The sequence below is a fragment of the Actinomycetota bacterium genome, assembly GCA_005888325.1.
In the GTDB taxonomy this organism is placed as follows: Bacteria; Actinomycetota; Acidimicrobiia; order Acidimicrobiales; family AC-14; genus AC-14.
This window is the reverse complement of sequence record VAWU01000023.1, coordinates 1-57,671: the sequence shown is the minus strand read 5'-3', so window position 1 is coordinate 57,671 and position 57,671 is coordinate 1. Positions and strand designations below refer to the sequence as shown.

Annotated in this window: 41 protein-coding genes and 1 tRNA gene (1 of these 42 running past the window's edge); 24 read left to right on the top strand and 18 right to left on the bottom strand. The window is 71.0% G+C overall.

What is annotated here, in order from left to right; translation table 11 throughout:
* On the bottom strand, window positions 1-2,848 hold the 5' portion of the coding sequence (locus tag E6G06_07495; GenBank protein TML91980.1) for a DUF3367 domain-containing protein. It extends 1,655 nt beyond the left edge of the window; only the first 2,848 of its 4,503 coding nucleotides appear in the window; it begins with the start codon at window positions 2,846-2,848; the stop codon falls past the left edge of the window.
* An 86-nt stretch (window positions 2,849-2,934) separates the two neighbouring features.
* On the opposite strand from E6G06_07495, the gene E6G06_07490 reads away from it, so the two are divergent.
* Complete coding sequence (locus tag E6G06_07490; protein ID TML91979.1) at window positions 2,935-3,693, top strand: polyprenol monophosphomannose synthase; 759 nt, start codon at window positions 2,935-2,937, stop codon at window positions 3,691-3,693.
* Window positions 3,694-3,705: 12 nt separating this feature from the next.
* Here the strand turns inward: E6G06_07490 and E6G06_07485 are convergent, their stop codons facing one another.
* Window positions 3,706-5,622, bottom strand: coding sequence for a hypothetical protein (locus tag E6G06_07485; protein ID TML91978.1), 1,917 nt, complete (start codon window positions 5,620-5,622; stop codon window positions 3,706-3,708).
* On the opposite strand from E6G06_07485, the gene E6G06_07480 reads away from it, so the two are divergent.
* From E6G06_07480 to E6G06_07470, 3 genes are read left to right on the top strand one after another with little or no spacing between them, the layout of a single operon-like run.
* Window positions 5,621-7,030: a hypothetical protein gene (locus E6G06_07480; protein TML91977.1), complete on the top strand. Its 1,410-nt coding sequence runs from the start codon at window positions 5,621-5,623 to the stop codon at window positions 7,028-7,030. The genes E6G06_07485 and E6G06_07480 overlap by 2 nt on opposite strands.
* 30 nt (window positions 7,031-7,060) lie before the next feature.
* Window positions 7,061-11,425: a DUF3367 domain-containing protein gene (locus E6G06_07475; GenBank protein TML91976.1), complete on the top strand. Its 4,365-nt coding sequence runs from the start codon at window positions 7,061-7,063 to the stop codon at window positions 11,423-11,425.
* Window positions 11,353-12,876: an acyltransferase gene (locus tag E6G06_07470; protein ID TML91975.1), complete on the top strand. Its 1,524-nt coding sequence runs from the start codon at window positions 11,353-11,355 to the stop codon at window positions 12,874-12,876. Before E6G06_07475 ends, E6G06_07470 begins: the two co-directional genes overlap by 73 nt.
* Before the next feature lie 1,148 nt (window positions 12,877-14,024).
* Here the strand turns inward: E6G06_07470 and E6G06_07465 are convergent.
* The 4 genes from E6G06_07465 to E6G06_07450 form a co-directional block, all read right to left on the bottom strand.
* Window positions 14,025-15,314, bottom strand: coding sequence for a glycosyltransferase family 4 protein (locus tag E6G06_07465; GenBank protein ID TML91974.1), 1,290 nt, complete (start codon window positions 15,312-15,314; stop codon window positions 14,025-14,027).
* A 126-nt stretch (window positions 15,315-15,440) separates the two neighbouring features.
* On the bottom strand, window positions 15,441-17,165 hold the full coding sequence (locus E6G06_07460) for a hypothetical protein (protein ID TML91973.1): 1,725 nt from the start codon (window positions 17,163-17,165) through the stop codon (window positions 15,441-15,443).
* Entirely contained in the window at window positions 17,162-18,646 is a 1,485-nt protein-coding gene (locus tag E6G06_07455; GenBank protein ID TML91972.1) for an acyltransferase, read from the bottom strand. Before E6G06_07455 ends, E6G06_07460 begins: the two co-directional genes overlap by 4 nt.
* Complete coding sequence (locus E6G06_07450; protein ID TML91971.1) at window positions 18,388-19,692, bottom strand: glycosyltransferase family 39 protein; 1,305 nt, start codon at window positions 19,690-19,692, stop codon at window positions 18,388-18,390. Before E6G06_07450 ends, E6G06_07455 begins: the two co-directional genes overlap by 259 nt.
* 38 nt (window positions 19,693-19,730) lie before the next feature.
* Here E6G06_07450 and E6G06_07445 point away from each other — a divergent pair, with 38 nt between their 5' ends.
* Genes E6G06_07445 through E6G06_07435 form a run of 3 tightly spaced genes read left to right on the top strand, consistent with a single transcriptional unit; the run spans window position 19,731 to window position 22,910 of the window.
* Window positions 19,731-21,209, top strand: a complete 1,479-nt coding sequence (locus E6G06_07445; GenBank protein ID TML91970.1) for a hypothetical protein — start codon at window positions 19,731-19,733, stop codon at window positions 21,207-21,209.
* Complete coding sequence (locus tag E6G06_07440; protein ID TML91969.1) at window positions 21,209-21,988, top strand: FkbM family methyltransferase; 780 nt, start codon at window positions 21,209-21,211, stop codon at window positions 21,986-21,988. The genes E6G06_07445 and E6G06_07440 overlap by 1 nt, the downstream gene beginning before the upstream one ends.
* Window positions 21,774-22,910, top strand: coding sequence for a glycosyltransferase family 2 protein (locus E6G06_07435; GenBank protein TML91968.1), 1,137 nt, complete (start codon window positions 21,774-21,776; stop codon window positions 22,908-22,910). The genes E6G06_07440 and E6G06_07435 overlap by 215 nt, the downstream gene beginning before the upstream one ends.
* Window positions 22,911-22,933: 23 nt before the next feature.
* Here the strand turns inward: E6G06_07435 and E6G06_07430 are convergent, their stop codons facing one another.
* Entirely contained in the window at window positions 22,934-24,520 is a 1,587-nt protein-coding gene (locus tag E6G06_07430) for a hypothetical protein (protein TML91967.1), read from the bottom strand.
* A 100-nt stretch (window positions 24,521-24,620) separates the two neighbouring features.
* Window positions 24,621-25,463, bottom strand: coding sequence for a glycosyltransferase family 2 protein (locus tag E6G06_07425; GenBank protein TML91966.1), 843 nt, complete (start codon window positions 25,461-25,463; stop codon window positions 24,621-24,623).
* A 177-nt stretch (window positions 25,464-25,640) separates the two neighbouring features.
* Between E6G06_07425 and E6G06_07420 the strand changes: the two genes are divergently transcribed.
* Complete coding sequence (locus tag E6G06_07420) at window positions 25,641-27,092, top strand: hypothetical protein (GenBank protein TML91965.1); 1,452 nt, start codon at window positions 25,641-25,643, stop codon at window positions 27,090-27,092.
* Between the two features lie 18 nt (window positions 27,093-27,110).
* On the opposite strand, the gene asnB is transcribed toward E6G06_07420, so the two are convergent.
* On the bottom strand, window positions 27,111-29,045 hold the full coding sequence (asnB, locus tag E6G06_07415) for an asparagine synthase (glutamine-hydrolyzing) (protein TML91964.1): 1,935 nt from the start codon (window positions 29,043-29,045) through the stop codon (window positions 27,111-27,113).
* Between the two features lie 17 nt (window positions 29,046-29,062).
* Here asnB and E6G06_07410 point away from each other — a divergent pair, with 17 nt between their 5' ends.
* Window positions 29,063-30,199, top strand: coding sequence for a glycosyltransferase (locus E6G06_07410; GenBank protein ID TML91963.1), 1,137 nt, complete (start codon window positions 29,063-29,065; stop codon window positions 30,197-30,199).
* On the opposite strand, the gene E6G06_07405 is transcribed toward E6G06_07410, so the two are convergent.
* Window positions 30,189-31,127, bottom strand: coding sequence for an SDR family oxidoreductase (locus E6G06_07405; GenBank protein TML91962.1), 939 nt, complete (start codon window positions 31,125-31,127; stop codon window positions 30,189-30,191). The two genes, E6G06_07410 and E6G06_07405, sit on opposite strands and share 11 nt — an antisense overlap.
* Before the next feature lie 83 nt (window positions 31,128-31,210).
* On the opposite strand from E6G06_07405, the gene E6G06_07400 reads away from it, so the two are divergent.
* The 4 genes from E6G06_07400 (at window position 31,211) to E6G06_07385 (ending at window position 35,808) form a co-directional block, all read left to right on the top strand.
* On the top strand, window positions 31,211-31,921 hold the full coding sequence (locus E6G06_07400) for a hypothetical protein (protein ID TML91961.1): 711 nt from the start codon (window positions 31,211-31,213) through the stop codon (window positions 31,919-31,921).
* Between the two features lie 190 nt (window positions 31,922-32,111).
* Window positions 32,112-33,242: a hypothetical protein gene (locus E6G06_07395; protein ID TML91960.1), complete on the top strand. Its 1,131-nt coding sequence runs from the start codon at window positions 32,112-32,114 to the stop codon at window positions 33,240-33,242.
* 173 nt (window positions 33,243-33,415) lie between these two features.
* Window positions 33,416-34,582 carry a hypothetical protein gene (locus E6G06_07390; GenBank protein TML91959.1) on the top strand — a complete coding sequence of 389 codons (1,167 nt, stop codon included), beginning with the start codon at window positions 33,416-33,418 and terminating at the stop codon, window positions 34,580-34,582.
* Window positions 34,583-34,671: 89 nt separating this feature from the next.
* Window positions 34,672-35,808, top strand: coding sequence for a hypothetical protein (locus E6G06_07385; GenBank protein TML91958.1), 1,137 nt, complete (start codon window positions 34,672-34,674; stop codon window positions 35,806-35,808).
* Window positions 35,809-35,823: 15 nt separating this feature from the next.
* Here the strand turns inward: E6G06_07385 and E6G06_07380 are convergent, their stop codons facing one another.
* The gene (locus E6G06_07380) at window positions 35,824-36,426 is read right to left on the bottom strand and encodes an ATP-dependent Clp protease proteolytic subunit (GenBank protein TML91957.1); all 603 of its coding nucleotides are present in this window, start codon (window positions 36,424-36,426) and stop codon (window positions 35,824-35,826) included.
* A gap of 911 nt (window positions 36,427-37,337) precedes the next feature.
* Here E6G06_07380 and E6G06_07375 point away from each other — a divergent pair.
* Entirely contained in the window at window positions 37,338-38,882 is a 1,545-nt protein-coding gene (locus E6G06_07375) for a polysaccharide pyruvyl transferase family protein (protein ID TML91956.1), read from the top strand.
* A 10-nt stretch (window positions 38,883-38,892) separates the two neighbouring features.
* On the opposite strand, the gene E6G06_07370 is transcribed toward E6G06_07375, so the two are convergent.
* Entirely contained in the window at window positions 38,893-39,888 is a 996-nt protein-coding gene (locus E6G06_07370; GenBank protein TML91955.1) for an aminoglycoside phosphotransferase family protein, read from the bottom strand.
* Here E6G06_07370 and E6G06_07365 point away from each other — a divergent pair.
* Entirely contained in the window at window positions 39,761-40,849 is a 1,089-nt protein-coding gene (locus tag E6G06_07365) for a hypothetical protein (protein TML91954.1), read from the top strand. The genes E6G06_07370 and E6G06_07365 overlap by 128 nt on opposite strands.
* Window positions 40,850-41,011: 162 nt before the next feature.
* Here E6G06_07365 and E6G06_07360 read toward each other — a convergent pair whose 3' ends face one another.
* Window positions 41,012-43,828, bottom strand: coding sequence for an EAL domain-containing protein (locus E6G06_07360; protein TML91953.1), 2,817 nt, complete (start codon window positions 43,826-43,828; stop codon window positions 41,012-41,014).
* 72 nt (window positions 43,829-43,900) lie between these two features.
* Complete coding sequence (locus E6G06_07355; protein TML91952.1) at window positions 43,901-44,338, bottom strand: TIGR03618 family F420-dependent PPOX class oxidoreductase; 438 nt, start codon at window positions 44,336-44,338, stop codon at window positions 43,901-43,903.
* Between the two features lie 96 nt (window positions 44,339-44,434).
* Here E6G06_07355 and E6G06_07350 point away from each other — a divergent pair, with 96 nt between their 5' ends.
* From E6G06_07350 to E6G06_07340, 3 genes are read left to right on the top strand one after another with little or no spacing between them, the layout of a single operon-like run.
* A complete protein-coding gene (locus E6G06_07350; protein TML91951.1) occupies window positions 44,435-45,136 on the top strand; it encodes a TetR/AcrR family transcriptional regulator in 702 nt (233 codons plus the stop codon).
* The gene (locus E6G06_07345; GenBank protein ID TML91950.1) at window positions 45,133-46,089 is read left to right on the top strand and encodes an NAD-dependent epimerase/dehydratase family protein; all 957 of its coding nucleotides are present in this window, start codon (window positions 45,133-45,135) and stop codon (window positions 46,087-46,089) included. Before E6G06_07350 ends, E6G06_07345 begins: the two co-directional genes overlap by 4 nt.
* A 49-nt stretch (window positions 46,090-46,138) precedes the next feature.
* Entirely contained in the window at window positions 46,139-46,837 is a 699-nt protein-coding gene (locus tag E6G06_07340) for a hypothetical protein (protein TML91949.1), read from the top strand.
* On the opposite strand, the gene E6G06_07335 is transcribed toward E6G06_07340, so the two are convergent.
* On the bottom strand, window positions 46,811-48,451 hold the full coding sequence (locus E6G06_07335) for a hypothetical protein (GenBank protein TML91948.1): 1,641 nt from the start codon (window positions 48,449-48,451) through the stop codon (window positions 46,811-46,813). The genes E6G06_07340 and E6G06_07335 overlap by 27 nt on opposite strands.
* Window positions 48,452-48,564: 113 nt before the next feature.
* Here E6G06_07335 and E6G06_07330 point away from each other — a divergent pair, with 113 nt between their 5' ends.
* The 4 genes from E6G06_07330 (at window position 48,565) to E6G06_07315 (ending at window position 53,241) form a co-directional block, all read left to right on the top strand.
* Window positions 48,565-50,232, top strand: coding sequence for a glycosyltransferase family 39 protein (locus E6G06_07330; GenBank protein TML91947.1), 1,668 nt, complete (start codon window positions 48,565-48,567; stop codon window positions 50,230-50,232).
* A gap of 391 nt (window positions 50,233-50,623) precedes the next feature.
* Entirely contained in the window at window positions 50,624-51,502 is an 879-nt protein-coding gene (locus tag E6G06_07325) for a hypothetical protein (GenBank protein ID TML91946.1), read from the top strand.
* A 99-nt stretch (window positions 51,503-51,601) separates the two neighbouring features.
* The gene (locus E6G06_07320) at window positions 51,602-52,219 is read left to right on the top strand and encodes a dihydrofolate reductase (protein TML91945.1); all 618 of its coding nucleotides are present in this window, start codon (window positions 51,602-51,604) and stop codon (window positions 52,217-52,219) included.
* Between the two features lie 5 nt (window positions 52,220-52,224).
* Window positions 52,225-53,241, top strand: coding sequence for an aminoglycoside phosphotransferase family protein (locus E6G06_07315; protein TML91944.1), 1,017 nt, complete (start codon window positions 52,225-52,227; stop codon window positions 53,239-53,241).
* Window positions 53,242-54,495: 1,254 nt separating this feature from the next.
* On the opposite strand, the gene E6G06_07310 is transcribed toward E6G06_07315, so the two are convergent.
* Together E6G06_07310 and E6G06_07305 are read right to left on the bottom strand one after the other, a co-directional pair.
* The gene (locus E6G06_07310; GenBank protein TML91943.1) at window positions 54,496-55,707 is read right to left on the bottom strand and encodes a hypothetical protein; all 1,212 of its coding nucleotides are present in this window, start codon (window positions 55,705-55,707) and stop codon (window positions 54,496-54,498) included.
* Window positions 55,708-55,764: 57 nt separating this feature from the next.
* Window positions 55,765-56,208, bottom strand: a complete 444-nt coding sequence (locus tag E6G06_07305; protein ID TML91942.1) for a YbjQ family protein — start codon at window positions 56,206-56,208, stop codon at window positions 55,765-55,767.
* A 116-nt stretch (window positions 56,209-56,324) separates the two neighbouring features.
* Between E6G06_07305 and E6G06_07300 the strand changes: the two genes are divergently transcribed.
* Window positions 56,325-56,936, top strand: coding sequence for a hypothetical protein (locus E6G06_07300; GenBank protein ID TML91941.1), 612 nt, complete (start codon window positions 56,325-56,327; stop codon window positions 56,934-56,936).
* Between the two features lie 383 nt (window positions 56,937-57,319).
* Window positions 57,320-57,401 (top strand) — tRNA-Leu (locus tag E6G06_07295).
* Between the two features lie 62 nt (window positions 57,402-57,463).
* Here the strand turns inward: E6G06_07295 and E6G06_07290 are convergent.
* The coding region (locus E6G06_07290) for an HNH endonuclease (GenBank protein ID TML91940.1) at window positions 57,464-57,671 on the bottom strand (208 nt) is incomplete at its 5' end.

Below are 57,671 nucleotides of genomic sequence, written 5' to 3'. Positions count from 1 at the left end.
CGAGGAGGATGTCGAGCCGGTGGTCGATCGAGCCCGCGCTGGCCGCGGCGAGCAGGTCGCGCGGAAGCCGGATGACCTCGTCGGCGCGCGCCTTCACGCCGTCGAACCCGACCTCGGCCATGCCGACCGCGCTGAGGCCGCCGTACGTCTCGCGTGGGCCGAAGTTGAGCCGGTCGATGCGCAGCGACATCGTCTTGAAGGTGCGGCGCCCGATGTCGACCCACTCGCCCTGGCCTCGGCGCGACGCGCTCCCGAGCCGGATCTGCTTGGACGCGCCGCCGTCGAAGGTCAGCGTGGCCCGGGTGATCCAGCGGTTGCGATCGCCGTTCACGGGTTGCAGCAGGCGTACCCGGCTGGTCGTGACGGGATGGGCCAGCTCGATCTCGAGCCGCTCGCCTCGAGGGTCGTCGAAGGCGCCGACCCGCCAGGCCGTGAAGCGGTCGCCGTCGAGGGCGCGGACGGCACGGTCCTCGGGGGTGTAGGAAACCGGGTTGGCGTAGTGGGTCGCCTGGACGCGGCGCACGCCACGCTGCTGGGCGACGGTGAACGCGTCGTCGCCCGCGCGGGGGAAGACGTCGAGCCGGGCGTCGACCAAGTCGTCTGCGAGCTTCTTCTCCTCCGCCTGCTCGGTGTAGCCCGTCACCTCGCGCACGGTGCTCCACCGGCGCGCCCGGCGCCGGTTGCTGTCGGTCAGCACCAGGTCCGCCCCCGCAGCGAGCACCCGCTTCATCCCCGCGGGGTCGCCCGCGAACGAGCCCGAGTAGAGGAGCGCGCTGGGCCGGTCGAGCAGGCCGATGGCGGCCGCGTCGACCACGCCCTCGCCGTCGCCGGCCAGCAGCACGGGCCGGTCGGCTGCCGCGGTCCGCACGATCGGGGGCGCGCCGCGCACCGCGAACGCGGAGACGGGCGGGGGGTCCGGCTCGCCCGGCGGCTCGCTCAGGGCGAGCTCGTCGATCATCGGGTACTGCTTGGGCGTGTTGCGCACCGGGCGCCCGAAGCCCACCGGGTCGGCCAGACCCGCGGGCGGGGGGGTGAAGAACCGCCAGGTCGGGCGGGGCCTCGGCGTGTTGAAGCGCTCGAACTGCAGGTCCGACCGCAGCACCACGTCGCCGACGCTCATCAGCCGCGCCACGGGCGCGATCGCCTCGGGCTCCAGCACGCCCTCCTGGAGCCGGCGGTCGAGCGCGTTGAGCAGGTCGGCCGAGGGCGGCGAGCCGTATGGAATCAGCTCCCGGGCGACGTAGGGGCGGTCCATGAGCCCGGGCGTGATGGGCTCGACCGTGTTGCCCCAGCGGTACGACGTGAAGTCGGACCCGGGGAGCTCGAGCACGCGGGTGTCGTGGCCCCGGGCGTCGAGCCAGTCGGCGGCCTTCTGCCAGTAAGCGGGGATGTGCTCTGGGCGCTTCAGGTTCTCCGCCACCAAGCCGCCGGTGAAGAGGGCGGGGAGGTTGGCCGCCGCCAGCCCGGCGAGCGCGATCGCGACCCACGCGGCGCGGCGCGGGCGGGTGCGCGCGAGCGCGCTCACCCCCGCCGCGAGCAGGACCGCGCACCCGAGCGCGACGATCGGCACCACCCGGCCCGAGCTGCGCATCGCGAAGGCCGCAGTCGATTCGTTCGACGCCTTCTTGACCACGCTGCCCCAGATCGACGGCCCGTCGTACGGGTAGGCGCCGACCGCGATCACGGTGCCGACGAAGATCAGTGCGACGAAGTAGGCGCGGTGGCGCCAGCGCACGGTCACCGCGGAGATGAAGGCGAAGGTCGGCAGGGCGAAGCTGGCCAGGAGCAACGCGATGTTCTGCGTGTACGGGACGGACGACTCCGTCCATGGCCCGAGCTTGTCGCCGCCGTAGAAGAACCAGTAGCCGAGCCCGCGCAGCGTCTCCGACGACAGCGAGGTGAGCGCAACCGCTCGCATCGTCTCGGAGTACGCGAGCACGTCGAGGCCGTAACCCGCCTGAATGCTCAGCCCCGCGATCCACCACAGCGAGGTGACCAGCGTCAGCACGCCGATCCTGGCCATCGTGGCGAGGGCCTGCCGGGCCGACGCCTGGTGCTCGACCCAGACCGCGAACGGGAAGTAGAGGACCGGCCCCAGCCCCGCGTAGATGAGCGCGGTGGCGTTCACCCCGCCCACGATCGCCACGACCACTGCGAACAGAGCCGGGTAGCGCCATCCCCCTCGCCGCAGGGCGAGGATGGCGAGCCCGAGCATCCACGGGAGGCCGGCCCAAGGCAGGAGCAGCACCGAGAGGCGGGCGGCAACCGTGAGCAGGTAGGGGCTCAGCATGAAGACGAGCGCGCCCACCATGGCCCCCGGCCCGCGGATGTCGAGCACCCGGAAGAGAAAGAGCATCCCCGCCCCGGCGGCGAACATGATCGTCGCCAGCCAGAGTCGTTGGGCGACCCAGTCGGGCGACCCCACCTGCTGGAGGACCCAGTAGAACGGGCCCATCGGGAACAGGTAGCCGATGTTCTGGTGCGTGACCGTCCCCAGGCCGACGTTGGGGTCCCACAGCGACGCGGCGCAGCCCAGCATCCGTCCCGGGTCGAGGTAGAGGTACTGCTTGGTGTCCGCCCCCACCTGCCCGGGCTTGGTCAGCAGCAGCGGCACGTAGGCGAGCGCGGCGAGGAAGGCGTGGTTCCTGAGCGAGCGGCGACGCGCCGCCCCCGCAAGGTCGGGTCTGTCGCCGCCGGACCGCACCGTCGCCGCGCCGCGGGCCCGGGCATCACGAGTGCCGATCACGTTGTGGCGCCGCCCTCCCGGCTGATCTTGTCGTGGTGTGCTGAGGGGGCCAGTCGGGCCACCGCGCGTCGGCAATGGTACGGCACCCCGACGGGGTGCCACCCGCGCCCCTCTTCACGCCGTACGTTGCCCGATGACCGGGAAGACGGCCACAATGCCGCCGCCACCCCGCGCCCCGGGAGGATCCGATCGCCTTCACCACATCACGTCGAACGCTCGTCGTCGTGCCCACCTACCTGGAAGTGGAGAACATCGAGACCTATCTCCGCCGCGTCCGGGCCGCGGTGCCGACGGCCGACGTCCTCGTCGTCGACGACAGCAGCCCCGACGGCACCGCCGGCGCGGCCGAGGCGGTCGCGGCCGAACTCGGCCAGATCGACGTCATGGTGCGCCCGGCGAAGAACGGTCTCGGCAACGCGTATCGCGCCGGCTTCGGACGGGGCCTCGAACGGGGCTACGAGGTGCTGGTCCAGATGGACGCCGACCTCTCGCACGACCCGGCCGCGCTGCCGACGCTCCTGCAGGCGCTCGACGACGGGGCCGACTTCGCCATCGGCTCGCGCTACGTGCCGGGGGGCTCGATCCCGCACTGGCCCTTCCACCGACGCGCCCTGTCGCGCTACGGCAACCTCTACACGCGCTTCGCGCTGCGCATGCCTCTGTCCGACGCCACGTCGGGCTACCGCGCGTACACGGCCGACATCGTGCGCGCCATCGACCTGGTGAACACGAAGGCGAACGGCTACGGCTTCCAGATCGAGCTCGCGTACCGCGTCTCGCGCTACGGCGGGAAGGTCGCCGAGGTGCCGATCACCTTCACCGACCGAGTGCGCGGGAAGTCGAAGATGTCGTGGGCCATCGTCGCCGAGGAGATGTGGCTCGTCACCGGGTGGGGCGTGCGCGACCGCGTCCGCAACCTGGCCCGCCGTTCGCGCGCTGCGGCCTAGAGCTCGCGGGCGTCAGCGGGTGGGCGGGGCCACGAACACAGCGGTCGGCAGTCCCAGGTCGCGCATCCTGATCATGAGCTCCCGGGGGCGCTCAGGCACGCGGCTGTCGAGGATGGTGGTGAAGAGGCTGTTGTCGACGGCCGGCACGAGGGCGACGAGCCCGACCGCCCGCAGCCCGCGGATGGCTTGTCGTCGGAGGCGGTCGAACTCGACCCGCTCCGCGGAGCTGCGCGGGTCGACGTAGGCGACCTCCTGGGCCCCGGGCCGGGCGCGCCACGTCGCGATGTCGGAGCCCACCGCCAGGTGCACCTCGGCCGACGCGTCGGAGGGGTCGAGGATGCGGTGGGATCTCACCCCGGCGAGATAGATCTTGCGGGCGCCGACGTCGAAGCCGCGGCGTTCGAGCTCGTTCAGCAGGCCGAAGCCCTGCGCGCCGATGGAGACGGGGTCGAACCAGGTGACCAGGTAACGGCCGTGGCGGCCGTCCGGCGGCCGCCTCGCGAGCGCGTCGACCGTCGGGGGGACGAGCCGGCCCAGCGTCGCCGAGAGTCGCGGGGCGGGGTCCTCGGCGCGCGCCGCATCGACAGTGAACGCCGTCGTCGACACGATGATTGCGCAGAGGAGCGCAACGCTCCCCACCGTGGCCAGCCGCGGCCGCGCGACGGGCCCCAGCCGCCTCCCGACGACGATGCTCGCCGTCCACGCGATCGCGAGCAGGAGCAGGGCCGTGATTCCCCAGGCCCAGAGGAACAGGTAGTACCAGACGAACCCGTGCACGCGGCTCATCGACACGACCGACAGGACCAGCCCGCCGGTCAGCACCGCGTTCAGGCGCACGAGTGGCCGGTGCCGCAGCCGCCAGGCCACGAAGGCGGAGGCAGCCCACACGAGGAGCAGCGCGAGGCCGGGGACGAGCGCACCGGCGGTGGCGCGCGGCTGCTTGGCGACGAGCTTCCAGGGGTTGAGGTGCACCAGCAGCAGCTCCAATCCCTGCCGGGCGCCGATCGGCGGCTGCGGCGGGTGCAAGAGCTCGTGGCGGACGACCGACAGGTTGCCCGGCGAGTGGGTGAGCTCCTCGATCACCGGCGGCAGCCAGAGGACGATGCCCGCGGCCGCGGCCATGAGCGTCCACGCGACGAGCCGGCGCAGCCCTCCCGGCGCCTCGCGGCGCCGCGCGTACGCCCTTCCGAACGCGAACGCCAGCGCACCCGCGAAGAGGCCCCCCGCCAGCCCGAGGTAGGGAAGGTGGGTCTGCATGCAGAACGTCCCCGCGAAGACCGCGACGGGGAGCATCGGCGGGTCGTCCGAGACGATGGACCACACGGCCAGCACGAAGACGAGCCACCACATCACGGGCAGGTACGGGTTCCACGCCTCCGTGAGGATCTGCGTGCCGTAGGCACGGGCGAGCAGCGCGACCACCGCCGCGACTGCGAGCACGAGCCGGAGCCCGCCGCGCCGGAACGCGATCCACAACGCGGTGCTGATGGCGAGGACGTGGAGCGACGCGGCCGCCGCCTGGAGGGCCCATGCGTGCGCGCCGAACAGCTCGTAGAACGGCCACAGCGCCCAGAAGCTCAGGGGGCCGGGGTGGCTTCCCTGCTTGTCGAGGGAGCCGAGACGGCCCGCGAGGCCGATCAGCGGCGGGTGCCCGGTGCCGACGTCGCGCACCTGCAGCTCGGTCTGCGCCAGATCGTCGGTCGGGTGCCATGTCGGCTGCCGCAGCACCGCGAGCGCGACCGCCAGAGGCAGCGCCAAGAGGACGACGAGCGCCGGCACCCGGAGCGCGCGGCGCCGGGCGCGGGCGACTGCCGATCGTGAAGGGCGAGCGGGCCGGCGCGCCCCGCGCGGGGCCGCTTCGGCCCCCTGGCCCTCCGGGACCTCGGCAACGTCGTGGAGCGACGTCCCGGGTGAACGGCCGGAGCGCATGGCGCAGAAGTATACGAACGGCCCTCCGTGGCCGGGTCGCGCACGCCGTGCGGTCTACCCTGCTCCGGCCGTGAAGATGTCCGGAACCGTCGCCGCGGAGACCGCCGGCCAGCAAGCGTCAACTCGAGCCGACCGTTCGCGTTTCTGGTGGCTGCTCGCTGCGATCGCGGTGATCGCGTTCGGTGTCCGCCTGTGGTTCGTGCTGACGCTCGCCAGGAGGAACCCCACCGGCGGCGATCCGTTCTACTACCACGTTCAGGCGAACCTGCTCGCCGACGGCAAGGGATTCAGCGAGCCCTTCACGTTCTCGCGGACCGGCCGGCTGATCGCGACCGCCTATCACCCGCCCCTCTTCTCGCTTCTGCTCGCGGTGTCGTCGTTCTTCGGGGGCACGAGCTGGTTCGCGCACAAGCTGGTCGCGAGCGCGGCCGGAACGGGCACGGTCGTCGTCGTGGGCCTCGTGGCCCGCGAGGTGGCAGGAAGCCGGGCGGGCCTGATCGCGGCCGCGTTCGCCGCGGTGTACGCCAACCTCTGGGTCGTCGACGGGATTCTCATGCCGGAGTCGCTCTACGGGCTCAGCATCGCGGTCGTCCTGCTCGCGGCGTACCGCTACTGCCGGACCCCGCGACTCGGCCTCGCGATCGGCACCGGAGCCGCCATCGGGCTCGCGGCCCTCGTGCGCGGCGAGGCGGTGGTGCTCGTGCCGGTCCTCGCCGTGCCGCTCGCGCTGTGGGCGAACCGAGACTGGTCGCGCCGCCTTCGCCAGCTCGGCGCCATGCTGGTCGCCGCGGGGTTGGTCATCGCGCCGTGGACCCTTCGCAACCTGGTCCGCATCCACCCTGCGGTGGTTCTCTCCGTCAACGCTGACGATGTGGTCGGCATCGCCAACTGTCGTGACACCTACTACGGACAGCTCGTCGGGTTCTGGTCGATTCGCTGCTACGAGCCCACGCCCCCCGGCAACGAGGTCGAACGCGGACGTGCCTACCGGAAGCGGGGCATCGCCTACGCCCGCGACCACCTGGGCCGGCTGCCGTACGTCCTGCTCGCGCGCCAAGGACGAATGTGGGACGTATTCCGCACGAGGGAGACGGTGCTCCTCGGCCGGATCGAGGGCCGCGATGAGAACGTCAGCCGCGTCGGCCAGCGGATGTATTGGGCGGCCATCCCGCTCGCGCCGATCGGCCTCGTGCTGCTCCGCCGCCGGCGCCGCCCGATCCTCCCGCTCGTCGCCCAGCTCGCGCTGGTGGCGATCACGGGGGTGCTCGCCTACGGCCAGGTCCGGTTCCGCATGCCGGCCGACGTCGTGCTCGTCGTGCTCGTCGGCGTTGTGCTCGACGCGCTGCTCGGGAGCAGGCTGTTCAGGCGCAGGACGGCGGACGCGCGTCCCTCCTCCGTGCACCCCTGAGCCGCGGGGGCCAGGGCCTAAGCTCCGACGATCCAGTCTCCTGCCGTCGCCCTCCGACGCGGCCTGCAGCGCACGGATCACCTCGAACGGGCCCGCGGCCGATCGCTGCGCACTCGTTGGTCTGTCCTCGTGCTGGGGGTCACCTCGTACCTCCCGCTGCTGCTCACCGCGCCCGGGCAGGTCGGCGCGGACACGAAGCAGTACCTCTACCTCGACCCCGGCCGCCTCCTGTCGCGCGCCGCCTCCATGTGGGACCCCAACATCGGGGCGGGCACCGTCACGCACCAGACGATCGGCTACCTCTTCCCGATGGGCCCGTGGTACTGGGCCTTCGACCACCTCGGCGCGCCGGACTGGGTGGCCCAACGCCTCTGGCTCGGGACGCTGCTGTTCGGGGCGGGCACCGGTGTGCTGTTCCTGCTCCGCACGCTCGAGGTGCGGCGCACGGGGGCGCTCGTCGCCGCGCTCGCCTACATGCTCACGCCCTACACGCTCGACTTCGCGGCGCGCCTTTCGGTGCTCCTGCTGCCCTGGGCCGGGCTGCCATGGATGATCGCCCTCGCGGTCCGTGCCCTGCGTCGCGGTGGCTGGCGCGATCCCGCGCTGTTCGCGCTGGTCGTCGTGACGGTCGGCGGGGTCAACGCGACGGCCCTCCTCTACGCGGGCCTCGGGCCGGTGCTGTGGTTCCCGTTCGCGGTCTGGGTACTGCACGAGGCGACGGCGCGGCGCGCGCTCGCGACCGTCGCGCGCATCGGCGTCCTGACCGCCGTGACGTCGTTGTGGTGGATCGCGGGGCTCTCGATCCAGGCGGGCTACGGGCTCGACGTCCTTCGCTACACCGAGACGGTCAGAGCGGTCGCGCTCACCTCGCTCGCGTCGGAGGTCGTCCGCGGCCTCGGTTACTGGTTCTTCTACGGCGGCGACAAGCTCGGGCCCTGGACCGAGTCGTCGGTCCCCTACATGCGGAGCATCGCGTTGCTCCTGACGAGCTTCGCGGTTCCGACCGCCGCCTTCGCCTGCGCCGCGATCACCAGGTGGCGCTACCGCGCGTACTTCATCGGCCTCTTCGTGGTCGGCGTCACCATCGCGGTCGGCGCCTATCCGTACGACCATCCGTCGCCACTCGGCCGCGTCCTCAAGGGGGCGGCGACCGGATCGACCGTCGGGCTGGCCATGCGCAGCACCGGGCGCGCCGTGCCGCTCGTCGCGTTGGGCCTCGCCGTCCTCCTCGGCGCCGGCGCCGCCGCGCTCGAACGGCGCCGCCCGCGGCTCGGGATCGCGGCCGCGCTCGTCATCGTCGCGCTGGTCGTGGGGACCATGGCCCCGTTGTGGACGGGCAAGGTCGTGGCCCGCAACCTTCGCCGCCCCGACGTGCCGTCGTACTGGCGCGACGCGGCGGCGTGGCTCGACCATCGCGGCGACGCCACCCGGGTGCTCGAGCTCCCGGGGAGCGACTTCGCCGCCTACCGCTGGGGCAACACGGTCGATCCCATCACGCCCGGGCTCATGGACCGTCCGTACCTGGCGCGCGAGCTGATCCCGTACGGCTCGCCGCCCTCGGCCGACCTGCTGAACGCGCTCGACCGTCGCCTGCAGGAAGGCGTGCTCGAGCCCGGGGCGATCGCGCCCGTCGCCCGGCTGCTCGGGGTGGGCGACGTCGTGCTGCGCAACGACCTCCAGTTCGAGCGCTACAACCTGGCCCGGCCGCGGCCCACCCTGCAGCTGCTCACCCCGCCGCCACCGGGGCTCGACGCCCCCGTCGGCTTCGGGCCCGCCCGGCGCAACGTGCCCGAGCGCTTCCCGATGCTCGACGAGATCGCGCTGGGCCTGCCGGCCGGCGCACCCGACCCCAAACCCGTCACCGTGTACCCAGTGCGCGATCCCATGCCGATCGTGCGCGCCGAGGGCGCGGCACGACCGGTGCTCTTCGCAGGCGACGGCGAGGGCGTCGTCGAAGCCGCGGCGGCGGGCCTCCTGCGCGACGACGCGCCGCTCCTCTACTCCGCCGCGTTGGCGCGCGACCCCAAGACGCGTGCCACCGCGCTCGCCGCCGGAGCCGACCTCGTCATCACCGACTCCAATCGTCGGCGCGCCCGTCGGTGGAGCACCGTGCGCGAGAACACCGGCTACACCGAGCAGAGCGGGGAGAAGGCGCTCGTGCGCGACCTCGGTGACGCCCGCCTGCCGGTCTTTCCGGGCGCGACCGACGACGCCTACACGGTCGCCCAGCAGCGGGGCGTGCGCGCCGTACGTGCGTCGCGCTACGGAAACCCGGTCACCTACACCCCCGAGGACCGGCCGGTGATGGCTCTCGACGGCGATCCGGCGACGGCCTGGCGGGTCGACGCGTTCGACGACCCACGCGGCGAGCGCCTGCTGGTCGAGCTCCGTCGACCGGTCACCACCGACCACATCACGCTCCTGCAACCGGTGACCGGTCCGCGCAACCGCTGGATCACGCGGACCACGCTGCGCTTCGATCGGGGCAAGCCGCTGAGGGTCGACCTAACCGACGCATCGCGCCGAGCGCCCGGGCAACGCATCGACTTCGGCCGGCGTGTCGTCCGCACGCTCGAGATCGACGTGGACGCCACGAACGCGGGCACGCGCGACAGCTACATCGGGTTGAGCGCGGTCGGTTTCGCCGAGGTCGGCATCGGCGAGGTGCACGTCGACGAGGTGGTCCGCCTGCCGACCGACCTGTTGACCGCGGCGGGATCCCATTCGCGTGAGCATCGCCTCACGATCCTGCTCGCACGGGCGCGGAGCGCGCAGCTCCCACCGCGGTCCGACGAGGAGCTGGCGCTCGCGCGCACGTTCACGCTGCCCACGCCGCGCACCTTCTCGCTCGGCGGCACCGCGCGTGTCTCGGCCAACGCGGACGACGCGACGGTCGACCGCGCGCTTGGCGTCGGTGGCGCGCGCGCCTCGTCTTCCGGGCGCCTGCCGGGCGACCTCCGCGCGCGACCGACGCTCGCGATCGACGGCGACCCGGCCACGTTCTGGAGCTCGGGCCTGGGCCAGACGGACGGCACGTGGCTGGCCTACGACCTGCCCGCGCCGGTCACCGTCGACCACCTCGACCTGGCCGTCGTGGCCGACGGCCGTCACTCGGTGCCGACGCGCGTGCGGGTGGAGGCCGGAGGTCAGGCACGCGAGGTCGAGGTGCCGCACATCACCGACAGCCACACGGAGAACGCAGTGGCGCACGCGCGGGTGAGCTTCCCCGCCGTCACCGGGAACCAGCTGCGCGTGACCGTGCTGCAGTCCCGCAAGGTCATGACGCTCGACTGGTACTCCGCCTCGCCGGTGGCGCTGCCGATCGGGGTCGCCGAGCTCGGCGCGGTCGGCGTGCGCGCCACTCCACCGCCCGACACCGTCCCCGACGCGTGCCACACCGACCTGCTCACCGTGGACGGCCGTCCCGTGGGCGTCCGCCTCACCGGGACCCGCGACCAGGCGGAGGGCAGGCGCGGGCTGGCAGTGGAGGCGTGCGGTCCCGACACCGCGGGATGGACGCTCGGCGCCGGCCGCCATGTGCTGCGCACGCGCGCCGGGCGCGACACCGGCATCGACCTCGACCGGCTCGTGCTCGACTCCGCCGGCTCGGGCCCCCGACCCGTCTCGAGGCAGGCCGGGACTGCGCCGCCCGCGCCGCGCGTGCAGGTGGTCCACGCGGGCCGCACGTCGTACGACCTCCGTGTGCGCGATGCCACGCAGCCCTTCTGGCTCGTGCTCGGCCAGAGTCACAACGCGGGCTGGACCGCAACGGGCGGCGGTCGCTCGTTGGGAGGGGCGCAGCTGGTCAACGGCTACGCCAACGGGTGGTACGTCGAACCCAAGGCCGCGGGCGCGGCCATCGACATCCGGCTGACGTGGACACCACAGCGTCGGGTGTGGTGGGCCCTGGCCGTGTCGGCGGCCGGAGTTTTGATCTGCATTGCGCTCGCGCTCGTCGACCCGCGACGCGGCGCGGCCCGTGTGGTTCGGGTTCCGTCCGCCGGGCCCGAGCTGGCCTCGCCGCTCACTTCGACGCCGCTCACCTCCTCAGCGCGCGACCGACCGACGACGCGCGCCCGGGTCGGCGCGACCGTGGCGGCCGGCGTCGGCGCGGCGCTCGTCGCCGGTGTCCCGACGGGCCTGGTCGTGGCCGCGGCCGTGCTCGCCGCGCTCACCCGACCGTCCGCGCGGCGCGTGCTCACCGCGGGCAGCGTGGCTGCGATCGCGCTCGCCGCCCTGTACACGGCCGTTCAGCAGCTCCGCTACCACTACCTCGCCCAGTTCGAGTGGCCCACCCGCTTCCACGCGGCCCACACGCTCGCATGGTGGGCGGTGCTGTTGCTGGCGGCGGACGCCCTCGTCGAGCTCGTCAGGCGCCCGCGCCCCGATCCATGACCGCGCCCACCGCGCCCGCCGCGCCCGCCGCGAGGCCTGCGAACGCGCGCATCGTCGCCATCGACGTGGTGCGCGGGCTCGCCATCCTGTGGGTGATCCTCTACCACCTCTGGACCGACGAGCACTCCTTCGAGGTGGGCACGATCTCGTCGCGGTTCCATGCGGTGCCCGATGCGATCGCCGACCTCGACCCCGTGGCGACCGCGCAGGCCCTCTTCCACGCCGTGTTGCGGGTCGGCTACCTCGGCGTGCCGCTCTTCATGATCCTGAGCGGCCTGTCGCTCACGCTCTCCGCGCTGCGCCGCGACTTCGAGCTGCGGTCGTCGCCCGGGTTCCTGCGTCGACGCCTCCGCCGCGTGCTGGTGCCCTACTGGTTCGGCTGGGCCTACACGCTCGCGTGCTTCGCCCTCATCGCGCTCTGGCAGGTGACGCAGTTCGGCGACTTCGGCTTCTGGCACTACTGGTGGGAGGGCAGCTTCACGATCCCTCACCGCGCCGGCGAGTTCGTGTCCAATCCCCTGGCGGACGGCAACATCTGGGCAGGGCTGCTGCTCGTGCCGCGCATCCTCCGTGACCAGTGGCAGTTCGCACCGGAGGGCTCGCTGTGGTTCGTGCTCCTGATCGTCCAGTACTACCTGCTGTTCCCGTTCCTCCTCGTCGCTCTGCGACGTGTCGGCGCTGCGATCTTTCTCACCGCCACGCTCCTCGTCAGCCTCGTCTCGCTGAACCTCGTGCTCGCGATCGACGGCAACCTCGCCCGTCTCCATCGTGTGCTCGACATGGGGTCGCCGTTTCGGCTCTTCGAGTTCGGGCTCGGGATGACGGCCGGCTACCTGCTGGTGTCGCGCCCGGCGCTCGTGCGGCGCGGCGCGCGGGGCGTCGTTGCGCTCCCGATCGCGGCCGCCGGCGGCGCGCTCGTCGTCATCGGGAGCACCATGCGCATCGACACACCCGCGTTGTCGGGCACGATCGCGCAGCCGATGGTTGCGCTCGGGCTGGCTTTGCTGTTCCTCCCCCTGGCGTTCAAGCGGCCGGGTCGGCTCGAGCGCGTCGGCCCCGGGCGCGCCGTCGCGTGGGTGGGAGTGATCTCCTACGCGGTGCTCATCGCCAACGAGCCGCTGCGCGCCGTGACGCTCCGGCTGCGCTTCCAGCAGAGCAGCGTCGAGGGCGTCTGGGTCTGGCTGCTGTACCTGCCGCTGACCTTCGCGATCGCCTGGCCCGTGGCCCGGCTGCTGGGCCTGGTGGAGCGCTCAGCTGCGCCGGAGGCGCAGCTCGGGTCGGTGCGTGCGCCACACCATCACGGCGGCGATGACGACGACGGCCACGTTGCACGCCAGGTCGGCGCGCGCCGTGTCGAGGGGATCGCCGTTGGCCGCGGAGAGGAGCACGGCGTTGACGACGACCGTGACGGCGAGCACGATCACCACCCGGCGGCGCCCGAACCCGAGTAGGTAGTGGGTGAGGAGCACGGCGACCGCGAGCGCGGTCATGCCGATCGCGAGGGTGAAGAAGGCGTTGGAGGCCCCCACCAGCTTGGGCCCGAAGACCACGCGCAACAGCGTCTCCGGCGCGACGAGCGCGACCAGGCACAACCCGCCCGCCGGCACCGCAAGCAGCCCGAGGGCCACACCGAGCTGACGCAGCGCGTGCTCGCCCCTGTAGGAGCGCGTGGCGGCCTCGGGGAGCAGATAGCCGCACAGCACCAGGGCCGCGAAGATGAGCGCCTTGCAGGACACCGAGATGGCGCCGTACTCCCCGCGGTTCGCCGGTGCCTCGCGGCCGACGATGACGGCGTCGAGGTTCTGCAGCAGCGCCAGCAGCGCCAGCGCGGCGAGCGCGGACAGCACGTCGACCGCCAGCTGGCGGCGACCCACGATCGGCATGACGGGGGCGACCGGCGCCGCCGCGACGACGATCTCTTCCTCCTCCACTGATGCGGGCGCGAACGCCGCCGGACGCCGCTGCCGCTCCGCCAGCGCCCGGCGGGCGACCAGGTCGCCGATCACGAGCGCGCCCAGCAGCCCTACCGACGCGGCCTCCACCCCGACGCCGACCGCGACGAGCCCGAGGGTGAGCACGGTGCGGGCGACGGCCTCCGACACGACGCTGGCGGCGAGTGAGCGGTAGGCCAGCCGCGCCTGGAGCAGGCCACGGTCGACCGAGAGCATCGCCCAGCCCGCCCCGGCGACGAGCACCTCGCTGACGCCCGACGGGCCGGGCAGGTTCAACAGGTCGGCCAGCCACCAGCGCGACACGACGGCCAGGACCACGAACCCCGCGAACGCGACATAGCCCGCGCGGCGCACCCGCCTGACCCACGGATCGACGAGGTGACCGCGGCCGACGCTCTCCCAAGCCGTGACCCGACGCACCACCGCGACGAGCAGCGCCGAACCGGGGATGGCGAGCACGAGGAACATGCCGACGAGGTTGACGACGACCCCGTAGTCGCGCTCGCCGAGGGGCCTGGCGATCAGGACCGTGGCGAGCAGGCTCGAGACGTTGGCCACCAGGCCGGCGATGGCGAGGATGCCTGCGTTGCGGATCTCCGAGCGCGCCCCGGGGGCGGGGGTCATGCTCCGAGTCTGACCAGCCGCCGTCACCCGCGCCGGGATCGCCGGCGCATGGCGTCCGCGGCCAGCACCTCGAGCGTGCCGTGCGCGGTCGCCGCCCATGTGAAGCGGGCCGCGTGCGCGAGCGCGCCCTTGCTGAGCCGCTGGCGGAAGACGTCGTCGCCGATCAGCGCGTCGATGTGCTCGACCAGCTGGCGGGGGTCGTCGGCGAGCAGGCCGGTGTGCTCGTCGTCGACCGCGTCCAGGTGACCGGCGATGCGCGTGACGGCCGCGGGCGTGCCGCACGCCGCCGCCTCGGTGATCGTCATGCCCCACCCCTCGCGTGCCGACGCGCTCACGAGCAACCACGCCCGGCGGTAAAGGTCGATCAGCGCGTCGTCGTCGACGTGGCCGGCGAAGCGCACCCACGACTTGGCGTCCATCGACGCGACGAGCTCGTCGAGCGCGGGCTTCTCGTAGCCCTCCCCGACGATCACCAGCTCGAGCGCCGGGTGGCGGTCGCGCACCTCGCCGACCGCCTTGATCAAGAGGTCGTAGCGCTTCACAGGGACCAGGCGGCCCACCGCGACCACCAACGGAGTAGCCGAGCGCTCTCCGCCCGGGGAGAATCGCGGGTCGATGCCCGGAGGCACCACCGACACCAGGTCGGGGCGGAAGCCCTCGTGGACGAGCTCGTCGCGCGACGAGTACGACAGGGTGACGATCCGGGTCCGCCGGTAGAGCGGCGGGGCGACGCGATACTCGAGGATCTCGCCCATGCGCGCCAGGTTGGGCGGCAGCGTCATCTTCCACATCTCGCCGTGCAGATGGTGGAGGAAGACGATGCGCGGGCCGATCGCCCACAGGGGCGAGAGGAACGGCATGCCGTTCCAGATCTCCACCAGGCCGTCCCGGGGGCCGTACTTGTTGCGCAGCTCGCTCACGGCCGCCCGGGGGAACACCATGTAGCGCCCGGCCTTGCGGATGACGTGGTAGCCGTCGCGCGTGCCGACCGGTGGGTGGCCCTGCGCGTAGGACGACCGCATCGTGACCTCGATGCCCGCCTCCGCCCAGAGCTTGGCGACGGTCGACGCATGCACCTCCGACCCTCCCGCCTCGGGGTCGTAGAGATCGCGCCACGCCAGCATGTGGACCCGACGGAGCCCGGCCCGCGCGGCCATCTCGGCGAGGGCGGCGCGTGACGCGTCGGCGGACGCCGGGGCGGTGTCGGGCCCCACACCGCTGAACGTCAGATCGGCCGTATCACCCGACTGCGTGCCCTCCAACTGCGTCTCACCCGACTGGGCGCTGTCCGACTGCGTGTGGTCCGGCTCCATGTCACCCGACTTCGTGTCCCCCGACGCCGCGCATCGTCTGACCGCGTGTCCGCCCTGCTGGTCAGGCCAGTGTAGGAGTGCGACCCCGAGGCGGCCAGCGTGCCCGTCGCTCCGCTGCGGTGCTCCTCACTTGCGCACCCAGAGCTGGTACAGCCCTCCGTAGGTGCGGTGCAACTTGAACAGGCGGTGCAAGACCTGGTTGGGCCGGTCCGAGCCCACCTTGCGTGAGTCGTTGGGCTCGTCCCACCGGTCCCACACCGAGCTGAGGACGATCACGTCGGACGACGCGACGTCGTCGGCCAGGCGCGAGCCCTCGCGGTTGGCGACGCCCGGGTCCATCTCGATGTAGTACGTCCCCGGTCGCAGCTCCGGGAAGAAGTAGTAGATGAACGCCTCGCTGTAGGGCGTCTTGCGCAGGTCGCTCGGGCCGACGAGCAGACGCTCGCCCGGCTTGGTCAACCGGGTGATGTCTGGGAACAGCTTTCGGAGCGCCGCCTGCACGTCGCGCCGTCCGTAGTAGAAGGTCCGGCCGTTGTAGTGCACCTGGAACGAGAGCCGGCGGGCCCCGAACGTCTGGTACGTGTAGTCGAGGTAGCTGCGTCCGAAGAAGTGCGGGATCAGCAGCACGAGGAGCACCACGATGGCGAGGCCGGCCGTCAGCTGACGGGCGCGCAGCCCGAGCCACCGGCGACGGCCGAGCAGCTCGTAGACCGCGACGGGGAGGAACCCCAGCGACACGCAACTCGCCCATGCGAAATGGGCGGAGTCGGTGCGCTGCACGCCCTGCGGGACCAGGCCGATGCAGAACACGCCGACGACGAGCAGCGCGCGGGCTCGGAACGACGCGGGCTCCCGCCGCACCAGGTGCAGGCCCAGGAAGAGCAGCAGGGCGGCGACCGCGATCAGCAGGAAGAACCACACGGTGAGCTCGGTCGCGGTGGGCATGTCGGGCAGCGGCCAGCTCGACTGGAAGAGGTCGCCGCTGCGCTGGAGGAACCCGTCGAGGTGGTACGGGTTGGGCGGGATGGGGAGGCGACGACCCCCCCGCAGGTAGATCACGGGGTCGAGCACCATGCCTCGGAAGGCGGCGCCGAAGCCCGCCGTGGCGAAGTGGACGACGTACGGCGCCAGGCCCACCGCGGTGCCGACGAGCAGCGGCCGCCGCAGTCGCGCCTCGCGCGCGCCCCACACCGCCACGACGAGCGCGCCGGTCAGCGCCAGCACGAGGTCGGGTCGGTAGAGCAGCGCGATGCCCGCCAGCAGGCCGGACACGACCGCCCGCCGGCGCGCCTTCGCCGGGTCGTGCGGCAGCAGCCGGCGCGCCTCGAGCCCGAACCACAGCGCCCACACGCCGAGGCCCACGGCTCCCACCCACGCCAGCGCGACCAGGCCGAGGGGCGGGACGATGATGATCAGGGCGATGAACCCGGCGAAGGTCGCCAGCGTGCGTCCCCAGTGGCGCGCCAGCATGAACACACCGGATACCACGCCCATCATCTGCAGCAGCCCGACGGCGCGCTCTGTCGCCAGCGCGTCCCCGAAGACCTTGAAGAAGCCCGCGAGCACCCAGACGCTGCCGGGACCGTAGAGATGCAGGAAGTCGACGTTGGGAAGCTCGCCCCGCAGCACCCGCTGCGGGAACGTGAGCATGAAGCCCTCTTCCATGGGCGGCCCCTGCGAGCGCAGCAGGCCGCGCAGCGGGAGGAGGAACAGCGCGAGGAGGACGAGGAGCCCCACGATCGTCCCCCGGTGGCCGCGCATGGCGCGGGCGACGACGCCGAGGCGGCGGCGGGGCGGTGCCTTCGCGGGCGGGACGGTCGCCGGCGGACCGGCGTCGGCGATCGACCTCAACCGGCTCCAACCACGCGGCGTGGACCTCGCCGGCCCTTCAGGCGCAGCGCGGGACGCTCGACCACGGCGTAGCTCACGGCCGCGGCTGCGATCGTCAAGCCGAGCACGGTGCCGAGCATCGGCCAGAAGTCACCCGAGAAGGGGGCGATGCCGCGCCAATCGAGGAACTTCCCGATCCAGTTCTCGTGCCAGAGGTAGATGCCGTAGGACACCAGGCCCAGGGCCTGCACCACGCGATTCCGCAGCAGGCGCCGGATCGCCCCCTGGTCCTGCGGACCGAAGATGCCCGGGAGGAGGAAGAAGAACGCGGTGAGCCCGTAGAGCAGGTGCACGCCGACGTCCTGCGCGGTGGTGAAGCCGGACGCGCCGCGGTGGATGCCGAGGCGGGTGGACGAGGCCCAGAAGGCGATGGCGGCGAGCACCCAGCATGCAGCCGGCGCGTACGCGCGGTCGAGGCCGAGGGGGGCGGCGAGCCGTCGCCGCGAGATCCACACGCGGGCCACCGCCAGCCCCATCCCCATGGCGAACAGGTCGAGCCACGCCGGAAGCCACATCAGCAGCTGGCCGACGCGTGTTTCATCGCTGACCGACGTCTTGACGACGAGCCGGTACACCACGCTCATCGCGAACAGGATCGCCAGCGCGCCCAGCTCGATCCGGACGCGCCGCTCCGGCGCGGCGCGGGTCGTCGCCCGCCACAGCAGCCACCCCCACGCGGGGAGGAAGAGGTAGAACGCCACCTCCGTGGCGAGCGTCCACGCCTGCAGGAGCGGAGCGAAGATCGTGCCCAGGTTGTAGCTGTGCGCGAGCGAGTAGTAGAGCACGAAGCTCTTCACGTCCTTGATCCGGGTGCCACCCGGCCAGGTGTGGAACACGTACACCACGGCGGTCGTGGCCACCCAGTACGCGGGATAGATGCGCAGGAAGCGGCGCCGGAAGAACGCGAGCGTCGCGGGCGCGCGACCGCCGGCGATGTGCGCATCGACGAATGGCCGGTAGAGCAGGAACCCCGAGATGAGGAAGAAGACCGCGACGCCGACGTCGAGGCGGGCCAGGTAAGGACCGAGGTCGCGGTTGCGTTGCGTGGCGCCGGAGCTGCCCGCGACGTGGAGCAGCAGCACCGAGAGCGCGGCGGCCGCGCGGAACCCGTCGAAGCACGGGAAGCGGCCGGCGTCGGGCTTCGGCTCCGCGGCGCTCTCGAGCCCGCCGACCGCCACCTCGGTCATGTGGCCCGTGACCGCAAGGGGGCCCGAACGAGGGCCAGGAGCACCGTGATCCCCGTCGCCGCGAAGACGAGGAGCGCGGGCTCGGCGGCGATGCGGAAGCGCTCGTTCCCGTAGGTCAACGCCGTCGTCAACGACACCAGGACGAAGGTGCTCGCCAGCGGCCACACGCGTTGCCTGCGCCGGACGAGGACGGCCGTGCCTACTGCCGCGAAGGGCAGGAGTGCCCAGTACATCCGCATCCCGAAAGTCTGCCATCGGGCCTTTCGCCACTCCGTGAACGTCTCGAACCTCACCTGGAAGTGCGTGTCGTACAAGCCGAAGGTACGCAACCAGCGCACGGCCATGACGCCCGGCACCTCGCCCGCGTGGTGACGGGCGTAGCGCAGGCCCTCGGCGCGGTGCGCGTCGGCTGAGACGGCCTCGTTGCCGGCGGCCAGCTCGGACTGGAGGAAGCCGTCGAAGCAATCCGGCGAGTACTGCCACAGGCCCTTGAACGGGCCCGAATACATCGGCGGGCAGTTGGCCCCGTCGAGGGCCGACCCCAGGTTGGTGGAGACGGGCACCACCTCGTCGAAGCGCGCGTAGTTGCGGTACGTCCACGGCAGCACGACCACCAGGGTGGCACCCACGGCGATGGCGCCGAGGGCGATCCGCCGGCGTCGGCCGACCTCACGTACCAGGACGGCAAGCGGAACGACGAGCAGGACAACGAGGAAGATGGCCTCGGCCCGCGTCAGGACGGCGGCGCCCACGGCAAGACCCAGAGCGCCGAAGCGGGCGTTCGACGGCTTGTCGATGGCACGGTACGCGAGGAGCAGCACTGCGGAGACGAGGAAGGCGTAGAGCGTCTCGGGCATGAGCACGGCATCGCTCTGGAAGAGCATGGGGTACACCGCGGCCAACCCCGCCGCGACCAGGCCCACTCCTGCGTTCGCGACCCGGCGCCCGAGCAGACCGATCAGCACGACGGTGGCCGTGCCGACGAAGCACATGGCGATGCGCTGCGCAGCCACGGTGTCGCCTCCGGCGCGCGACACGACGCTCAGCACCGCGGGGAAGAGCGGTGGATACTCGGCCGTCGGACGAACCGCGGGTGGCTTCGCGAGCAGCAGGTCGTAGGGGCGGATGTAGCCGCGCCCATCCGCCAGATTGTTCGCCAGCAGGTGGTACGCCCCTGCATCGCTCGGAGGCAGTGTACGGACGTCGGGCGCGGCGTAGAGGGTGTACGCGATCCGCACGGCCAAGGCGGCCATCGCGATGAGCACGAGGCCACTCCCGAAGGTGCGAAAGCGCTGGGGCATCCCGCAATCCTCTCGCGGCGTGCGCCGAGCCGGCGATCATGACGGAGCGGGGATCCCCTACGCTCTCGCGCCACATGCATGCGACATCACGGCCCCGGCTGCGCGACCGCGTGGCCCTGGCGTACAGCCGCGGCGCCGACGTGACTGCGCTCACCCGCCGCCAGCGGCGCTGGCTGGTGGCGATCCTGCTCGTCGCCTTCGGGCTTCGCCTGTCGTGGGTCATCTACGCGGCCCGTCCCGCCCGCGGCTTCCACGATCCGCTCTTCTACTCGGTCTACGGCCGTTCCATCGGCGATGGCGACGGCTACCGACTGGTGAACGGCCCGCAGCAGGGCCAGCCCACCGCCTACTACCCCGTCGGCTACTCCGCGGCCCTCGGGTTCATCTTCACGATCATGAAGCTGTTCCCCTTCGGCGAGAACGAGCCGGTGGCCATCGCCGCCTTCAACCTCCTCTTGGGGATGGGGACGGTGCTCCTCGTGTTCGAGGCGGGGCGGCGGCTCTTCGACAACCGCATCGGGATCGTCGCGGCGGGCCTGATCGCGGTCTATCCCAACCTGATCTTCCACACTGCCGTGGCCCTCACCGAGACACTCTTCAACTTCATCATGATGGGTGCCCTGGTCGTCATGGTGTGGCGGCCATGGACCGGGCGGCTCGGACGCTGGCAGCTGGTGCTCTTCGGCGCGCTGCTCGGCGCGTCGGCGCTCGTCCGTCCCATCTCGTTCCTCGTCCTGCCCGGGTTGCTGGTCGTCTGGCTGCTCGCGGGTCTCGGGTGGCGTCGCGCGGTGGAGTACCTCGCGGTGATCGGGATCACGGCTGCGGTGGTGATCGCACCCTGGACCATCCGCAACATCATCGTGATGAAGTCACCGGTGCTGATCTCCACCAACCTGGGCGACAACCTCTGCATCGGGCGTCACCCCGGCGCGACGGGTGCCTTCGACGTCAACATCAACCCCAACGACATCTCCAGGAAGGACTACTGCTTCCACGACCTCGGCGACACGACGCGGCCGGCCTACGAGATCCGGCGCAACAGCCTCACGATGAGGCGCGCCCTCGAGTACATGCGCAAGCACCCGCTCGACGAGTTCCGCCTCGGGTTCTGGAAGGCCTACTACACGGTGCAGAACGACTACGACGGGCTCGACGCGTCCGAGTCGTACGGCACGAGCAAGTTCATCCGGCCGCGCATCCGGGCGGTGTTCGAGACCGCGGCGAACTTCTGGTTCTGGTCCACATCGGCGCTCGGGCTGCTGGGCCTCCGCTTCTTCACGTCGCGCCGGCACCCGCGTCGCCAGTTCTTCCTCTTGGCCATGGTGGGGCTCATCCTCCCGATATTCATCTTCTTCGGCGACGTGCGCTTCCATCTGCCGGTGGTGCCGCTGCTGTTGGTCGCGGCCGCCGCCACGATCGTCACCATCTGCACGAACGTGGGCGAGCCGGACGACGACGACGGCGCCGGCGACCGCGACGAGGCGACGCCGGCGGCCGTGCCCGCGCCTTCCGGCTGATGGCGGGTCGGCCCCCATCACGGGCGGCGTCCGCGGTCAAGCTCGCCCAACGTGCGGCCCGCAAGCTGGGCGTCTCCGTCATGCGCGAATCGGAGAGCAACTACCTGACCCCCCACCTGCGGCGGCTCTTCGCGGTGCTCGCTATCGACTGCGTTCTCGATGTCGGCGCGAACACCGGTCAGTTCGTCGAACGGCTCCGACGCGACGTCGGTTACGTCGGCCACGTCGCCTCGTTCGAGCCCGCCTCCGCCGCGTATGCGCAGCTCGCCCGGCGCTACGCGGCGGACGCGCGATGGCGCGGCTTCCAATGCGCGCTGGGCCGCGCGCCCGGCACCGCCGAGCTCAACCTGTTCACGCCCGACAGCTCGCTGAACTCCCTGCTCGGTCCCAGCTCCTTCGGGATCGACCGCTTCGCCGCCCTGCGCCTCGAGCCCCGCAAGGAGCGCGTGGAGGTGCGCCGCCTCGACGACGTCTTCGATGCCGCGGTCCGGCCACTTTCCGACCCGGTCACGTTCCTCAAGCTCGACACCCAGGGCTCCGACCTCGACGTGCTGCACGGCGCAAGTGGCGTGCTCGAGCGCGTCGCGGCCCTCGTCACCGAGCTCCCGGTGGTGCCCATCTACGAGGGGATGCCCGCGCTCGTCGACGCCCTCGGGCGCCTGCAAGACCTGGGGTTCGAGATCACGGGCATGTTCCCGGTCACCCGCGATCGGGACGGCCTGGGCGCGGTCGAGTTCGACTGCGTGCTCAGAGCCCGCTCGACGCGCGAGCGAGGGTAGGGTCATCGACCGGCCCCACCCTCAGACGCTCCCCGTCGACGTCATCATCCCGACGCGGAACCGTGCCGGGCTGACCGGCGACGCGTTGGCGTCGGTGCGGGCCCAGACGTACGGCGACTGGCACGCTTACCTCGTCGACGACGCGAGCGACGACGGCAGCGTGGAGGCGCTGCGGACGCTCGCCGCGGGCGACCCGCGCGTCACCCTCGTCGAGCGATCCGAGCGCGCGGGCCCACAGGCGGCTCGCCAGACCGGCCTCGACGCCGCGCGCGGCCCGCTCGTCGCCATCCTCGACAGCGACGACCTGTGGGAGCCGGCGAAGCTCGAGCGCGAGGTGGCGGTGTTCACGGAGGCGGCGTCGGCGGGCCGCCCCCTCGATGCGGTGCTGGCCGCGTACCGCTGGGTGGACGAGCGCGGGGCGACGCGCGTCGTCACGCCGCCCGCGCAGGCGCCGAGCCGCATCTGGGTCACGAACAACCTCTCGACCTTGCTCGTGAGCCGAGCGACGCTCGACGAGGTGGGCGGGTTCCTGCCGCGTGGCCAGCGGCCGGTGTCGACCTGCGAGCACACGGAGCTGTGCCTGCGAATGGGGACGCGTTGGCGCCTGCGCGTGGTGCCGGAGCCCCTCGTCATCTGCCGCGAGCACACAGGTACGCGCGCCAGCGACGTCTTCGGCAACCGGCTCGCGGCGGAGGAGCTCGCGTTCGTGCTCGACCGGCACCGAGCGACCCTGCGCCCCTTCCCCGACGTGGCGACGGGTCTGCAGGCTCAGCTGGCCGCACGCTGGCTGGAGGCCGGTGAGCGCGCGAAGGGCCTGAGCTCCCTCGCGCGCGCCGTCACGGGTGCGGGCCCCCGCTCCGGGCTTCGCGTGCTCAGGCGATACGGCCCGTTCACGGCGCGTGCGCTCCTCACCCGCAGGTGACGCCGGCGACGAGACGTCCCCGGTCAGCTGGTGCGCTCGAACACCCGCAGGTGTGCGGACGCGCCGACGGGATAGGTGCCCTCGCGCGGCACCACGACCTGCTGCACGAGCCTGGGATCGCGGGCGACCGTCTGGATGAGCACCCGGCCGTCTCGGTTCACGAGCTTGAAGTAGCGCGTCAGATCCGTCTCTCGGATGAAGTTCGGTGTAGCCACCACGACGTGGCCACCGACGGGCACCGCGTTGACGAGCTCGGCCACGTTGCGACGGACGTCGGCGTGCTCGAGCCGGGTGACGACGTCGCGCCAGTCGATGACGCCGGGATCACTCCTCGGGCCCATGCTCGTCGCGTACCTCATGCCGGGCGGCAGGTAGTGATACAGCGTCGTGAGCTGCCCCGGCTCCATGCTCATGACGAGATCACCGGGCCGCAGCCGTGGCGCGATCGAGCGGGCCGCTCCCTTCAGGTTCGACAGCCCGGCCATCCCGTACTTGGGCTCGGAGAAGAGTCCGTCAGGCCGTGCGCTGATGAAGGCAAGGGCGATGAGCACGACGAGTCCCCACCGTCCGGCTCGCGACAGCGCGACCCCCGCCACCAGGACGATCGACCCGATGACCGCGACGAAGTACCGGGGCGACCACCCCGGGTTGAGGTGCGCGCCGATCCAGGCCGTGACGAGGAAGGTGGCCATGATCAGCGCGGCGATGCCGTACGCCACGCTCGGGCGGGAACGACGCCGCCGCACCATCTCGGCCACGCCGAGCCCGCCGACGGGTGCCAGGATCAGGAAGGACGTCCACCCTCCCAGGAGCAGCACGGGGCGGACGAACAGCTCCTTCGCCGTCGGGAGCGACGCCCACGGCGCGCCCGTGTGCGCTCGCTGGTACAGCAGGTTGGGAACCCACGGCAGGAAGCCCGCGCCTGCGGCGCCGAACGCGAGCAGCGCGTCGAACAGGACCCGACGGCGGTCGGGAGCTCGGACGAGACACGGGACGAGTGCGACCGCCGTGGCGGCGACGAAGAACACCGCCCACGTATGGGTGTAGAGCATGGCGCAGAGCGCCACCGAGAACAGCGGCAGGTAGCCGCGGCGCCGGAAGACGAAGGCGTGCAGGAAGGCGCCCGTCGCCAGAATCGAGAGCAGCGCCAACAAGGAGTACATCCGGGTCTCGTTCGAGTACCTGATGATCAACCCGTTGGTGGACGCGAGTACCGCGCAGTACCAGCCGGCCCGGCGCCCGAAGAGGCTCGAGCCCATCCAGAAGGCGGCGGGAACGCACGCGAGCGCGAAGATCATCGCGAGGGAACCGGTGGCCTGCTCACCCGTGCCGAAGACGCGCATCCAGAAGTGCAGCAGGACGTAGAACAGCGGGGGCGTGCCGTCCTGACGGAGCACCGTGGGTATCTGGGTCACCGGGTGTGACGAGATCCCGACCGTCATCGACTCGTCCACCCAGTACCACGCGCCGAGCAGCTGGCCGCCGAGGAAGCCGAGCAACGCCATCAGCGCGGAGAGCCCGAGGATCGTCGTCCACGGCCGACCGAGGGTGCGTCGGCGCGCGGGGACGAGCCCAGGCGTCTCGACCCGCTGCTGCTCGGCTGTTTGCACGGAACCCCTCACGTCGGTCGGCGCCCCGCGAGAACGCCCGGCTGCCCTCTCTGATGGTACCGAGGGAACGGAGCGCCTTCACCCCCGCCCGTCGAACGGTTCATGGGCGGCTCGGCGGCAGCACGCGGAGGAGGTGCTTCACGGTTGCCGGGGCGGGCCGGCGGCGCAGGGCGCGCGCGTAGGCGCGCCGCGCCTGGCGCCGGTCGCCGGCCGCCTCGGCCAGGAGGCCAACCCGCTTCCACCGCAGCGCGGCGGCGCGCGGGTGGTGATCGAAGTAGTCGGCCTCCCGCTCGAGGTACCGGAGGTTGTCCGCGACGCGGCTGGCCGCGTCGGTGCGGTGCCGGGCGCCCGGGTGCCGGCGGAACAGGTAGCCGACGCGGGGCACGGTCGTGAACCGGTGGGCCTTCGCGGTGCGTAGCCACCAGTCGACGTCCTCCATGTTGTCGAGTCGCTCGTCGAATGCGAGCGCGAGCTCACGGGGCAGCGTGACCGCGCCGAGCGACGGTGTGAGGCCGTCGAGGATGGTGTCGGAGACGTCACCCTCGAGCCGGCGTCCGCGCTCCGTGCCGAGCTCGTCCAGGAATTGGACCCAGCACACGGCCACCGGCGCCCGCGCCACGCCCTGGAGGCCCAGCGCCAGCCGGTCGGGGGTGTAGAGGTCGTCGTCGTCGAGGAAGGTGAGGAACGCGCCGCGCGCCTCGAGCAGCCCCGTGTTGCGCGCCGCTGCCGGGCCGCCGTTCCGCGAGCGGCGCACGAGCCGTATGCGCGGGTCCACTGACTCGGGCAGCGAGACCGGCTCTGGGCTGCCGTCGTCCACCACGACGCACTCCCAGTCCTCCACCGTCTGGGCCACCACCGACGCGAGCGCCTCGGTCAGGAAGCCGGCGCGGTCGTAGGTGGGCACGACGATGCTCACGAGTGGCGTGTCGCGCTCCGGGCTCACCGGGCGAGGCGGTCGGCGCGCAGCACCCGCGTAGAGTAAGCCCCCATCGCAGCAACCGCGGTAGCCGAGCCCTCTTCCCGGATCGCGCGCGCGCGAGCGCGACCCCGACCGCTCGACCTCTGGGTCCTCGCCGCGCTAGTGACGGCAGCCGGCCTCGTGCGATGGAAGGGCGTGCGCGTGTGGTTGTGGATCGACGAGGGGTTGTCGGTCGGCGTGGCGTCCAAGCCGCTCGGCAAGCTGCACCAGGTGCTGCTCGGCGACGGCGCGCCTCCCCTCTACTACCTGCTGCTCAAGGGATGGATGGCGGCCTTCGGGCGGAGCGAGGTGGCACTGCACACCCTCTCGCTCGTGTTCGGGCTGGCCATGATCCCGACTGCGCTGTGGGCCGGGTGGAGCCTCTTCGGGCGGAAGGCGGGCTGGATCTGCGCGGTGTTGACCGCGGCGAACCCCCTGCTGAGCGCGTTCAGCTTCGAGGCCCGTTCGTACACGCTGGTGGCGCTGCTGGCCCTGCTGATGGTGGCGACGTTCCTCCATGCGTTCGCGTTCGGCCGTCGGCGCATGCTCCCTGCGTTCGTCGCCAGCACGACCCTGCTGCTGTACACGCACAACTGGGGCCTGTACCTCGTTGCGGGAGCGGCGCTGGCCCTCGTGCCGATCGCGTTGCTGCGAGTCGATCGTCGTCGGCTCGTGGTCGATGCCGCGCTGGCGTTCGGTGCGGTCGGCGCCCTCTTCCTTCCCTGGTTGCCGACCCTTCTCGACCAGACGCGCCACACGGGTGCGCCCTGGTCGCCCGTGCCCGGTGTCAACGACCTCATCGACGCGGCGGGTGCGGTCATGGGCACGGTGACCGCGGCGGGCGTCGTCGGGCTGGTCGCGTTGTTCGGCTTCATTCGATCGCCGCGGCTCCGTTGGCGCCAGACCGCCGCGGTCGTCGCCGGCGCGGTGCTCGTCGTGGCGCCCTTGCTGCTGGGATGGCTCGTCTCGCAGTTCGAGCCGAACTGGGCGACGCGCTACCTGGTGGCCGTGACCGGCGCGGCCCTCCTCGTCGCCGCCGTCGGGCTGGCCCGTGCAGGGTGGGCGGGTATCGCGATGACCGCGATCATCGTCATCGCGTGGGTGGGCCCGGTCAGCGCGTTCCAGCACGGACCGCGTCCCCGGCTCGACATCCGAGCCAACGTGAAGGAGATCGCGGCGCGGCTGAGGCCCCAGCTGCGTGCAGGCGACCTCGTGGTCTCCGCGCATCCCGAGCAGGTGCCGGTGGTGCACTACTACCTCCGCGGTCACTTCCGGTTCGCCACGCCGATGGGCCCGGTGCCCGACGACGACGTGTTCGACTGGCGAGATGTCGTCGAACGACTCCGGCGCAGCACACCGGCGCACGACCTGGTGCCCCTCGTCGACCGCCTCCCGGTCGGCGCGCGGGTCGCCCTGCTCCAACCGGTGGAGACGATCGCCACGCACAATCCCGAGTACGTCGAGCTGTTCCAGGCGCGGTCGCAGCAGTGGGAGCGGGCCCTGCGCCGCGACCCGCGGCTGCGCGTGGTGGGCCACGCCAGGTCGCGCGACCGCGCCAAGCGCATCCGTGACCCGTCGCTGTCCGCGCTCGTGTTCGAGAAGGTCAACGCGTGACGGGCCGCGGCCACGGCGTCAACCCAGCCAGGCCTCGAACATGAGGACCGCCCAGAGGCGGTAGTCCCAGTTGCGTCGGCCGCTGAGGTGCTCGTCCCAGGCGGCGCGCACCGGCGCCGGCTCGATGAAGCCCTCGCGGCGCAGCCGTCGCTCGTCGAGCAGGCCTTCGGCCCACTCGCGCAGCGGCCCGCGCAGCCACTCGCCGAGCGGCGGGTCGAACCCCATCTTCGGGCGGCTGACGAGGGCCCGGGGGACGTAGCGGTCGAGCACCCGGCGCAGCACCCACTTGCCCTCGCGGCCCCGGATACGCATGTCGAGCGGGAGCCGCCACGCGAGCTCGACCACCCGGTGGTCGAGCAGCGGTACCCGCGCTTCGAGGCTCGCACCCATGCTCGCCCGGTCGACCTTGGTGAGCATGTCGTCGGGGAGAGAGACCGCGGTGTCGAGGAAGACCATCAGCTCGGTCGCGTCGAGACCGGGCGGCCAGTGCGCGGCATCGGTGAGGAGGGTGCGCGGCTCCTTGGCCCCGACGACGAGCCCCGCCGGCTCGGGCCACTGGCTGATGAACACGCGATAGCGCTCGAGGGCGCTCGTAGCGCCCAACAGACCGCCGAGCTTCTGCAGCTTGTCGCCCGCGTTGCGGACCGTCGCGCGCGCCGGCAGGCGCCCGGCGCCGCGATCCCACCACGACGGGGGCACGCGCAACAGCGCGCTGCCCACCGCCGACCGCACCGGGCGGGGCACCCGCTCGAGCGGGTGCCAGAGCCGGCGCCCCATCACGTGGCGGTTGTATCCCGCGAACACCTCGTCGCCTCCGTCGCCGGAGAGCGCCACCGTCACGTCGCGCCGGGCCACCTGCGACACCAGCAGGGTGGGCAGCTGCGAGGGATCGGCGAAGGGCTCGTCGTAGAGCTCGGGCAGGCGCGGCACGAGCGCGAGCGCGTCGCTCGGCGTGAGCTCGACGCTCGTGTGGTCGGTGCCGAGGTGCCGGGCCACGGCGCGCGCCTCGCGCGACTCGTCGAAGCCGGCCGCGGGCATGGCGATCGTGAAAGTGCGCACGGGTCGGTCGCTCTGCGCCTGCATGAGGGCGACGACGGTCGACGAGTCGACACCGCCCGACAGGAATGCGCCGAGCGGCACGTCGGCCTGCATGCGGCTCGCCACCGCGTCGCGGAGCAGGCCGTCCACCTCCTCGCACGCGTCCTCGGCCGAGCCCTCGAACGGGTGCGAGACGGCCTCGTCGACCGCGTTGGCGAGCGACCAGTAGCGCCGGGGCGCGGGCAGCGTTGGGCCGAGATCGGGCCCCAGGGTGAGAACGGTGCCCGGCGGCAGCTTGTGCACGCCGCGGTAGATCGTGTGCGGCGATGGGACATAGGAGAGCCGCAGGTAGACGGCGAGCGCGTCGCGGTCGACGTCCGGAGCGAAGCCGGGGTGGGCGCGGAGCGCCTTGAGCTCGGAGCCGAAGACCACGCGCCGCCCGACCCGGCCGTAGTACAGCGGCTTCTCCCCGAGCCGGTCGCGCACGAGGTGCAACGAGCGCGCCTCGCGGTCCCAGAGCGCGAAGGCGAACATGCCGTTGCAACGGGCGAGCGCGCCGTCGAGGCCCCAGACGCACACGGCGGCCAGCAGCACCTCGGTGTCGGAGTGACTGCGGAACTCGTAACCGGCCCCCTCCAGGTCGGCTCGGAGGGCGCGGTGGTTGTAGACCTCACCGTTGTAGGCGACGGTGAAGCGGCCGCAGGCTGACACCATGGGCTGATGTCCGAGCGGCGACAGGTCGACGATGGCGAGGCGCCTCGACGCCAGCGCCACACCCGCGCCGGGGTCGGCCCACGCGCCTCGGTCGTCGGGCCCGCGCCGGTGCAGGGTGTCCGCCATGTCGAGCGCGACCGCCTCGAGGTCGGCGGCCGAGGTCCCGCGGGACACGTCGAGCAGGCCGGCGATGCCACACATTGCCGGGTGATCCTCCCATGAGCGGCCCGGAGGGCGCCCCCGGCCCCGGAGGCCGCCGCGGAGGAGCCGGCGGCCGGGTCCGGGTGCTCTGGCTCATCAAGGGCCTCGGCCCCGGGGGTGCCGAGCGGCTGCTTCTCTCCGCCGCCCGGGCCCACGACCACACGCGGTTCGCGATCTCGGTCGCCTACCTCCTCCCCTGGAAGGACGCGCTGACCGACGACCTGCGCGCCGCGGGCGTCACCGTGCACTGCCTCGACGTGCGCCGGCCCTGCGACGTCGGATGGCCCGCTCGCCTGCGCCGGCTCCTGATCACGCCCGGCTACGACATTCTCCACCTCCACTCGCCGATGGTCGCGGGAGTGGCTCGACTCGTCGTGCGCACGCTGCCGAAGGCGCAGCGACCGCGCGTCGTCACGACGGAGCACAACGAATGGTGGAGCTACGTCTTCCCGACGCGTGTCGTCAACGCCGTCACCTTCTCGCTCGACGACGCCCACCTCGCGGTCTCCGACGACGTCCGGCGATCCGTCCCGCGCCGGCTGCGCGCCGGGGTGCGAACGGTCGTGCACGGCACCGCGGTCGACGCCGCCCGGGCGGTCCGCGCCCAGCGGGAAGCGGTGCGCGGCGAGCTGGGCTTCGGGCCCGACGACGTGGTGGTGGGCACCATCGCCAACTTCCGCGCCCAGAAGGGCTACCCCGACCTGCTGGCCGCGGTCCGCATCGTGGCCGACCGCGTGCCGCAGCTGCGCGTCGTGGCGGTCGGCCAGGGGCCGCTCGAGGCCGAGATCCGGGCGCGTCACGCGGAGCTCGGCCTCGGAGACCGGTTCCGCTTCCTCGGCTACCGGGACGACGCGCTGCGCGTGCTCGCGGCCTGCGACATCTTCACCCTCGCGTCCCTCTACGAGGGCTATCCGGTGGCGCTGATGGAGGCGCTGGCGGTGGGGCTGCCCGTGGTGGCCGTGCGCCAGGGGGTCGAGGGCCTCGTCGTGCCGCCGTCACGACCCGACCTGCTGGCCGCCGCGCTCGAAGCGCTGGCGACCGACCCCGAGCTGCGCGGGCGCATGGCCGAGGCGGCCCTGCGGCGCGGCCTCCAGTACGACATCGTCGACGCCGTGCGCCACATCGAGGCGACCTACGACCGGCTCACCGGCTGACTCCCCGCGCACGGAACCACTCGACCGTGCGTGCCAGTCCCTCCTCGAACGACACCGACGGGCGGTGCCCGAGCTCGGCTGCGGCGGCGCCGATGTCCGCCTGCGTGTGACGCACGTCGCCGGCGCGGGGTGCGGCGAACGACGGCGGCACGCCGACGCCGATGATGCGCTCGAGGATGGCGAGGAGGTCGAGCAGCGAGTACGCCGCCCCGCCCGCCACGTTGTACGCGCGCCCCGCGCAGCGCCGTGCGGGCGCCTCTGCCGCGCGCAGGTTGGCGGCGACCGCGTCGGCGACGAACGTGAAGTCCCGGCTCTGCAGGCCGTCGCCGTGCACCTCCGGCGGCACGCCGCGCAAGAGCGCGTCGACGAACAGCGGGATCACCGCCGCGTAACGGCTGTCGGGGCGCTGCCTGGGCCCGTAGACGTTGAAGTACCGCAACGCGACCGTCTCCAGCCCGAACAGCTCCCAGAACACGCGGCAGTAGTGCTCTCCCGCGAGCTTCGAGACCGCGTACGGCGAGCGGGGCAGCAGCGGCGCCGTCTCGGGTGTCGGGAGCTGCTCGGCGCCGCCGTACACCGAGGACGACGACGCGTAGACGACGCGCCGGGCTCCGGCGTCGCGCGCCGCGACCAGGACGGTGAGGGTGCCCCCGACGTTGGCCCGGTCGGTCTCGAGGGGCTGCTCGACCGACCGCAGCACGGCTCGATGGGCAGCCAGGTGAAAGACGATCTCGCACCCCGCCACCGCCCGGGCGACAGCATCGGGGTCGGACACCTCGCCCTCGACGACCGTGGCGGCGCCGGCGATGTTCTCCGCGAAGCCCGTGGAGAGGTCGTCGAGCACGACGACGTCACCGCCGGCGTCGACGAGCGCGCCGACGAGGTTCGAGCCGATGAACCCGGCGCCGCCGGTTACCAGTGCCCGCATGAGTGACGGCGATACTGCGTCCCTCGGACGCGCCGGCGCCAGCCCGCGACTCGCCGCCCGGCACGATGAGCGATACTGCGCGCATGAAGCGCACGCCGTTCGAGGGCACGCCGTTGAAGGGAATCGCCGCGGTGACCGTGCTCATCGCTCTGGCGCTCGCCGCGTGCGGGAACGACTCCAAGGCCGCCGTGAAGCGCGGCACCATGCAGGCCGTGTACGCCGACATCAACCGCTTGCCGGAGGCGAGCTTCAAGGTCACCTACGACGCCCAGGGCGCGGGGCTGAAGCGCGTGACCTCGTACTGGAAGGGTGGCAAGGCCCGCGTCGACACGATGGCCACCACCGGCAACACCCGCCACTACGCGTCCGGCAGCGGCTCGCTCATCGCGTGCAGGCAGAACGGATCGGCGTTCCAGTGCGAGGAGGACACGCCCCCCCAGGGCTTCTCGTTCCGCCAGAACCTGGGCCCCGACTACCAGCGCCAGCTCGGCATCGCCCACGAAGCCGGCGGGCACCCGACCGCGCGCAAGATCCTGGGCCAGGTGGTCGACTGCTGGTCGTACAACGCGACCGAGGCGGTGGTCGAGTCGCAGACGTGCGTCAACGAGGTCGGCGCGGTCCTCTACTACTCGGGCGGCACGAAGGACGACCCGTACCAGGAGATCGCGGTCGCCTATACCACCGACGTGAGCGACGCCGACGTCAACGCGCCGCCGGCCCCGCCGAGGAAGCCCGACTTCATCCCGGTCCCCACCACCACGACGGCTCCGCCCGCGACCACCGCGCCCCGCTGAGGCGACATTGACACCGGCGCGCCCGGTCAACAATGATGACGCAGGCGTCACTGACCGCTTTCGGATTTGTGACGTCGGGAGGGGGTTTACGAGGGCGCGACATGCTCGCAGCATCCGCTATCCGGCTCTCACACGCGTCACCCCGCCGCCACTCCACCGCGTCGTCTCAGGAGGAAAACGCTTGAAACTCATGAAGTACCGTCGGCTGGTCGCGACCGTAGGCTTGGTCGGGGCCGGCGCCATGGCGCTGCTCACCGGGCCGGCTCTGGCCCACCAGCAGAACGGCAACCCCGACCCGACCAACCCGGCCGACCCGAACTCGACCCCCGGTCGCCACGACGTCACCATCTCCAAGGCCGTGAGCCTGATCCGGAGCAAGGCGGATGGGTGCAGCTTCAACACCGCGCCGTACGGTCCGGCCTGTGCCACGCCGAGCACCGTCAACGTCAGCGCACCGACGTTCGGCGGCACGCCCGGCCAGGGCGTCACCGTGCTGCTGTGCAACGGCAAGCGGGCGGCGGGCACCGACTCGGGTGGCGACAACGACCCGCTGGGCGGCTGCGACTTCGCCAACGGCAGGGGGCTGAGCTCGATTCCGGGGTTCCCGGCGTCGAGCGGTGTCTTCACCCTCGACGGCAGCGGCAACCTGCCCGGCACGGTCACGCTCACGCTCACGTCGTGCAACGGCGCCACGGGCTCAGGGGTCCCCGACCTGCTCACCGCGTTCGGCGGGCCGACGTGCAACAACTCCAACGCCACCACGACCTGCCCGCCCACCCAGGGCCAGATCTCCAACGGGTGGACGTGCGTGGTACCGGTGGCCGAGTTCGACCCCAATGCACTCACGCCCGGCACCCACATCGGCTTCCGCGTGGTGAACATGAAGTCGCCGATCCCGACGAAGCTGTGCAACAACGTGGCGTGCGGGGCGACGATCTCGGCGGGCACGGTGGTCAAGGTGACCGGCGTGCGGTTCCCGTGCAAGGTCGTCGTGCCCGACGATCCCGGTACCGCGGGCGCCCAGGGCACCTGCCTGACCGCCTGGACCACCAAGACCATCCTGCTGAAGCGGGTGTCGAACGGCGCATTGACGGGCGTCACCCCAAGCTCCCAGACGGCGGGTACGAACGGTGACTACACGGTCACCTTCACGGTGCCGGCGGGGCTCGTGAGCGGCGAGAACTACAAGATCGTTCCTCACGCCCCAACCTGCACGTTCAACCAGGGCAACGCCGGCTACGCATCCCCGAACAACTGGCTGGTGAAGTCCTGCGAGAGCGGCGCGTTCAACGCCGCGGGGGCCCTGTTCAAGGCCACCTGACCCAACCCGCATCACACTGCATGCAATCTGCACGAGAGCCCCCTCCCTCCGGAGGGGGCTCTCGTCGCGTCCGGGCCGACGGGAGCCGTCAACGGGGCGGACACGCAGCGTTGACACGGCCTTAGCGTTCACACAATGATGACGGCGGCGTCACCTAACCACGGAGGGAATACGTGAAGCTCACGAGACATCGTCGCCTCGCTGCAGGCATCGCGCTGGTGGGGGCTGCGGCCCTCGGCCTCGCGGGGCCGGTCGGCGCACACCAGTTCGACGGCAATCCCGCCGCCCCATCCGACCCCGTCAACGGGCGCCACGACATGAGCGTCAAGTCCAATGGCGTCGAGAAGGAAGTCAGCCTCGTGCGCAGCAAGGCTGACGGCTGCAGCTTCAACACCGCGCCGTACGGCCCGGCCTGTGCCACGCCGAGCATCGTCGACGTGAGCGCTCCCACCTTCGGCGGGACGCCCGGACAGGGCGTCACGATCCTGCTGTGCAACGGCAAGTTCGCCGCCGGCACCGACAGTGGCGGCATGGGCGACCCGACGTCGGGCTGCGACGCGGCCAACGGCCGCGGCCTCAGCTCGATCCCGGGCTTCCCCGCATCGAGCGGGATCTTCACGCTCGACGGCAGCGGCAACCTCACCGGTGGCAGCGGTGGCGTCCCGCCGTCCGGCAACATCCCGTTGACCCTGCTCTCGTGCAACGGCGCCACGGGCTCGCATGTCCCCGACCAGATCACTGCCCTCGGTGGGCCGACCTGCAACAACCTCAACGCCACCTCGACCTGCCCGCCCACCCAGGGCCAGATCAGCACCGGGTTCCCGTGCGTGGTGACGGTGGCCGAGTTCGACCCGAACGCGCTCACCCCGGGCGCCCACGTCAGCTTCCGGGTGTTCAACATGAAGTCGCCGATCCCGACGAAGCTGTGCAACAACACGACGTGCGGGGCGACCATCTCGGCGGGCACCGTGGTCAAGGTGACCGGCGTGCGGTTCCCGTGCAAGACGATCCAGCCCGACGACCCGGCCGTGTCCGGCAACCAGGGCTCGTGCTTCGCGGCCTGGACCACCAAGACGATCCTCCTGAAGCGGGTGTCGAACGGCGCGCTGACGGGCGTCACCCCAAGCTCCCAGACGGCGGGTGTGAACGGTGACTACACCGTCACCTTCACGGTTCCGGCGGGGCTCGTGAGCGGCGAGAACTACAAGATCGTTCCCCACGCGCCATCCTGCACGTTCAACCAGGGCTCGGCCGGCTACGGCGGCACGAGCAGCTGGCTCGTGAGGGCCTGCGAGAGCGGCTTGTTCAACGCCGCGGGGGCGCTGTTCAAGGCCACCTGACCTGAACCGCACAACGCTGGACGCACTCTGCACGAGGGCCCCCTCTTCGGAGGGGGCCCTCGTCACTCGTCCACCTGAGGAGGGAAGCTGTGAAGCCATCGTCGTTCCGCCGGGTCGCAGCCTGCGTCGCGATGATGGGCGCCGGCGCGCTGGGCCTGCCCGCGGGACCTGCCGGCGCCCACCAGTGGAACGGCAACCCCGCCGCCCCCGCCGACCCGGTCGACGGGCGGCACGACGTCTCCGTCAAGAGCGGCGGCGTGGAGAAGACGGTCAGCCTCGTCCGCAGCAAGGCGGACGGGTGCAGCTTCAACACCAGCCCCTACGGGCCGGCATGCGCGACACCGAGCATCGTCGACGTGAGCGCCCCTACGTTCGGCGGCACGCCCAACCAGAACGTCACCGTGCTGCTGTGCAACGCCAAGCGGGTGGCGCCCACCGGCCAGGGCGGCGACGGCGACCTGCAGGACGGCTGCGACTTCGCCAACGGCCGGGGCCTGGGCTCGGTCTCGACCTTCCCCACGTCGAGCGGCACGTTCACGCTCGACGGCAGCGGCAACCTGCCCGGCACCATCCCGCTGACCCTGACGTCTTGTAACGGCGCCACCGGCTCGTTGGTCCCCGACGTGCTGACCTCGTTCGGCCTGCCGACCTGCAACAACGGCAACGCCACCTCGACCTGCCCGCCCACCCAGGGCCAGATCCTCTCGGGGTGGACCTGCGTGGTGCCCGTGGCCGAGTTCGACCCCGTGCAGCTCACGCCCGGCGCGCACATCGGCTTCCGGGTCTTCAACATGAAGTCGCCCATCCCGGCCAAGCTGTGCAACGGCGGGGCGTGCGGGGCGACCGTCCCGGCCGGGGCGACGGTCCAGCTCACCGGTGTCCGCTTCCCCTGCAAGACGATCCAGCCGGACGACCCGGTCGCAGCGGGCAACCAGGCCGCGTGCCTCGTGGCCCACGGCAACAAGACGATCCTCGTGAAGCGGACGTCCACCGGAACGCTCGAGGGCGGCGCCATCACACCCACGTCGCAGACGGCCGGGCTCAACGGTGACTACACCATCACCTTCCCGATGCCCGACCTGCTGCACGACGGCGAGCTGTACAAAGTCGTTCCCCATGCGCAGGACTGCATCTTCAACCAGGGCGCCAGCACCACCGACCCGAACTTCCCGAACTCCTGCGAGAGCGGCAAGTTCAACGCCGCCGGCACCTCGGTCAAGCAGTAGGCGCCCTCCGCACCCTCAGCTGACGACCTGCTTGGCGCGCTCGATGACCGCGTCGATCATGCCGTACTCCTTCGCCTGCTCGGCGGTGAACCAACGGTCGCGGTCGGAGTCGGCCTCCACCTGCTCGACGGTCTGGCCGGTGTGCAGCGCGATGCGCTCGGCCATGATCCGCTTGGTGTAGACGATCTGCTCGGCGTGGATAGCGATGTCGCTGGCCACCCCCTGCATCTGAGCCGAGGGCTGGTGCATGAGGATGCGCGCGTGCGGCAGCGCGAAGCGTTTGCCCGGCGTGCCCGCGCACAGCAGGAACTGGCCCATCGACGCGCCGAGCCCCATGCAGATCGTGGCCACGTCACACCCGATGTACTGCATGGTGTCGTAGATCGCCATGCCTGCGGTGACCGAGCCGCCCGGTGAGTTGATGTAGAGGTAGACGTCGCGGTCGTCGTCCTCCGCGGCCAGGAGGAGGAGCTGGGCGCAGATGAGGTTGGCGATGGTGTCGTCGACCTGCGTGCCGAGGAACACGATGCGCTCCTTGAGCAGGCGGCCGTACACGTCGTTGGACCGGTCGGCGATCGTCGGCGTCTGCGCGAGGTGAGGCGTGAGTTCGCTGGGCATGCAGTCGAGGCTACCGCCGGCGGCAGGGCTCGGTGACCAGGTCGGTGCCGGGTGTCGTCTGACGTACCGCGATCGCGCGGCTTCGCGCCGCGACATCGGTGCCCCGGCATCCCGGTAGCCTCGGGCCGTGCCTGCCGCCGAGCTGCCAGCCGCGCTGCCGATCCGCGCCGGGGCGCTGGCCGACCTCGCCGCCGAACATCGCGCGCGATGGCTCGCCGCGGTACTGCCCCACGGCCCGTGCATGGTGGTCGCGGGCGGCGCCGCGCTCGCCTCGACCCTTGCCGCCGACAGCCGTCGTGCAGTCGTGCTCGTGGAGCACAACGCGGCGCGTGTCGAGGTCGCTTCCCGAGTCGTGGCGCCGGGCGTTCGCGTCCTCCACGGCTCGCCGCACGAGATCGACCTGGCCCGGGGGTCGTTCGCGAGTGCAGTCGTGGTCCTCTCGTCTGCGTACGGCGGTGTCACCGCCGTGGACACGGCCGACGATCTCGTCGCCCGCGATGGCGCCATCGCCGTCGTCGCCGCGCCGCGGCTGGCTGCCGATGCCGGCGCCGCGCTCCGACGAACGGGACGGACCGTCACCGCGTTCGACCAGGTGGTGCGAGCGGTGTCGTGCATCGGAGTGAGTGAGGCACCGGTCGTGGCCGACGCCTGGGCGGCCACCTCGCCGGCGGCCACGGAAGGCGTCGTGCTGATCGCCGGCGCCGCGGGCGCCCCTTCGGCGCTGCTCGGTCCCGACACCGGTCCGACGACGCTGCGAGCGAGCATCGACGATCTGGTCAACGGAGTGACGGCGGCCCACACGCGCGCTCGCCGCGCCGAGCGCGACGCGGCGCGCGCCGGCGACGTCCGGCGCCTGCTGCTCGAGGCCGAGCAGGCGATCGACTCGGTGCCCGACCTCCACGCCGGTCTCGATGCCTGTCGCGCCGAGCTCGTTCGGTACGACGCCGAGCTCGCCGCCGCGAACGCGCGTGCTTCCGCGCACGCCATGCGCGTCGAGGAGCTCCTCGCGTCGACCAGCTGGAAGGTCACCGCGCCGATGCGCCGGCTGTCCGATCGAATCCACCGCCGGTGAGCGATCAGATCGCAGTGGGCCCCACGTGACGAGGGTCGCCCATTGGGGGACGTTCGAGGTCGCCAACCTCGGTGATCTCCTGTTCCCGCTCGTGCTCGAGCACCACCTGCGCGCCGCCAACGGCGAGGTCGAGGTGCAGTGGGTCGGTCCGCTCGGCGGGACCGCCCCGATGGGTCTCGAGCGCGCCGTCGCCCGAGCCCTGCCTTTCGAGCACGAGGGGTTCTGGCAACAGGCGTCGACGGTCGACGCCTTCGTCCTCGGCGGTGGCGACCTGGTGCACAACGCCGAGATCGTCATCGAGCGCGCGGGCGCGCCCGATCGCATCGCGTTCGCGCCGTTCGCCACCGACCTCGGCTTGCTGGCCGAGGTGCGACCGGTCGCCTGGAACGGGGTGGGTGTGCCCGTCGACGTTCCCGACGCGCTCGCCCCACTCCTCCGAGCCGCGACCGCGTCCGTCGATCTGTTGGCGGTGCGCGACGAAGCCAGCAGGTCACGCCTCGAAGCGGCCGGGGTGGAGCGGCCGGTCGACGTCGTGCCCGACACCGCCGTGCTCATCGACGACGTCGTTCCCCGGCAGGTGCGTGCGCAGGCCATCGAGCGGCTCCGCGCCGACCGACGCGTGCCGGGCCCCGGTGAGCCGCTCGTCGTGGCGCACCTCTCCTTCGCGACGCCGGCCGTGCTCGAGGCGACCGCCGCCGCCCTGGCTGCCGTCACACACACGCGACCGACGGCCAGGTTCGTGCTCGTCGCGCTGGGGGAGACGCACGGCGACGGCGCGACCCTGCGATCTCTGGCGGAACGGGTCGGGCCGTCGGCCTCCGTCGTCGCCAACCCCTCGGTCGAAGAGGCGGTCGCGGTCCTCGCCCACGGTGACGTGGTCGTGTCGACCAGCTACCACGCCGTGCTGCTCGCGACCGCACTCGGCGTCCCCGCCGCGCAGTTCCGCCATGCCGCCTACCGACCCGCCAAGCACGACGCGCTCGCCGGGGTGCTGGGGCGCGAGCGGTGGCTGCTCGAACGCCCGGCCGACATCGCAACCGCAGTCGACGCGCTGCTCGACGGCGCCGGCCCACCCGATGCGAAGCGAATCGCTTGCATGCGCCGCGGCGCCGAAGCACATCTCAGGCGGGTGGCCGCTGTGGTCGTCCTCGGCCGCCGCCCGGGGGTCGACCTCGCCGAGCGCACCGCCGCGCACCGCCACGTCGTCGCCCGGCTCGCAGCCCGCGCGGACGCCGAGTCGGCGCTCCGAGCCGACGTGGCCCTGCTGCGCGAGCACCATGACCGCGCGGTGGCGCGAGCGACCGATGTGGAGGCCGCCTACTTGCAGGCCCACGACCTGCTCGCAGCCGGCGACGGGAACACCTCCGGCGCGCGGCCGATCTGACGGAGCTCGCTCAGGCCGAGCCGTGGGTTCTGGCCAGGTGCCACATGGCCTGTCGTTCGACGTCGGTCATGTTGGTGTCCTTCACCTTCCAGTCGACGACGTCGGCCAGATGGCACCGCACGGTGTCGAGATCGAAGTCCCGCAGGAAGCTGTCGACGAGGATCGCTCGGCCCCGGCCGAGCACCGCGGCCTTCACCCGTCCGAACGGGATCCCGCCACACGCCATCAGCACCCAGGTCAACGCGACGTCGGTGGACCCGTCGCCGCGGGTGGCGTTGGGCCAGTCGATCACCACCGGCCCGTTCGCGGTGAGCATGACGTTGAGGGGGTGCAGATCGAGATGCAGGAGGCGGTCGCCCTCGCCAAAAGGAGCCGGACGGAGCCAGTCGGGGCCCGGAATTTCGTGCAGGCGACGGTGCAGGTCCGCGAGGACGGTCGCCTGGTGGCGGATCGTCCACGGACGTCGACTGATGGCCGCGACCATCGAGGGCCCGACGAGGCGCTCGATCACCAGCTCGGTCCCGTCGTCGCTGATCTCCTCGACCGCGGGCACCGGATACCCGTGGGCTCGTGCGTAGTCCATCGTCCGGGCCTCGGTGGCCATCGATCGCCCACGACGCGACCGTCGCAGCACCAGCCCGGGGCCGCACTCGAAGATGTCCGAGTCGCGTCCCGACGCGAGGAGCGGGCCCGGTTGTCTCACAGCACTGACCGTAGCGACGAGCCGACACCCGGTGCCCCTTAGCCGTTCCCTTGTCACGTGAATGGGCCCATGGACCCATGGAGACCGTGAACACGGACTGCGACACTTGTGCTGAACCGTTGCGTCGGATAGAGAGCAGGCGGCGCTCGTCGACGGAGACGGGACAGGGGGATCGATGCTTCGCGTGAGAAGGCAGCGCGCCCGTGTCGCGCGGTTGTCGGCGTGGCTATTCGTCTCCCTCTCGACCCTCTCGTCCGTCGCAGGGTGCGGCGGATCCGAGGCCACCGCTCGACTCGACTCCAAGGCGCCCGTGGTGCTGAGCGTCTCGCCACCCGACCCCTACACGGCCGTTCCCGTCGACGCCAACGTGGAGGCCACCTTCTCCAAGCCCATCGAACCCTCCGCGATCAACAACGACACGTTCACCCTGGTGCGCGCCGGCTCGCTGGCAACCGTGTCGGCCCTGGTGAGCTACGACCCGTCGACCCGGAAGGCGACGCTCGACCCGACGCGCGACCTCGACCCGACCGCCGTCTACAGCGCCAGGTTGACCACCGGCGTCACCGACACGTCCGGCAACCCGATGGCCGACGACCGGGAGTGGTTGATCACGACCGCCGGGGGGGCGCTTCCCGCCGGCGCGCTCATCAAGCGGGAAGCCGCAGCGACCGTCGTGAACACGACCCCGACGCGCGCGGTGACGGTCGCCAAGCCGGCGGGCACGGTCTCCGGCGACGTGCTGGTCGCGTGCCTGGCCCTGAACACCAGGCGGGTGGTGGCCGGCGGCGCTCCACCGGACTGGGCGCCGATCGCGTCGGAGACCTCCATCCCGAACCCGCACGTGTTCGGCTACTACAAGGTGACGGGCGACTCCGAACCCGCCGACTACACCTGGCTCCTCTCCTCGGCGGCGCAGAGCAGCGGCGGGATCGCGCGTTACTCGGGCGTGGACACCAACTCGCCCATCGAGGCCGTCGGCACGAGCGCCTCGAAGGTCATCGCCACTGCGGGGACGATCGCCGGGGTGACGACCACGACCCCCATGACCATGCTCGTCGGGTGCATCGGGGTCAACTCCTCCACTGCCGCGGTCGCGTTCACGTCCCCGCAGGGGATGGCGAACGTCTGGGACCTCGCCGGCAAGCGCCACGCGCTCGCCGAGGGCCTGCAGGCGTCGGCCGGACCGAGCGGAGACAAGACGTGGTCCTTCCGCGCCCGCCGGGAATGGGCGGGATGGCTCGCCGCGCTGCGTCCGGCCGGCTGACCGGCACCGGCCGGCAGAAGAGGACTGCGGCCGAATGGGTCATGCGCCTCATTGAGCGCCGCGCGCCCGCCCGTTACGTTGCCGTCAGCGCAGCGGAGATTGGTCGGGGAAGGGGGGTTACGCCGAGGGCGGAGGGCCCCCCTTCACCCTTTCCCGGGCCTGTCAGCCGATGGGCGACGTCACCTGCTCGGTGACACCCACCTCGGGTACGACGGCCGGGAGGATCCCCTCGTCGCGGAGCAGCGCCCCGATCGCTTCCGCGCCCTCGGGGGCCGCCATGTAGAAGCCCTGGGCCAGGTCGCAGCGCATCTTCCTCAAGACGTCTGCCTGAGCTCCCGTCTCGACGCCCTCGGCCACGGTTTGCAAGTGCAGCGAACGGGCGAGCGAGACGATCGGTCGCGCCAATGAGTGCTCGTCCTGCCCCGAGTCGATGGCCGCCACGAACGACCGGTCGATCTTCAGGATGTCGATGGGGAACCGCTGCAGGTAGCTGAGCGACGAGTACCCCGTGCCGAAGTCGTCCACCGCGAGCCGGACACCGAACGCCTTGAGAGCGCGCAGTCGCTGGATGGTCGCGTCGGTGTCGTGCATCATCACGCCCTCGGTGATCTCGAGGATCAAGCTCGAGGCGGGAAGTCCGGAGACGTCTAACGCGTTGCGCACCTCTTCGACCACGACGTCCGACGTGAGCTGGTGAGGAGACAGGTTCACGCTGACGCTGAGCGTCGCATGACGCGGGTGTTCAAGCTGCCAACGACGAACCTGCATGCACGCGGCTTCGAGCACCTGCCGGCCGAGCTGGTGGATGAGCCCGGTCTCCTCGGCCAGGCCGATGAACATCGAGGGAGGAAGGAGCCCACGCTCGGGGTGTTGCCAGCGGACGAGAGCCTCGACACCCGACATGCGCCGCGTCGCGAGCGCGACGATGGGCTGGTAGTGGACGACGAGCTCGCCGAAGTCGAGCGCCCTCCGCAGGTCTGCCTCCATCTCGAGGCGGCGCACGGCAATCGCATGCATCTCCGGCTCGAAGATCTCGTAGCGGCCCTTCCCCCGACTCTTTGCCGTGTACATGGCGAGATCGGCGTTGCGAAGCAGCTGGTCGCTGTCCGTGCCGGGAACACCAAAGGCGATTCCGACGCTCACGCCGATGAACATCTCCAGTCCCGCAATCGTCAACGGACGCTGGAGCGTCTCGAGCACTCGCTCGGCGAGCTCGGTCGCCTCTCCCTTGTCCGGGAGGTCCTCCAGCAGCACCGCGAACTCGTCGCCTCCCATTCGGGCCGCGGTGTCTTCGGGTCGGAGACAGTTGCCGAGACGATCCGCCATCGCGACGAGCAACTCGTCGCCCGCATTGTGACCGAGGCTGTCGTTCACGGTCTTGAAGTTGTCGAGGTCGAGGAAGAGGACGGCAAGGTGACTGTCGCTGCGGCCCGCCCGGACGAGCGCGTGCTCGACCCGGTCCCGGAACAGAGCCTGGTTGGCGAGCTGGGTGAGCGCGTCGTGGAACGCCTGGTGGGTGAGCTCGTTCTGGAGCCGCTTGTGCTCCGTGATGTCGCGGAAGCTCCAGACCCGGCCGACGACCTCGCCGTCGACGAACTGGGGCTTCGAGTGACGGTCGAACGTGCGTCCGTCCAGGAAGTCGATCACGTCATAGCTCTCGGCTTCCGGTCGGGCGTAGAGGTCGTGGACCTTGGTGAGGAACGCCTCGGGGTCGCACAGCTGCTCGACCACCCAGGCGAGAGCCTGGTCGTCGTCACCTGACTCGAGCACCGCGTCGGGCAGACGCCACATCTCGGCGAACTGACGGTTGAACCTCGAGATGCGCCCATGGCCATCGACGACGAGGATCCCGTCCGCGGTGGAGTCGAGCGCCGCGCCGAGCAGCGAGAGCGCCTCGCCCAGGTGCGCCTCGGCGCGCTTGCGATCAGTAATGTCCTGCGCGGTCCCCGACATGGCGATCGGGCGCCCATCCATCCACGACGTCACCGCGCCCCGGCCGTGCACCCACCGCACCGAGCCGTCGGACAGCGCGACGCGGAAGTCGCGGGCCAGCGGAGGCCCTCCTTCGAGCGCGCCGCGCACATCGTCGTCGATGGCGGCTTGATCATCCGGATGCACACCGGGGAAGGAGGCTCGCGTTGACGGCGTGAAGTCGACGTCGGCAACGCCGAAGAGCCGGTAGAGCTCATCGCTCCAGGTCACGCGCCCGGTCTCGACCTCCCACTCCCAACTCCCGATCCTGGCGACCCCCTGCGCTTCGGCGAGCTTCTCCTCGCGGTCCGAAGCCGCTTGCAGCAGTGACTCGTTCAGCTTCCAGGAGGCCACGCCCGCCGCGCTCAGCCCGAGGATGAAACCGCCATGGATCGCGGCCCACGCCCAGGGGTGGTCGATGGCGGACTGATGGTTGTAGACGGACGACGGTGCGAGCACTCCGCCCGCTCCGTGCTGGAACACCACGTACGCGATGGCGATGAGGAACGGCCACCAGTCCTGGTACAGGGTGATGACACCTACCATGACGAAGTAGTGGAAGTGCATCTCGATTACACCCCCGGAGAGGTGCACGAGCGTGGCCGAACACGTGAGGAGCCCGAGCGAGGTGATCACCGTGCTGAGCCGCCGGCGCGGCCGCAACGTGGTAGCCGTGAACGCGAAGATCGCGATCACACTCATCTCGACGGTGCTGTGCGCCACGGTCTGGTGGCGGATCAGCGAGAAGCCGAACAGGGCCGGGACGTGGAGCCACAGCAGCACCAGGATCCACCGATGGCGCTGAGCCCACACTTCGTCGGGCAGCGTGCTGCCCTTCGGCAGGTGACGCCAGAGCGTGCGGGTGAACGACGCGCGGCGGGACCTGGTTGCCTCGCCCGTCGAGCGGGGGCTCGGCCACGGAGAGGTCGGCCGCACATCTCGTGCGCCATGCCCGTCGCGACTCGCGCGCGAGGCCACGGCCCCGGGATCGGTCATCCCCCGTAGCATCGGCCCGTCGATCGGGCCCGTTGAGGGGATTCTGGGGTGACCGGCGTGCCGGTACAGGCGGCGAGCTGCCGCTCAGCCGTTGCTGGTGATGCGTGCGGGGTCGACGAGCACTGCGGTTCGACGTTCCTCGGCCATCACCCGGTCGTAGGTGTCCCAGTCGTCGTGGGTGCCGCCGGCCGCGGTGAAGATGTCGCGCAGGAGCGCGGCCAGCGCGTCGGGAGCCTCGTCGTCGTCGGGCCCGACGATGCGCACCGGCCCTTCGACGCTGACCCACTCCCAACCCGAGCGGAACACCACCGCCGCCCGGCCCGCCCGGCGCAGGTACGAGAGCTTGCGGGCGTCGCCCCGCGCGACGAACCCGACGCATGGTCGCCCGGTGCCGGGGTCGTCGAGCACGCCCGCGTTCACCAGCGAGGCGTGGACGGTTCCGTCGGGCCGCGTGGTGGCGACCACCGCGAGGCCTTGGTCCGCCGCGACCAGGCGGCGAACGAGATCGAGCTCGGCGGGCATCCGGACTGCTTACACCGATCGCGCCCGGCCCGCGCCCATCACGGTTGCGGTTGACAGACCCACGGCGTCGGCGCCATGATTTGAGCGAGTGCTCAAATCAATCGCTCAAGCAACTCGCGCAAGAGACCGAAGGAGACGGCCGTGGCCCGACCGGGAACTGCCAGCCGACTGTCGAGCGATCAAGCGACGAGCTCCGCGGCAACCCGGCAGGCGCTCGTCGAGGCAGCCATTGGAGCGCTTCGCGACGAAGGGTTCGCCGGCGCGAGTGCCCGTTCCATCGCGGCGCGGGCCGGCTGCAACCAGGGCCTCGTCTTCTACCACTTCGGATCCGTGGTCGGACTTCTCCTGGCCGCACTGGACGAGGTCAGCGAGCTGCGCCTGGCGCGCTACTCGACGGCGGTCGGGGGTGCGCGCGGACCGTCCGAGCTCGTGCGGGTGGCAGCCGACATCTTCAGAGAGGACCTCGACGCGGGTTACGTCACGGTCCTCGCCGAGCTGATCGCGGGCGCCTCGTCCACGCCGGGGCTCGGCGCGGAGCTGGCAAAGCGGTTGGCGCCGTGGACCGCGTTCGCGGAACAGGCAATCCGCGACGCACTCGTCGACTCGCCGCTCGGAACGCTGCTCTCCGGCCCGACCATCGCCCACGCGATCGTCGCCCTGTACCTCGGCCTCGACATGCTCACGCAGCTCGAGGCCGACCGCCGGCCCGCCGAGTCGCTCTTCGCCGAGGCACAGCGCCTCGCAGCCCTGTTCGAGGTGCTCAGCGCAACGGTGCCCGACCCGAAGGAGAAACCATGAGCACGCCATCGACCAGGCGCGACGAATGCGGTCATCACTCGCGGCGCGACACGGGGCTCGACGTGGTGACGGGGGCCTTCAGCTACTCCGGTCGCGCCATCGCACGACGGCTGCTCGATGGCGGCCGAGAGGTGCGAACGCTGACCGGTCACGCCGAGAGACGCGACACGCAGGCGATCGACGTCCGGCCGTTGGACTTCGACGACCTTCCGGGGCTGGTCGCGCATCTGCGCGGCGCGACCACGCTCTACAACACCTACTGGGTGCGCTTCGCCGCGGGCCGGACGGATCACGATCAGGCCGTGGAGTGCTCACAGACACTGTTCCACGCTGCCCGTCGCGCAGGCGTCCAGCGCATCGTGCACATCAGCATCACGCACCCGTCGATCGACTCGCCCTACCCGTACTTTCGCGGGAAGGCACGCGTGGAACGATCGCTCGCGGAGACGGGAGTTCCGTACGCGGTGCTTCGCCCCGCGATCCTCTTCGGCGAGCGCGGCGTCCTGATCAACAACATCGCCTGGCTGCTGCGCCACCTTCCCGTGTTTGCTGTCGGAGGCCGTGGCGACTACCGCGTCCGCGGGATCCATGTCGAGGATCTCGCCCGGCTCTGTGTCGAGGCGGCGCAGCATCGCGAGGACTCGGTGATCGACGCGGTGGGACCGGAGCGACCCACATTCCTCGAGCTGGTCGAGTGGATCAGGCGTGCCGTGCACAGCAGAGCCCGCATCGCGCACGTTCCCGGAGGACTGGTGCCGATTCTCTCTCGCGGCCTCGGTCTGGTGCTGCGGGACGTGCTGCTCACCCGGGACGAGTACCGGGCGATGGCCGACGGACTGGCCGACACCGAAGGACCCGCGACCGGCCGGATCGCCCTCTCGAGCTGGCTGGCCGAGAACGGGGAGTCCCTCGGCACCCGCTATCGCAACGAGCTCGACCTCCACTTCCGGTGACATGGGCCGGTCGACGCGTCGGGGCCGTGAACATCACGTCCCATGCGACATGAGCTCCTGGCGGGCGACGGCCGCCGCCAACAACGCCGAATGGTGCGACGTCGTGTGCCGGTCCCACGGTGCGAGGACCCGGTTCGACGCCGACGCGTGGACCAGTGAGGCGCGAGCCCCGACCTACTTCCCCGACGCCGTCACGCTGGTGGACGATCCGCCCGTGCCCGACCTGTTGTCTCGGATCGACGTGTCGGCGGGGTGTTCGATCAAGGACAGCTTCGGCTCCCTCGACCTGACTGGCGACGGGTTTCGGGTGCTCTTCGACGCGGCGTGGATCGTGCGGACGAGCCGAGCACGCCCGCCCGACGGGGCGGGCCCGAGATGGGACCTGGTGCGGACCCCCGGCGGCCTAACGACGTGGGAGCAGGCCTGGCGGGGCGACGACGGCCCGACCGGCGTCTTCCGAGCCGAGTTGCTCGACCACGACACCGTCGAGGTGTTGGCGGCGCGTGCGGGCGAACGGGTCGTGGCGGGTGCCGTCCTCAACCGCAGCGCGACGGTCGTCGGGATCTCGAACCTCTTCGCGGCACCGCGTGTCACCGCCGCAGCCTGGTCGGGCTGTCTCGCGCTCGCCAGCGCACTCCATCCGACGTCGACCTTCGTCGGCTACGAGTCGGGCGACGGATTGACCGCCGCCCGGCACCACGGGTTCGAGACGGTCGGTCCTCTACGCGTGTGGGTCCACGACGGTTGAGCCGCCGCAGCGGGGTGCACACCGCGCGCTCACGAAGACCGTCGCACTTCGGGAGCGATAGATGGGCGTCAGGTCGACGAGCTCGAGGAGTCGCTCTCGTGAGGGCGAGAAGCCGTTGTCCAGGTAGACCAGCTCGGCCCTGCCTCCACGTAGCTCGTGGTCCATGCGCGCGAGCTCCTGCGAGAACCCGGGCACGGGTCGGCGCGTGTAGGCGCTGACGTCCGTCGGGACGTCGACGACGTGGCGACCAGTCAGGAGGTAGAGCAGCGGGGCGTCATTCGAGTAGATCGTGATGGCTCGAGGTGTGTCCCGGATCCTCGCGAGCAGAGGCCATCGCCCTTCCTCCCTCGCCCTCACTGCCACCCCGTTCCGGCGGGCGTACCTCGCCCAGCGAACCGAGTTGGTCGCATGCGGCACGACGACGGCGATCACCACCACGATCGGCAACGCGGCGAGGGCCATCTTCGAGAGTCGCGCCCGTCGCACCGCGTCGCGCAGACCGGCCGTGAGGAGGACCGCCACCACCGGGAGAACCGGCAACAGGATGCGAGGAGCATCACCCGGGATGCTCGCGTCGACGAACGTGGCGGACGCGAGCACCCCCAGCACGTACACGACCGCGAAGACGCCCAAGGTCGACGTCACGTCGCGGCTGGCGTCCCGGTCCGCCGCCTGCCTCGATCGAAGCTGCACGAGCGCGAGCACTGTCAGTCCGACGGCCACGACGCCCGCAAGCGTCCTGGCGGAGCCGGGAGCGGACCAGAGCCATGAGCCGAAGGTGTCGATCAGCGCGCGCAGGTCTGCCGCCGCCGGGGGATGCACACCGAACGGCCGGTTCACCGGCCGGGCCGCCCGCAGGACGCTGTAGGCGAGGAAGCAGACGAGCGGTCCGAGACTCACTACGCCATAGATGACGACGGTGCGGACGCGGCACCGACGTCGACGCACGGCACCGACGAGGACGATGAGCCCGGTGAGGCCGTAGGCCGCGCCGACATACCTCGTGAGCGCGGCCAGACCGGCCAGCCCCGCGGCGACGAGCAGCAGCGTGAGCGACGCGCCGCTTCGCGGCCCGAGGAACCGAATGAGCACGACGAGCCCGAGCGTGCCGAGGCAGATCATCGCCGGTTCTGACATGACCATCGCGTCGACCGCGATCATTCGGGTCGACGAGACGACGAGCACTGCCGCCAGGGCCGCGGTGCCGAGCGCGCCGTCCGTGAGCGACCGGCTGAGACGGATGACGAGCAGCACGGTCACCACCGCGAAGAGCAAATTGAGCCAACGAGCGAACTCGAGCATCGGCAGCCCGATCAGCTTGTGTGCCGCGAGCAGCGCCGCATAGAACGGCGGGAACTGGGTGAGGAGCACGGGCTCCGGCGTGCCGAACGGAAGGGTGAGCCCGTGTCCGGCGAGAAGGTTGCGCGCCGCACCCACGTAGAGGGCACTGTCCTCCGAAACGCTCATCCCCCGTCCGGTCGCGACGACGTGCAGCAGGAGGACCCACCCGGCCGCGAGCGCGCAGAGCACGCGGAAGCTGGACGGGCGAGAGGCTTGGCGGATAGCGGTCCGCGCCGGTGCGACACCGGCCCCTCGCTCCTCGACCTGTTGCACGTCGTCTCCCGGTCACGTCGCCGCGTCGCCAACCGGCTAAGAGGCCCTGGAGGGGTCATCGGTCCGTCGCCGGGAGCGCTTGAGCGGGCGCGAGCCGGCACTACGGTGACCGGGTGCGCCGGCGGACCGCTCTCGTGCTCCTCCCGCTGGCGCTGATCTTCCTCGCGACCGGCTTGATCGAAGCTTGGCGCGATGCACCGACGGTCGACGAAGCCATCGACGTCGCCGCGGGCGTCACGAGCATCGTCCGCCACGATCTGCGACTCATGCCCGAGCACGGTGTGCTGACCCGCGTGTTGCCCGCGGTTCCCGCGTTGCTCGCTCATCCCGTGGTACCCGACGGCCCCGGCTACAAGTCCGGCGACTGGTTCGACAACACCGACGAGTTCGTGCGCGCCAACACGACAGCAGGCCGCCTCCGCCGCGTCGTGTTCCTGTCCCGTCTGGTCCCGCTGCTCGAGGGTCTCGCGATCGCGTTGATGCTCTACCTGCTCGGCCGGAGGTTGTTCGGCGAGCCGGCAGGGGTCTTGGCGGCCGGGTTGTGGCTCACCACACCGGTGTTCGTCGGCTTCGGTCACATTGTCAGCATCGACGTCGCGTTCACGCTCACGACGCTCGGGGTCAGCTTCGCGCTGCTGAGGTTTCTCGAGGCGCCATCGCAACTGCGGGCCCTCGTCGTGGGGCTCGTCGCCGGCGCCGGCTTGCTCGTGCGTCATCTCGGGCTCGTTCTGGTTGCGATCGCGGTCGTGGTCATCGCCGTCGAAGGCGTCCGGCGAGCTCGCCGCGCCGCCCTGCAGCAGGCGGCGATCGTCGCGTTCGTGTCGTGGGCCACGGTGTGGGTCGTCGTGCGGGTCGTCGCGTCCCCTCCCGGCGGCGCCGGCGGGTCACGGCTCGACAACATCATCCAGGCGGGTCGCGGCAACTCCTTCTCGAGCCGCCTGGTGCTCGCCATCCCGTGGCCCAAGGAGTGGGCCGCGGGGTTCGCCTATCTCGTCCTCACGTCCACGGCAAGGCCCGCTTACCTCTTCGGCCAGGCGTGGAACGGCGGACGCTGGTGGTACTTCCTCGGGGCCGTGCTCGTGAAGGTCCCGCTGGTTGCGATGGTCGCATTGGTGATCGGACCGCTGGGTTGGTCGCGGGTCCCGCGGGCCGATGTCCGCCGAGCAATCGCCGTGATCGCGTTCCCCGCCCTCGTGTTGTGTGTGGTCGTCGCGGCTCAGCCACTCGACCTGGGCCTGCGCTACGCGTTTCCGTCGCTCGCGCTGTGGTTCGTCGCCGCCGGACCGGTCGTGTTGCTCGGCACGCGCCTGTGGCGGCGCATCGGCGCGACTGCATTGGCCGTCACGCAGCTCGCGGCGTTCGCCGTTGCCTATCCCCACGCGATCGCGTGGACGCCACCACCGTTTCAGCCGGCATACCGCTATGCGACCGACTCCAACGTCGACTACGGGCAGGACGCCGGTCGCGTCCGCGACTGGGCAGCGGGACGGGCTCCCCTGGTCGACCTCCTCTTGCCTCGCGGCGTCGACCCGCCACCCGGGAGCCGCCCACTGCTCGGTGCCCCGACCGCGAAGGTGCTCGGTTGGGTCGCGGTGTCCGCGACGAGACTCGCAACGGTCGATCGGGACGCGCTGTCATGGCTGCGCGCGTATTGCCCCGTGGGGACGATCGGTGGAAGCGTGCTCCTCTATCGCTTCGACGCACCCGTCGATCCGAGGCCGGGTCCGACCATGCCGGTCGACGTGTGCTCGGGCGATGCGTCGGTGCGAAGTCGCGGCTGAGCCTCCACGCACGTACGCTCCATGCCGTGGCGGCGCCGCGACGCTCGACAGTGCTCGGCATCACCGCCGCCCTCGTCACGGCCGCGGCATATCTGCCTGGCTCCGGTCGAGCCTTCGACTACGACGGCTCGGTCACCGTGGCGAAGTTCGTGCGCACGGAGTCGCTCCTCGATCCATTTCGCCGGCAGGTCGTGTTCAACAACCACCCCGCGTTCTCGTTCCTCGAACATCTCGTCTACTCCGTCACCGGCAGTGCCAGCAGCTCGGTGATGCGCCTGCTTCCGATCGCGGCCGCCGCCGCCTGTGTGGGCCTGCTGGTCGGCGTCGCAGGGCGGCGACTGGGTCCGCGGATCGGGCTGACCGCCGGGGGCGTGAGGTCCGCGGCTACAGCTTGGTCTGTCTGTGCGGGCTTGCCGCCACGGTTCTGCTGCTCGACCTCGAGCGCTCATCGTCTCGCGCGAAGAGCATCGGCTACGTCGCGGTTTCGACGTTGGGGCTCGCCACACATCTCTACATGGCCTTGGTGCTGCTCGGCCACGTCGCCTGGCTCTGGACACGCGGGCGAATCACCGCCGAGTGGCGCACTCGCTGGCTGGTGGTGACCGTGCTGGGCCTCACTGTGTACGTGGGCCTCGTCGCGCTCATGGCCAAGACGGGTCGCGGCCGCGTGTTCCACCCGAAGTTCCTTGCGACGCTGGCGGGAGATCTCCTCGGGCGGGAGCCCGTGGCGATGGCCATCATCGGGGCTGGTGTCGCGGTGACGCTGTGGTCGCTCCGCGCCCGTCGCGAGGCGAGGACGCTGGCCACGCTGTACCTCGCGATCGTTGTCCTCCTCTGGCTGCTCGCCCCCCGCGACCTGTACTCTCGCTTCTTCGTCTGGAGCATTCCGGCGGTGGCGCTCGCCGCGGCGGTCGGCCTGGCGTCGATTCGGCTTCCGGCGCTCGTCCTTGTCGCCGCACCCCTGGCTCTCCTGCCTTCGGTCCACGGCTACGGACGTGATGCGTTGATCAACCGAGTGGCCGCCCCCTACGTGAAGTCAGTACAGACCCGCGGCGGCCACGCCTGTGGCATCGGCTACGCGACGGAGACGCTTCCTGCGTATGTGGACGGTGTTGAACACATCGTGCGCTCCGATCAACTTGCTCACTGCCAGATCTCGGTTGCGGTGGAACCGACGAACGATCCCAATCTCGTCGCCGCCGCGAGTCGCTTCTATCCCCACCATCTGTGGCTCGGGGCACGCACACCGGGCCTCCTGTTCTGGCGGTAGAGCTACAGATGCACCACACCCGATGGCGGGTCAGCGATGAATCCTGCGCGTGATTGAGGTCTCAACTGGTGTCGTCGCCACCAGGAGGAGGAAGACATCGTGGGCAAGCTCATCGTGACCGAGTTCGTGACGCTGGACGGGGTGGCGCAGGCCCCTGGACGGCCCGACGAAGATCGCGACAGCGGCTTCGTGCACGGCGGATGGCAGGCGCCGCTGGTGGATCAAGAGTCCGGCAGCGCCATGTTCGAGCACGCGAGGAGCATGGACGCCCTGCTCCTCGGCCGGAAGACCTATCAGATCTTCGCCGACTACTGGCCAACGGCTCCCGACGAGATCCCGTTCACCGACCTGCTCAATCGCGTGCCCAAGTACGTCGCGAGCCGCACGCTGACCGGCCCGCTGACATGGCAGGGCTCGACGCTCGTCACTGGTGACTTCGTCGAAAGGATCACCGCCGTGAAGGAGCGCCACGACGAGGTCCATGTCATAGGCAGCCTTGACCTCGTGCAGTCACTCCTGCGTTTCGGCCTGATCGACCGACTGAACCTGTGGCTGTACCCGCTGCTGCTCGGCAACGGCAAGCAGGTGTTCGCCGACGGGACCGTACCGACCAGGCTGCTCCTGACCGAGTCCGTCACCTACCCCAACGGCACGCTCCAGCTCAGCTACGAGACTGCCGGAGCTCCCACCTACGGCAACCTCGCCGGAGATGACTAGCTGTAGTGACGCCGACGCGGCGGCGCCGCCGCAGCAGCTCCGGCGGGTCCGGCGGCCTGCCGGTCTCCTACTGTTCGGGAGTGATCGACTTGCGAGAGGCGGCGGCGTCCATCGGACGTTTCGCCGACGCGGGCGACCTCGTCGTGATCCAACGTGCCGACGACCACATCGTGTTCGATGCCGGAACCACCATTGTGAAATGTGGGACTCGCGACGAGTTCGGTATCGAGGCCTGGGCGTGCGAACGCGCACGTTCAGTCGGAGTCCCGGCGCCGGAGGTCATCGCGATTGACCGGTCCGCGCCGTTCCCGTACCTCGCGCTGCGCAAGGTTGGCGGAGTTCCTCTCATCGACGATCGTCTGCCGCTCGAACTTGCCGTCAAGGCTGCTCGTGAGGCCGGCGCGCTGTTGCGACGGTTGCACGAGCTCAAGCTGGTCGGCTTCGGCTGGGCGGACCGGGCGCATTTCGAGCGCACCGGTGAGGTCCGAGGGAAGAGCGAGTCCTGGCCCGAGGAGATCAGCGCTGAGCTCGAGCCGGCGCTGCAGGAGCTCGTGTCCCTCGGAGCTCTTACCCCCGCACAGGCGCAGAGCATGCGTGACGAGATGGAGTTGGCGAGGAGGGCCACCGAGGCGATCACCGAGGGAGTGTTCCTCCACGGCGACCTTGGACGGATGCACGTCTTCGTCGACCCCGAACACGGCGGCGTCACCGGGTTCGTCGACTGGGGCGATGTGCAGGTCGGGGACCCCGTGTGGGACCTCGCCATCACCGGTTGCCATCTCGCGAGCCCCTCTGAGGGAATCTTGCGCGTCCACCACGCGCGGCAACCGGACCTGTTCCCGCGCGTGGTCGAGGGCTACGAACCAGCGCCGGACGTCGCGGAGCGACTGACGGTGCTGGGGTCGTTCTACCTGGCGTATCGACAGGCATGGGTCGCCCGGATGGGGCCGGGAGAAGGTGGCGTCCCCAACCCGTCGCTCGCCATGCTGCTCGGCAAGCTCGACAGAGAGATCGACGCGTGACAGCGCGGCGAGATGCCGCCGCAACTGTCCCCGACGAGCAAGCGCCAGATCTGCTCCGCGCTCTGGGATCAGGGCATCTGACGCGCCGATCGGGCCACGCCCTCGTGGGATCCTTGTCGTGTGCACCACCGGCTCCCCCGCCTCCTCGTCGTGGTGGTTGCCCTCGCCGCGTGTAGCTCGGAGAAGCCCTCCACCGCCACCAAGAAGCTCCACGGCATCCCGACTCTCACAGGAGCAACGCGACCTCCAGGTGCCGAGTTGGGGAATGGCTTCACTGTTGCCGCGGGCGCGGCGCTCATGGCCGACGTGTTTCCCCTCGGGGCCGATGAGGCGCTCGCCAATCTCCCGTTCCGAGACGGGGGGTGGCGCGCGCTGCTCCTCGTCACCGGTGACCCCCGCGAGGTTGTTCGTCATTACCTGCGGCAGGCCGAGCGCCACGGCCTCACCCTCCGTTCGGGCGACCGTTGGTCAGGGCCGTCGATACCCGAAGTTCCCCGTCCCGACGTGTACTGCGGGACCGATGCCGCTGAGGGCTATCTGTGCGCGGCGGCGGGCGCTCGGACCACCGGGTCTCGCACTCGGTCGTTTCAACTGCTGCTGCGCCGCCAGTCGGAGTCCCGTGGCGTCCCGCTGAGCTCGTCACGCTCACCTACCGCGAGGGCACTGCGCAGGTACCACCGACATCCGGCCCGACTCCAGCGACGCAGTTCGGGCCCGCGCCGCCGTCCCTTGCGGCCCGCTGGCCGTCGTTGCCTCGTCCGGGCCAGCTACTCCCGGTGGCCCTCCCCGATGCGCAGGGGATACGAGTCAGAGTCGAAGGCCACAGCCGACCAGTTGCACACGCGGTGATCGGCACCGACTGCGCGGTCGGGAGTGCCGTGGTGGTGCTGCGCATCGACGGCGATCCCGCCACGGTGCTTTCCGCCTATCGACGCCAGTTCGCGAGCCTCGTGACGGCCGACGACGCGGCCGGGAGTGGTGTCCAGCGCGGACACACTCAGGGCACACGCGTGCTTCGTGTGAGCGTGCTCGGTGACCTGACGACGACACGCTCACCGGCTTCGTGCGCAAAGGGCGTCCGACGTGGGGGTTGCTCGAGACCTGCAACGAATAGGTGGCGGCGCGCCCCTCGACCGCGAGCTAGGACTCCGTGGACGGTTGTGGAGTGTGCTGGACCCGAGGTCTGCGCCGGGGCGATCGAATGGCTTGCTGCAGACTCGGCCAGAGAGTCCCGGCTCTGGTGGCAGGCGAACGCTACGGAGCGGGCAAGCGATAAGCGTGGAGTCTGCGGTCCGTTGTACCCACGAGCACACTGCCATTGGCCACGACCGGCGTCGTGAGTGGCTCGCCCCCCGTCAGCGAACCCGTCCACAACGGCTGACAGACTCCCCCGATACAACCGCCAGCCGAGAACGCGTGGAGCTTGCCGTCGTTGGCAGCCGCGAACACGATGCCGTTGGCCACCGAAGGCGGACCGCTGAAGCCTTGCATGACGCCGATCCAGAGCGGCGAGCAGGTTGGCGTGCCGCAGCCGGTCGCCCGGAAGGCATACAGGGACCCCTCTTGCGCGTTCACGAGCACCACGCCACGAGCCACCGCGGCCGGCGAGACCGCCAGGGTGCCCACGGTGGCCTTCCAGATCGGCGCGCACGTCGGCTGGCCGCAGCCCATTGCCGGGAAGACCGCGAGTTCCCCGGAGTCGGTCGTGACATACACGAGCCCGTCGCTGACTGCGGGCGTGGATCCGGCGATCGTGTAGGACCACAGCGGCGTGCAGGTCTTCGGCGGGCCGCCGCTGCAGTTCACGACCCCGGTGGCGTCATACGCGCCCGCGCCGGCGTAGAGAATGCCGTCTGCCACGGCGACACTGGGAAGGCCGATCCCCGACGCCCGTGCCCCAAAGAGCACCTCTCCGCTGGCAGAGTCGCGCGCCTGCCAGCCGTGCGAGAAACCAGTTCTGTCGAGAACACCGAAGCCGTGGTAGACGACGTGGCCGACGACGGCGGGCGCGCCACTGGGAGCTGGGCTCGGAGAAGACCAAACCAGCGTCCCGTCGCTGGCCCGGTAGGCGTTCAAGGTTCCGTCGACGCCGGTCCAAACGGAGACGTAGAGCAGACCTCCGGCGTAGGCCGGAGGGCCCCAGCCTCCGATGGAGTTCGGGTAGGTGAGTGACCAGCGAACAGAGCCGTCGTGTGGGTCAAGGGCCGAAAGGGTGGAGGGTCGGATGTCGTCGTCAGAGGCGATGAAGACCGACCCCTCTGCCACCAACGGGTCGTGTGGGATGCCGAGTTGGGGTCCGGACCACGCCGCTTGCAGCTGCGACACGTTGTCTGGGGTGATGACCGTCTCCGCGGGGTTGTGCCCGGTGTGGCTTGGACCGTAGCGGTACTGGGCCCAGTCGCAGGAGGTGAAAAGGAGACATGCCGCTGTGGTGATGACAACAACAGCGCGTCTTCTCATCGCCACAAGGGTACAGAGCGAGCCTCGAGGCGGCAGTGCCGCTCGGTGCTCCAGCTTCTGTGCTCACCGAGGCGGTGCGCCGGGAACGGTCTCTGTTCGCTGTAGCTCGCTGACCCGAAGCTGGTACGTGTCCTGATGTGGGAGCTGCCCGGCGGCGACCAGCGCATCGTACTGCTCCTTTGCGACGTCACTCAGCGGCTTGACCCACACGCCGGTGCCGTACGCGCAGATCTCACTCCACTGCCCGATAGCACCTGAGTCGAATCGCATCGCGACGATCGCGTTCGATCCGCGCATACGGGCCTCCTCGATCATGCGAGCCATCGCTTCGTTACGGCTCTGAGCCAGAAGTTTCGTGAACTGGGGTATCTCGCCGCCAAAGATGGAACGCAGTCCGGCAGCGCATCCGGAGCCGATGTTGCGTGCGCGAACCGTGAGTCCGAAGATCTCGCCTTGGACAGCGACCGTCTCATAGCCCGGGAAGTCAAACGCCGTTGTGATGAGCATGCCGAACGGTAGGCGGATCACGAGATGCCCGCTCCGAACTGTCTCGAAATCTGTAGCGCCGAGCGTTGGGCCGCGTGAGACTCCCGTCACCACGCCGGTTCGGAGAGGCCCAGCCCATGGACTACACGCGCTTGTCAATGCCACTCGGGGAGGCGATCTTCACGCAGCGCTCGATCCGGCGGTTCCGGCCTGACCCGATTCCGCTCGATGACGTCCGCCTCATACTCGAGGCAGCGGTCAAGGCGCCGAATGGCGGTAACCAACAGATCGCGCGGTTTCTGCTCGTCAGTGATCGAGGCGCGATCCGGGAGTTCGGCACCCTCTACCACGAGGCATGGTGGGCGAAGCGCCGCGACGAGGGCTTCGAGCACTGGGAAGACCTTCCATCGCGTTACCATCCTGCCGCCGGATTGGCCGACGCAATGCGCGAGGTCCCTTGCATCGTGTTCGCTTTGGCGATGCACAACGGGCCGCCCGACTCCGTGATTCCGGCAGTGCAGAACTTGATGCTCGCGGCGCGCGCGATCGGGATCGGCTCGGTGCCCACGACGCTCCACCCGTCCGTCATGGCTCGCTTCCACACGATGTTCGGCATCCCGGACGACGTCGGTTTCCACTTCTGCGTGCCGCTCGGCTATCCGAGGGGCAACTTCGGTCCGAACGTCCGCAAGCCGACAGCCGAGACAACCTTTCTCAACCGCTGGGGCTCCTCTGTGCCCTGGAAATGACAGTCGCTTACGCTTCCCGTGGCCGAAGTCGATCCTGACGACGACGCCGTGGACCGATGGATCGTCCATTGGTATCGGTACGACCCCACCCGGCGGGAGCGCCGGAACACAGTGGTGGCGGCGTTCGACAACGAGCTCGAGTTCTTACGACGCGTCGGGAAAGCCCATGTTGAATTGCAGCGCCTTCAGGCGGAGGGCCGGGCCGAGCGAGTCGAGCGGATCAGCGGCGGCGTCAAGTGGGCGGGGTCCACCGCTGAAGGCCGCGCTCGGCGGGCAGCATCGCGAGCCTTCCTTCGTCGTCCTCCCCGCTGAATGCGCGCTTGTCCGGCCGCCCTGCATCCGGGTCCCTCCCGCTAACGTAAATCCGCAGGTCACGAGGTCGCGCGGGCGTGGCGGAACTGGTAGACGCGCCGGGTTTAGGTCCCGGTCCCGAGAGGGATGGAGGTTCGACTCCTCTCGCCCGCACTCCCACACCTGGTCGAGGTCCGTCGATGGTTTCGCAGAGTTCGCCGCCGCCGAGGCGGCGGCTAGCTTCGTCGGTGACGCAGACGGTTGTGGTAGCCGCAGGCCAGCCGGCCGTTGTCCTCGACGGTGAGCCCGCCCACCGAGTACGGCTGCACGTGGTCGATCTCGCACTCGTCGGCACGACGCTCGCAGAACTCGTGGAAGCACTCCCGGTCGCGCACCTCGACCGCGCGGCGGGTGGCGCCGGTGAACAGGCGCCGGCGCACGCCG

Coding starts and splice junctions, on each gene's coding strand:
- E6G06_07480 (TML91977.1), top strand. CDS start 5,621: ATGGCGCAGAAGTATACGAACGGCCCTCCGTGGCCGGGTCGCGCACGC.
- E6G06_07485 (TML91978.1), bottom strand. CDS start 5,622: ATGCGCTCCGGCCGTTCACCCGGGACGTCGCTCCACGACGTTGCCGAG.
- E6G06_07470 (TML91975.1), top strand. CDS start 11,353: ATGGTGGGCGGTGCTGTTGCTGGCGGCGGACGCCCTCGTCGAGCTCGT.
- E6G06_07465 (TML91974.1), bottom strand. CDS start 15,314: ATGGAGCCGGACCACACGCAGTCGGACAGCGCCCAGTCGGGTGAGACG.
- E6G06_07455 (TML91972.1), bottom strand. CDS start 18,646: ATGGCAGACTTTCGGGATGCGGATGTACTGGGCACTCCTGCCCTTCGC.
- E6G06_07450 (TML91971.1), bottom strand. CDS start 19,692: ATGCCCCAGCGCTTTCGCACCTTCGGGAGTGGCCTCGTGCTCATCGCG.
- E6G06_07445 (TML91970.1), top strand. CDS start 19,731: ATGACGGAGCGGGGATCCCCTACGCTCTCGCGCCACATGCATGCGACA.
- E6G06_07440 (TML91969.1), top strand. CDS start 21,209: ATGGCGGGTCGGCCCCCATCACGGGCGGCGTCCGCGGTCAAGCTCGCC.
- asnB (TML91964.1), bottom strand. CDS start 29,045: ATGTGTGGCATCGCCGGCCTGCTCGACGTGTCCCGCGGGACCTCGGCC.
- E6G06_07410 (TML91963.1), top strand. CDS start 29,063: ATGAGCGGCCCGGAGGGCGCCCCCGGCCCCGGAGGCCGCCGCGGAGGA.
- E6G06_07405 (TML91962.1), bottom strand. CDS start 31,127: ATGCGGGCACTGGTAACCGGCGGCGCCGGGTTCATCGGCTCGAACCTC.
- E6G06_07400 (TML91961.1), top strand. CDS start 31,211: ATGAAGCGCACGCCGTTCGAGGGCACGCCGTTGAAGGGAATCGCCGCG.
- E6G06_07395 (TML91960.1), top strand. CDS start 32,112: ATGAAGTACCGTCGGCTGGTCGCGACCGTAGGCTTGGTCGGGGCCGGC.
- E6G06_07380 (TML91957.1), bottom strand. CDS start 36,426: ATGCCCAGCGAACTCACGCCTCACCTCGCGCAGACGCCGACGATCGCC.
- E6G06_07375 (TML91956.1), top strand. CDS start 37,338: ATGCCTGTCGCGCCGAGCTCGTTCGGTACGACGCCGAGCTCGCCGCCG.
- E6G06_07365 (TML91954.1), top strand. CDS start 39,761: ATGCTTCGCGTGAGAAGGCAGCGCGCCCGTGTCGCGCGGTTGTCGGCG.
- E6G06_07360 (TML91953.1), bottom strand. CDS start 43,828: ATGCTACGGGGGATGACCGATCCCGGGGCCGTGGCCTCGCGCGCGAGT.
- E6G06_07355 (TML91952.1), bottom strand. CDS start 44,338: ATGCCCGCCGAGCTCGATCTCGTTCGCCGCCTGGTCGCGGCGGACCAA.
- E6G06_07345 (TML91950.1), top strand. CDS start 45,133: ATGAGCACGCCATCGACCAGGCGCGACGAATGCGGTCATCACTCGCGG.
- E6G06_07340 (TML91949.1), top strand. CDS start 46,139: ATGAGCTCCTGGCGGGCGACGGCCGCCGCCAACAACGCCGAATGGTGC.
- E6G06_07305 (TML91942.1), bottom strand. CDS start 56,208: ATGCTCATCACAACGGCGTTTGACTTCCCGGGCTATGAGACGGTCGCT.
- E6G06_07300 (TML91941.1), top strand. CDS start 56,325: ATGGACTACACGCGCTTGTCAATGCCACTCGGGGAGGCGATCTTCACG.